Source organism: Paenibacillus naphthalenovorans, assembly GCF_900099895.1.
GTDB lineage: Bacteria > Bacillota > Bacilli > Paenibacillales > NBRC-103111 > Paenibacillus_G > Paenibacillus_G naphthalenovorans.
Genome location: NZ_FNDY01000012.1, coordinates 1 through 57,671, shown reverse-complemented (window position 1 = coordinate 57,671; position 57,671 = coordinate 1). Strand labels below are relative to the sequence as shown.

General features: G+C 50.3%; 64 protein-coding genes (1 of these 64 running past the window's edge). 1 reads left to right on the top strand and 63 read right to left on the bottom strand.

The annotated features are described in order from the left end of the window. From rseP to BLT35_RS13425, 54 genes are all read right to left on the bottom strand, one after another. Window positions 1-34 carry the 5' portion of an RIP metalloprotease RseP gene (gene rseP / locus BLT35_RS13690; protein ID WP_062407997.1) on the bottom strand. The gene continues 1,226 nt to the left of window position 1, outside the view, so the window shows 34 of its 1,260 coding nt (coding positions 1-34); it begins with the start codon at window positions 32-34; the stop codon falls past the left edge of the window. A 163-nt stretch (window positions 35-197) separates the two neighbouring features. Next, on the bottom strand, window positions 198-1,349 hold the full coding sequence (locus tag BLT35_RS13685) for a 1-deoxy-D-xylulose-5-phosphate reductoisomerase (protein ID WP_082660706.1): 1,152 nt from the start codon (window positions 1,347-1,349) through the stop codon (window positions 198-200). A gap of 21 nt (window positions 1,350-1,370) precedes the next feature. Further along, window positions 1,371-2,159, bottom strand: coding sequence for a phosphatidate cytidylyltransferase (locus BLT35_RS13680; RefSeq protein WP_062410878.1), 789 nt, complete (start codon window positions 2,157-2,159; stop codon window positions 1,371-1,373). 18 nt (window positions 2,160-2,177) lie between these two features. Then, on the bottom strand, window positions 2,178-2,945 hold the full coding sequence (gene uppS, locus BLT35_RS13675; protein ID WP_062407994.1) for an undecaprenyl pyrophosphate synthase: 768 nt from the start codon (window positions 2,943-2,945) through the stop codon (window positions 2,178-2,180). Window positions 2,946-3,002: 57 nt separating this feature from the next. Beyond that, window positions 3,003-3,557, bottom strand: coding sequence for a ribosome recycling factor (gene frr / locus BLT35_RS13670; protein WP_054818900.1), 555 nt, complete (start codon window positions 3,555-3,557; stop codon window positions 3,003-3,005). 2 nt (window positions 3,558-3,559) lie between these two features. Continuing rightward, on the bottom strand, window positions 3,560-4,285 hold the full coding sequence (pyrH, locus tag BLT35_RS13665) for a UMP kinase (protein WP_062407992.1): 726 nt from the start codon (window positions 4,283-4,285) through the stop codon (window positions 3,560-3,562). A gap of 96 nt (window positions 4,286-4,381) precedes the next feature. Further along, on the bottom strand, window positions 4,382-5,032 hold the full coding sequence (gene tsf, locus BLT35_RS13660; RefSeq protein WP_054818899.1) for a translation elongation factor Ts: 651 nt from the start codon (window positions 5,030-5,032) through the stop codon (window positions 4,382-4,384). Window positions 5,033-5,126: 94 nt separating this feature from the next. After that, window positions 5,127-5,825, bottom strand: a complete 699-nt coding sequence (gene rpsB, locus BLT35_RS13655) for a 30S ribosomal protein S2 (protein WP_062407990.1) — start codon at window positions 5,823-5,825, stop codon at window positions 5,127-5,129. A 256-nt stretch (window positions 5,826-6,081) separates the two neighbouring features. Beyond that, window positions 6,082-6,576, bottom strand: coding sequence for an MltG/YceG/YrrL family protein (locus BLT35_RS13650; protein WP_054818897.1), 495 nt, complete (start codon window positions 6,574-6,576; stop codon window positions 6,082-6,084). After that, window positions 6,569-7,186 (bottom strand): hypothetical protein, encoded by a 618-nt coding sequence (locus BLT35_RS13645; RefSeq protein WP_249929547.1) that lies wholly within the window; start codon window positions 7,184-7,186, stop codon window positions 6,569-6,571. Before BLT35_RS13645 ends, BLT35_RS13650 begins: the two co-directional genes overlap by 8 nt. 25 nt (window positions 7,187-7,211) lie before the next feature. Then, the gene (locus BLT35_RS13640; protein WP_054818895.1) at window positions 7,212-7,535 is read right to left on the bottom strand and encodes a hypothetical protein; all 324 of its coding nucleotides are present in this window, start codon (window positions 7,533-7,535) and stop codon (window positions 7,212-7,214) included. A gap of 42 nt (window positions 7,536-7,577) precedes the next feature. Beyond that, window positions 7,578-8,987 carry a flagellar assembly protein A gene (locus tag BLT35_RS13635; protein ID WP_074728449.1) on the bottom strand — a complete coding sequence of 470 codons (1,410 nt, stop codon included), beginning with the start codon at window positions 8,985-8,987 and terminating at the stop codon, window positions 7,578-7,580. A 21-nt stretch (window positions 8,988-9,008) separates the two neighbouring features. Then, complete coding sequence (locus tag BLT35_RS13630; RefSeq protein WP_062407986.1) at window positions 9,009-9,791, bottom strand: FliA/WhiG family RNA polymerase sigma factor; 783 nt, start codon at window positions 9,789-9,791, stop codon at window positions 9,009-9,011. 18 nt (window positions 9,792-9,809) lie between these two features. After that, entirely contained in the window at window positions 9,810-10,223 is a 414-nt protein-coding gene (locus tag BLT35_RS13625) for a hypothetical protein (RefSeq protein ID WP_062407984.1), read from the bottom strand. Between the two features lie 3 nt (window positions 10,224-10,226). Beyond that, window positions 10,227-10,721, bottom strand: coding sequence for a chemotaxis protein CheD (locus tag BLT35_RS13620; protein WP_054818894.1), 495 nt, complete (start codon window positions 10,719-10,721; stop codon window positions 10,227-10,229). Then, complete coding sequence (locus BLT35_RS13615; protein WP_137670112.1) at window positions 10,718-11,305, bottom strand: chemotaxis protein CheC; 588 nt, start codon at window positions 11,303-11,305, stop codon at window positions 10,718-10,720. Before BLT35_RS13615 ends, BLT35_RS13620 begins: the two co-directional genes overlap by 4 nt. A 32-nt stretch (window positions 11,306-11,337) precedes the next feature. Further along, window positions 11,338-11,805, bottom strand: a complete 468-nt coding sequence (locus BLT35_RS13610) for a chemotaxis protein CheW (RefSeq protein WP_062407982.1) — start codon at window positions 11,803-11,805, stop codon at window positions 11,338-11,340. Between the two features lie 46 nt (window positions 11,806-11,851). Beyond that, a complete protein-coding gene (locus BLT35_RS13605; RefSeq protein ID WP_062407980.1) occupies window positions 11,852-13,906 on the bottom strand; it encodes a chemotaxis protein CheA in 2,055 nt (684 codons plus the stop codon). A 46-nt stretch (window positions 13,907-13,952) separates the two neighbouring features. Further along, a complete protein-coding gene (locus BLT35_RS13600) occupies window positions 13,953-15,035 on the bottom strand; it encodes a protein-glutamate methylesterase/protein-glutamine glutaminase (RefSeq protein ID WP_074728447.1) in 1,083 nt (360 codons plus the stop codon). A gap of 50 nt (window positions 15,036-15,085) precedes the next feature. Next, window positions 15,086-15,961, bottom strand: coding sequence for a MinD/ParA family protein (locus BLT35_RS13595; protein ID WP_054818892.1), 876 nt, complete (start codon window positions 15,959-15,961; stop codon window positions 15,086-15,088). Beyond that, window positions 15,958-17,244 (bottom strand): flagellar biosynthesis GTPase FlhF, encoded by a 1,287-nt coding sequence (gene flhF / locus BLT35_RS13590; RefSeq protein ID WP_074728445.1) that lies wholly within the window; start codon window positions 17,242-17,244, stop codon window positions 15,958-15,960. Before flhF ends, BLT35_RS13595 begins: the two co-directional genes overlap by 4 nt. Further along, window positions 17,241-19,274, bottom strand: a complete 2,034-nt coding sequence (flhA, locus tag BLT35_RS13585; protein WP_062407978.1) for a flagellar biosynthesis protein FlhA — start codon at window positions 19,272-19,274, stop codon at window positions 17,241-17,243. The genes flhF and flhA overlap by 4 nt, the downstream gene beginning before the upstream one ends. Before the next feature lie 24 nt (window positions 19,275-19,298). Further along, on the bottom strand, window positions 19,299-20,390 hold the full coding sequence (flhB, locus tag BLT35_RS13580) for a flagellar biosynthesis protein FlhB (RefSeq protein ID WP_062407976.1): 1,092 nt from the start codon (window positions 20,388-20,390) through the stop codon (window positions 19,299-19,301). 20 nt (window positions 20,391-20,410) lie between these two features. Next, a complete protein-coding gene (fliR, locus tag BLT35_RS13575) occupies window positions 20,411-21,190 on the bottom strand; it encodes a flagellar biosynthetic protein FliR (protein WP_062407974.1) in 780 nt (259 codons plus the stop codon). Between the two features lie 10 nt (window positions 21,191-21,200). Then, window positions 21,201-21,470 carry a flagellar biosynthesis protein FliQ gene (gene fliQ / locus BLT35_RS13570; RefSeq protein WP_054818890.1) on the bottom strand — a complete coding sequence of 90 codons (270 nt, stop codon included), beginning with the start codon at window positions 21,468-21,470 and terminating at the stop codon, window positions 21,201-21,203. A gap of 23 nt (window positions 21,471-21,493) precedes the next feature. Continuing rightward, a complete protein-coding gene (gene fliP, locus BLT35_RS13565) occupies window positions 21,494-22,201 on the bottom strand; it encodes a flagellar type III secretion system pore protein FliP (RefSeq protein WP_256846769.1) in 708 nt (235 codons plus the stop codon). Between the two features lie 50 nt (window positions 22,202-22,251). After that, on the bottom strand, window positions 22,252-22,899 hold the full coding sequence (locus tag BLT35_RS13560) for a FliO/MopB family protein (RefSeq protein ID WP_254777563.1): 648 nt from the start codon (window positions 22,897-22,899) through the stop codon (window positions 22,252-22,254). 53 nt (window positions 22,900-22,952) lie between these two features. Further along, window positions 22,953-23,315 carry a response regulator gene (locus BLT35_RS13555; RefSeq protein ID WP_054818888.1) on the bottom strand — a complete coding sequence of 121 codons (363 nt, stop codon included), beginning with the start codon at window positions 23,313-23,315 and terminating at the stop codon, window positions 22,953-22,955. 30 nt (window positions 23,316-23,345) lie between these two features. Continuing rightward, window positions 23,346-24,665, bottom strand: coding sequence for a flagellar motor switch phosphatase FliY (fliY, locus tag BLT35_RS13550; RefSeq protein ID WP_062407970.1), 1,320 nt, complete (start codon window positions 24,663-24,665; stop codon window positions 23,346-23,348). Then, entirely contained in the window at window positions 24,655-25,653 is a 999-nt protein-coding gene (gene fliM / locus BLT35_RS13545; protein WP_074728439.1) for a flagellar motor switch protein FliM, read from the bottom strand. Before fliM ends, fliY begins: the two co-directional genes overlap by 11 nt. A gap of 51 nt (window positions 25,654-25,704) precedes the next feature. Continuing rightward, the gene (locus tag BLT35_RS13540) at window positions 25,705-26,184 is read right to left on the bottom strand and encodes a flagellar basal body-associated FliL family protein (protein WP_054818886.1); all 480 of its coding nucleotides are present in this window, start codon (window positions 26,182-26,184) and stop codon (window positions 25,705-25,707) included. Further along, window positions 26,185-26,406: a flagellar FlbD family protein gene (locus BLT35_RS13535; protein ID WP_074728437.1), complete on the bottom strand. Its 222-nt coding sequence runs from the start codon at window positions 26,404-26,406 to the stop codon at window positions 26,185-26,187. Window positions 26,407-26,463: 57 nt separating this feature from the next. After that, window positions 26,464-27,297 (bottom strand): flagellar basal body rod protein FlgG, encoded by an 834-nt coding sequence (flgG, locus tag BLT35_RS13530; protein WP_062407966.1) that lies wholly within the window; start codon window positions 27,295-27,297, stop codon window positions 26,464-26,466. Between the two features lie 98 nt (window positions 27,298-27,395). Then, the gene (locus BLT35_RS13525) at window positions 27,396-27,773 is read right to left on the bottom strand and encodes a TIGR02530 family flagellar biosynthesis protein (protein ID WP_062407964.1); all 378 of its coding nucleotides are present in this window, start codon (window positions 27,771-27,773) and stop codon (window positions 27,396-27,398) included. Beyond that, a complete protein-coding gene (flgD, locus tag BLT35_RS13520) occupies window positions 27,774-28,217 on the bottom strand; it encodes a flagellar hook assembly protein FlgD (protein ID WP_062407963.1) in 444 nt (147 codons plus the stop codon). It lies immediately after the preceding gene. A gap of 41 nt (window positions 28,218-28,258) precedes the next feature. Beyond that, window positions 28,259-29,872 carry a flagellar hook-length control protein FliK gene (locus BLT35_RS13515; protein ID WP_074728435.1) on the bottom strand — a complete coding sequence of 538 codons (1,614 nt, stop codon included), beginning with the start codon at window positions 29,870-29,872 and terminating at the stop codon, window positions 28,259-28,261. A gap of 22 nt (window positions 29,873-29,894) precedes the next feature. Continuing rightward, complete coding sequence (locus BLT35_RS13510; protein WP_074728432.1) at window positions 29,895-30,806, bottom strand: MotE family protein; 912 nt, start codon at window positions 30,804-30,806, stop codon at window positions 29,895-29,897. Between the two features lie 24 nt (window positions 30,807-30,830). Beyond that, window positions 30,831-31,271 carry a flagellar export protein FliJ gene (fliJ, locus tag BLT35_RS13505; protein ID WP_054818883.1) on the bottom strand — a complete coding sequence of 147 codons (441 nt, stop codon included), beginning with the start codon at window positions 31,269-31,271 and terminating at the stop codon, window positions 30,831-30,833. A gap of 8 nt (window positions 31,272-31,279) precedes the next feature. Continuing rightward, on the bottom strand, window positions 31,280-32,599 hold the full coding sequence (gene fliI, locus BLT35_RS13500; RefSeq protein ID WP_062407957.1) for a flagellar protein export ATPase FliI: 1,320 nt from the start codon (window positions 32,597-32,599) through the stop codon (window positions 31,280-31,282). A 4-nt stretch (window positions 32,600-32,603) separates the two neighbouring features. Further along, on the bottom strand, window positions 32,604-33,425 hold the full coding sequence (locus tag BLT35_RS13495) for a FliH/SctL family protein (RefSeq protein ID WP_074728430.1): 822 nt from the start codon (window positions 33,423-33,425) through the stop codon (window positions 32,604-32,606). Then, window positions 33,418-34,434 (bottom strand): flagellar motor switch protein FliG, encoded by a 1,017-nt coding sequence (gene fliG, locus BLT35_RS13490; protein WP_062407953.1) that lies wholly within the window; start codon window positions 34,432-34,434, stop codon window positions 33,418-33,420. Before fliG ends, BLT35_RS13495 begins: the two co-directional genes overlap by 8 nt. 13 nt (window positions 34,435-34,447) lie before the next feature. After that, entirely contained in the window at window positions 34,448-36,040 is a 1,593-nt protein-coding gene (fliF, locus tag BLT35_RS13485) for a flagellar basal-body MS-ring/collar protein FliF (RefSeq protein ID WP_054818881.1), read from the bottom strand. 49 nt (window positions 36,041-36,089) lie between these two features. Then, window positions 36,090-36,389, bottom strand: coding sequence for a flagellar hook-basal body complex protein FliE (gene fliE, locus BLT35_RS13480; RefSeq protein WP_062407951.1), 300 nt, complete (start codon window positions 36,387-36,389; stop codon window positions 36,090-36,092). A 23-nt stretch (window positions 36,390-36,412) separates the two neighbouring features. Then, on the bottom strand, window positions 36,413-36,868 hold the full coding sequence (gene flgC, locus BLT35_RS13475; protein WP_054818880.1) for a flagellar basal body rod protein FlgC: 456 nt from the start codon (window positions 36,866-36,868) through the stop codon (window positions 36,413-36,415). A 3-nt stretch (window positions 36,869-36,871) separates the two neighbouring features. Next, window positions 36,872-37,270 (bottom strand): flagellar basal body rod protein FlgB, encoded by a 399-nt coding sequence (gene flgB, locus BLT35_RS13470; RefSeq protein ID WP_074728427.1) that lies wholly within the window; start codon window positions 37,268-37,270, stop codon window positions 36,872-36,874. 239 nt (window positions 37,271-37,509) lie between these two features. Further along, window positions 37,510-38,283 carry a GTP-sensing pleiotropic transcriptional regulator CodY gene (gene codY, locus BLT35_RS13465; RefSeq protein WP_062407947.1) on the bottom strand — a complete coding sequence of 258 codons (774 nt, stop codon included), beginning with the start codon at window positions 38,281-38,283 and terminating at the stop codon, window positions 37,510-37,512. Between the two features lie 23 nt (window positions 38,284-38,306). Then, window positions 38,307-39,704, bottom strand: coding sequence for an ATP-dependent protease ATPase subunit HslU (hslU, locus tag BLT35_RS13460; protein ID WP_054818878.1), 1,398 nt, complete (start codon window positions 39,702-39,704; stop codon window positions 38,307-38,309). Between the two features lie 20 nt (window positions 39,705-39,724). After that, window positions 39,725-40,270 (bottom strand): ATP-dependent protease subunit HslV, encoded by a 546-nt coding sequence (hslV, locus tag BLT35_RS13455; RefSeq protein WP_062407945.1) that lies wholly within the window; start codon window positions 40,268-40,270, stop codon window positions 39,725-39,727. 124 nt (window positions 40,271-40,394) lie between these two features. Continuing rightward, window positions 40,395-41,723, bottom strand: coding sequence for an FADH(2)-oxidizing methylenetetrahydrofolate--tRNA-(uracil(54)-C(5))-methyltransferase TrmFO (gene trmFO / locus BLT35_RS13450; protein WP_062407942.1), 1,329 nt, complete (start codon window positions 41,721-41,723; stop codon window positions 40,395-40,397). 51 nt (window positions 41,724-41,774) lie between these two features. Continuing rightward, entirely contained in the window at window positions 41,775-43,874 is a 2,100-nt protein-coding gene (gene topA / locus BLT35_RS13445) for a type I DNA topoisomerase (RefSeq protein WP_074728425.1), read from the bottom strand. Window positions 43,875-43,915: 41 nt separating this feature from the next. Further along, on the bottom strand, window positions 43,916-45,019 hold the full coding sequence (dprA, locus tag BLT35_RS13440) for a DNA-processing protein DprA (RefSeq protein WP_062407938.1): 1,104 nt from the start codon (window positions 45,017-45,019) through the stop codon (window positions 43,916-43,918). A 106-nt stretch (window positions 45,020-45,125) separates the two neighbouring features. Further along, a complete protein-coding gene (sucD, locus tag BLT35_RS13435) occupies window positions 45,126-46,058 on the bottom strand; it encodes a succinate--CoA ligase subunit alpha (RefSeq protein ID WP_062407936.1) in 933 nt (310 codons plus the stop codon). A gap of 58 nt (window positions 46,059-46,116) precedes the next feature. After that, complete coding sequence (sucC, locus tag BLT35_RS13430) at window positions 46,117-47,277, bottom strand: ADP-forming succinate--CoA ligase subunit beta (RefSeq protein WP_062407934.1); 1,161 nt, start codon at window positions 47,275-47,277, stop codon at window positions 46,117-46,119. A gap of 366 nt (window positions 47,278-47,643) precedes the next feature. Further along, complete coding sequence (locus BLT35_RS13425) at window positions 47,644-47,901, bottom strand: hypothetical protein (protein WP_054820182.1); 258 nt, start codon at window positions 47,899-47,901, stop codon at window positions 47,644-47,646. Between the two features lie 174 nt (window positions 47,902-48,075). Between BLT35_RS13425 and BLT35_RS13420 the strand changes: the two genes are divergently transcribed. Then, complete coding sequence (locus BLT35_RS13420; protein WP_074728487.1) at window positions 48,076-49,656, top strand: YifB family Mg chelatase-like AAA ATPase; 1,581 nt, start codon at window positions 48,076-48,078, stop codon at window positions 49,654-49,656. Here BLT35_RS13420 and BLT35_RS13415 read toward each other — a convergent pair. The 9 genes from BLT35_RS13415 to rplS form a co-directional block, all read right to left on the bottom strand. After that, window positions 49,653-50,027, bottom strand: a complete 375-nt coding sequence (locus tag BLT35_RS13415; RefSeq protein ID WP_235594267.1) for a YraN family protein — start codon at window positions 50,025-50,027, stop codon at window positions 49,653-49,655. The genes BLT35_RS13420 and BLT35_RS13415 overlap by 4 nt on opposite strands. Next, complete coding sequence (locus BLT35_RS13410) at window positions 50,024-50,320, bottom strand: EscU/YscU/HrcU family type III secretion system export apparatus switch protein (protein WP_054820183.1); 297 nt, start codon at window positions 50,318-50,320, stop codon at window positions 50,024-50,026. The genes BLT35_RS13415 and BLT35_RS13410 overlap by 4 nt, the downstream gene beginning before the upstream one ends. Continuing rightward, window positions 50,317-52,623: a TP0910 N-terminal domain-containing protein gene (locus BLT35_RS13405; RefSeq protein ID WP_074728423.1), complete on the bottom strand. Its 2,307-nt coding sequence runs from the start codon at window positions 52,621-52,623 to the stop codon at window positions 50,317-50,319. The genes BLT35_RS13410 and BLT35_RS13405 overlap by 4 nt, the downstream gene beginning before the upstream one ends. A gap of 109 nt (window positions 52,624-52,732) precedes the next feature. Then, window positions 52,733-53,428, bottom strand: coding sequence for a ribonuclease HII (gene rnhB, locus BLT35_RS13400; RefSeq protein ID WP_074728485.1), 696 nt, complete (start codon window positions 53,426-53,428; stop codon window positions 52,733-52,735). 117 nt (window positions 53,429-53,545) lie between these two features. Next, the gene (locus tag BLT35_RS13395) at window positions 53,546-54,646 is read right to left on the bottom strand and encodes a DUF3626 domain-containing protein (RefSeq protein WP_235594265.1); all 1,101 of its coding nucleotides are present in this window, start codon (window positions 54,644-54,646) and stop codon (window positions 53,546-53,548) included. 337 nt (window positions 54,647-54,983) lie between these two features. Next, on the bottom strand, window positions 54,984-55,343 hold the full coding sequence (locus tag BLT35_RS13390; RefSeq protein ID WP_062407924.1) for a hypothetical protein: 360 nt from the start codon (window positions 55,341-55,343) through the stop codon (window positions 54,984-54,986). A gap of 152 nt (window positions 55,344-55,495) precedes the next feature. Then, the gene (gene ylqF, locus BLT35_RS13385) at window positions 55,496-56,380 is read right to left on the bottom strand and encodes a ribosome biogenesis GTPase YlqF (RefSeq protein WP_074728421.1); all 885 of its coding nucleotides are present in this window, start codon (window positions 56,378-56,380) and stop codon (window positions 55,496-55,498) included. A 43-nt stretch (window positions 56,381-56,423) separates the two neighbouring features. Next, on the bottom strand, window positions 56,424-57,002 hold the full coding sequence (gene lepB, locus BLT35_RS13380; RefSeq protein WP_062407920.1) for a signal peptidase I: 579 nt from the start codon (window positions 57,000-57,002) through the stop codon (window positions 56,424-56,426). 71 nt (window positions 57,003-57,073) lie between these two features. After that, window positions 57,074-57,415 (bottom strand): 50S ribosomal protein L19, encoded by a 342-nt coding sequence (rplS, locus tag BLT35_RS13375; RefSeq protein ID WP_054818963.1) that lies wholly within the window; start codon window positions 57,413-57,415, stop codon window positions 57,074-57,076. Between the last annotated feature and the right edge of the window lie 256 nt (window positions 57,416-57,671).

Here is a 57,671-nt window from a genome sequence, read left to right as displayed (position 1 = left end):
GCACAATTTGAAATATATTCTGCAGCGTCGCCAATACTTTTACGGCCTCCTTAAGCACGAATGTTCACATCGATAGTTACGTAAAAGGCGTTTCCTTATCTTAAGATTAACATTAATGATGAAAGGAATACAAGCCGCCCCGTGATATGAACCTATGACCGGTTTACCGGAAAAATGCTTGCTGCTTCAGGCTGCCATTATAGCTGTGGCATGACGTTCCGCGCGGCCAGCCTTGCCCATTTGTCGATCTCGAAGATCGCAGGCAAGTCGGGGAATGCGACCGGTTCGTGTTCGGCCATCACTTGTTCAATGACGCGCTCGATGTCCAAAAAGGAAATCTCTCCTTTTAAGAACCGTTCCACCGCCACTTCATTGGCTGCATTATACACCGTCGGCATAGATCCGCCGATTCTGCCGCTTTCAAAAGCCATTCGCAGGCACGGATACCGCGAGAAATCCATCTCGCGAAAATGCAGTCTGCCTATATCTTTCAACCGCAGCCGCCCGGCAGGTGTTTTCATCCGGTTCGGATACGTCAACGCATATTGAATCGGCACCCGCATGTCGGGCAGCCCCATCTGTGCGATGACGCTGTAATCTTTAAACTCGACAAAGGAATGAATGATGCTCTCCGGATGAATCAGCACTTCGATCTGGTCGTAAGACAAGTCAAAGAGCCAATGAGCTTCAATCACTTCCAAACCCTTGTTGACCATGGTCGCCGAATCGATCGTAATTTTGGCGCCCATGGCCCAATTCGGATGCTTCAATGCATCCTCAACCGTAACATGCTTAAGCTCGTCACGAGTACGGTCCCGGAAGCTTCCGCCGGAAGCGGTCAGCGTAATCGTATGTATTTGTTCTTGGCGCTCACCCTGCAAACATTGGAAAATAGCGGAATGCTCGCTATCGATCGGCAAAAGGCGAACGCCCCGCCGATTAGCAAGCCCGGTTACGAGATGACCGGCACTGACCAAGGTTTCTTTATTGGCCAGTCCGATTTGTTTCCCTGCTTCTATAGCCGCGATAGTCGGCGCCAAGCCTTGGCTACCCACAACCGCCGTGACGACAAACTCGGCATCCGTACCTGCCGCGATCTCGATGAGCCCCTCTTCTCCGTAATATACCTTTACATCCGAGGGGATTTCCAGTGATAACTGCTCTGCCAGCTCCTTTGTCGCTACCGAAGCCTTGCGCGGACGAAACTGCCGGATTTGTTCCGCCAGCAGCTTAATGTTATGTCCTCCGGACAAGCCCTCCACCGTATACTGCTCAGGATAATGGGAAATGACATCCAGCGTTTGCGTGCCGATAGAGCCGGTGGAGCCCAGAATGCTGATTTTTTTCACAATTGTTTACCTCCGGCTATATTATACGTGAGGGATCCATGACAGCAGGTGAAGAAACGGAAAAACAATCAACCAGCTATCCGTCCGGTCCAGCACGCCGCCGTGACCCGGAAGAATCGCACCCGTATCTTTAATGCCTTTTACCCGTTTGTAAGCGGACTGCATTAAATCCCCCATTTGGCCAACGACAGCAATCATCAGTCCAATCCAAGCCGCGCGAGCATAATCGAGAAGCTCGGGTTTAAACGAGGCGAAGATCAACGCAACAAGGATCGAAATCACCACTCCGCCAATGGCGCCTTCCACTGATTTTTTGGGGCTGATCGCCGGCCAAAGCGGTGTTTTCCCAAACTTTGATCCAACAAAATAGGCGCCGGAATCCGTTGACCAAATGCAAAGGAATACAAGCAGCGTCCAATACAACCCGTTTTCGGTCAGGTCTCTTGTCGCAATCATGTAATGAAATCCGAAACCGATATACACCATGCCGATGAAGGCCATCGCAATATGATCTATCGTTGTTTTGTTTTTGGAAATGACCGTTGCGGCCATAAAAAGAAACATGAACAACCAGACCAGTTGACTCAGCGTAACTCCGGTATGCTGCCACTGCAGGGTAAGGCAAAACACCCCTAAATAGCCGATGATGACAATGGCTTTGTTTCCCTTCAGTCCGTTCATCCGCAGAAACTCATCGTAACCGATCATCGACAATATCAAAAGAAGCCCGGCAAACCAATAACCGCCCAAATAAAGCATGATGAAAAACCCGATCCCTGCGACGATCCCTGTGACGATTCTCTGCTTCAATTCCATTCCTCCATAGAACTACAACCCACCGTATCTTCTGGCCCGGCGCTGGTACTCTTGTATAGCTTCGAAGAAATGCCGCTCCGTAAAATCAGGCCAGCAAAGATCCGTAAACCACAGCTCCGAGTATGCGAGCTGCCACAGCATGAAATTACTGATGCGTTTCTCCCCGCTCGTGCGAATTAACAAATCGGGGTCCGGAAGCGGATCGGTCAGCAAATATTTGGAAAACAAGGTTTCGTCGATTCCGTCCGGATGTACTTTGTTCTCTTTCGCATCTTGTACAAGCTGTTGGATGCCCCGAAGCATCTCTTTGCGGCTGCCGTAGTTCAGTGCAAAATTTAAAATAAGACCTGTATTCCGCTTCGTCTGATCGATCGCGTCTTCAATGGCTTTAAGCGTATGATCCGGAAGGCCCTCTTGCCAGCCGGTCATACGGATTTGGACGTTGTTGGCTATGAGTTCGTCGATTTCCTTGGGGAAAAATTCAAGCGGAAGTTTCATTAAATAGTCGACTTCCTCTTTCGGCCGCTTCCAGTTTTCCGTGGAAAAGGCATACATCGTAAGCACCTGCACACCGATGCTGTCCGCCGCCATCGTGATTCTCTTCACGTTTTTCATCCCGGAATGGTGTCCGGCAACCCGCGGCAGTCCGCGCTTTTGCGCCCAGCGGCCATTACCGTCCATAATCACAGCCACATGATTTGGAATATTATCTGCATCGAGCTGCCGGGCGAGCTCCTCACCCTCCGGTTTGCTTCCAAACCATTTCTTGAAAGGTATCATGCTAATCCCCCATCAGGAAAGACTAAAAGCCCCCTCAAACAAGGGGGTCTTCACCAATTACACTTCCATAATTTCCTTCTCTTTAGCTGCGAGCACTTTGTCGACTTCAGCAATATACTTATCCGTAAATTTCTGAATATCGTCTTGATGGCGACGGGATTCGTCTTCGGAAATCCCCGTCTTTTCCAACTTCTTGATATCGTCATTGGCATCGCGGCGAATATTGCGGATGGCGACTTTGGCCTCCTCGCCGTACTTCTTCGTCATTTTAACCAGCTCTGTACGGCGCTCTTCCGTCAATGCCGGAATGACGATACGAATGGAGCTGCCGTCATTGGTAGGTGTAAGGCCAAGATCCGATTTCATGATCGCTTTCTCAATAGCGGACACAGAGCTTTTATCCCAAGGCTGGATCATCAGCGTCCGGGAGTCCGGCGTGTTAATATTGGCCAGTTGGTTCACCGGGGTCATCGTACCGTAGTACTCTACCTGCACACGATCGAGCAGTGCCGGTGTTGCGCGCCCCGCACGAAGCGAAGCCAGCTCCTTCTTCAGCGCACCAATCGCTTTTTCCATACGGTTTTCCGCATTTTTCTTTATCGATTGAGGCATCGTTATACACTCCCTTTTACTATCGTACCGATTTTTTCACCGAGTACCACTCGCTTGATATTGCCGCTTTCCGTAATCGAGAAAACGATCAACGGTATGTTGTTGTCCATACATAAGGAGGATGCGGTTGAATCCATTACACCCAAATTTTTGTTGAGCACTTCAAGATAAGTGAGCGTTTCGAACTTTTGAGCATCCGCATGTTTGAACGGATCCGCGGAATAAACGCCATCGACTTTGTTTTTCGCCATCAGGATAACCTCTGCCTCGATCTCAGCCGCTCTGAGCGCAGCTGTCGTATCGGTGGAGAAGTACGGATTTCCTGTGCCTGCCGCGAAAATAACCACTCTTCCTTTTTCCAAATGACGCATTGCTCTCCGGCGGATATAAGGCTCGGCAACCTGCTGCATCGTTATCGATGATTGAACGCGGGTAGGCACTCCGATCGTCTCCAGAGCATCCTGAAGCGCCAGCGCATTCATCACGGTCGCAAGCATGCCCATATAATCTGCGGTAGCACGGTCGATGCCTCTCGCGCTGCCGGCAATTCCGCGCCAAATGTTTCCTCCCCCGACGACAATGGCAACCTCGACTTGCAGGTCCACAACTTCCTTCACCTGCTGGGCGATGGATGAAATCACTTCAGCGTCGATGCCGTATCCCTGCTGTCCTGCCAAAGCTTCACCGCTAAGTTTCAAAACCACTCTTTTATATATCGGATGTTCCAAACAACAACCCTCCGTTTCAATCAGACCGCATTCCCTCTCTTGTTAAAAAAGAAGGAACACCAAGTGTTCCCACATTTCCTTGCCTATTCACTTCGATCAACGTTTTACTTGCGACATAACTTCTTCCGCAAAGTTTTCCTGCTTCTTCTCCAAGCCTTCTCCGAGCTCATAACGAACAAAGCGGCGGATCGAAATATTCTCTCCGATGGTGGCCACTTTTTCGTTCAGAAGAGCATTGATCGTTTTGTCCGGATCTTTAATGAAGGACTGCTCCAGCAAGCAGAATTCTTCAAAGAATTTGCTCATGCGGCCTTCCACCATCTTTTCAACGATGTTAGCCGGTTTGCCTTCATTCAAAGCCTGGTTTTTCAAGATTTCGCGTTCTTTATCCAAAGCTTCCTGCGGAACATCCTCACGGCGAACATATTTCGGATTCGCCGCTGCAATTTGCATTGCGATGTCACGGGCGAATTCTTTAAAAGAATCCGTTTTGGCCACGAAGTCGGTTTCGCAGTTGATTTCAACCAGTACGCCAATTCTTCCGCCGGCATGAATATAGGATTCCACAACACCTTCCGTTGCAATCCGGCCAGCCTTGTTTGCTGCCGCAGACAAGCCTTTCTCACGAAGGATCTCAGCCGCTTTCGTCAAATCTCCGTTTGCTTCCTCTAATGCTTTTTTGCAATCGAGCATACCCGCTCCGGTTTTTTCGCGCAATTCTTTTACTGCTGCCGCATTAACTGCCATAAGTTTGGCCTCCTCGAGTTCAATATGTAACCCTAAAAAAAGGGCGGTGAAAGGATTTTGCACCTTCAAACCACCCTTTCATGTATTCAATCCATTAGGCTGTCGTTTGTTCGCCTTGATGCGCTTCGATGACTGCGTCAGCGATTTTGGCTGTCAGCAGTTTTACCGCACGAATAGCATCATCGTTACCCGGAATGACATAGTCAATTTCGTCCGGATCGCAGTTTGTATCGACAATACCGACGATCGGAATACCCAGCTTGCGAGCTTCGGCAACGGCAATCCGCTCTTTGCGAGGGTCGATGACGAACAGAGCGCTCGGCAAACCTTTCATATGCTTGATACCGCCCAGGAATTTCTCAAGGCGATCTTTTTCTTTACGCAGGATAATTACTTCTTTCTTAGGAAGCACATCGAATGTGCCGTCCTCTTCCCATCTTTCCAGTTCATGAAGACGGTTGATCCGGTTTTCGATCGTTTTGAAGTTCGTCAGCGTTCCGCCGAGCCAACGTTGGTTAATGTAGTACATTCCGCAACGTTCTGCTTCTTCCTTAACGGAATCTTGCGCTTGCTTCTTCGTTCCTACGAACAAGATTGTGCCGTTCTCTTCAGCAATGGATTTGACGAAGTTATAAGCTTCCTCAACTTTTTTGACCGTTTTTTGCAGGTCAATGATATAAATTCCGTTTCTTTCGGTGAAGATGTATCGATCCATTTTCGGGTTCCAACGACGGGTTTGATGACCGAAGTGCACCCCAGCTTCAAGCAGCTGTTTCATGGAGATTACTGCCATCCTCACGCACCTCCTCTGGTTTTGGTTTTTTGGTTTCCTCCGCCAATCTCATCTTCGCGGCAAAACTCCATTGACACACCAACCATCATGTTATGTAATAGCTGTTGCGATTGCCCTCAGAGCACCCTTGCCGGAATTAATCAGCGTGTGGATTTTAACACCGACAACTAATATACCATAACTGACATTGGTATGCAACACCCGCGATTTTAAACCTAATAACGACAAAATCGGACCCGGTCAGCCGGTTCCGATCCTAACGTGTCGTCAGCTTCGTAATTACTTCGGAAAGCTCCATCGGGCTCTTGAATACATGAATCCCGGTAACGATTTTATCATTTAACCGCTTGCGGCGCATCTCGTCCGCGAACGCTTTTCTGTCCGTAATGATACCGCTCGCCAGCAGCATATCCGCCACATGGCCCGCTGTCAAGCCGCCGGAGATATAAATGTAGGTTTCTTTGACCGGTGCGGAAGCCGCAGACTGCTGTTCGGCCGCCAGTTTTTCCTTTTCCTGCTGCAGTTTTTGCAGGACCAATGCATCGAGTTGGGTCTGATCATACAGCTTCTGGTCTTTGTCATACACCTGAAAATATACGGACGCGGCTTCCTTCAGCTGCGCCGGATTCATTTCTTCCAGGTCGGGACCGGACACTGCCGTTGAGGAAGACGCATTCATCAATTGGAGAAGCACCGCACCCAAAATCATTCCGGCGCCGAGTCCGGTAAGCATCGATTTATTGTTAGCCATCGGACAGCTCCTCCTGCTTGGCCAGTTGCAGAATCAGGTTGATTTCTCCTTTGTTCTTACCGAGCTTCTTCGCAATATAATCGGTCGATTTGCCCTGTTGATACAATGCGAACAGCTCACTGTACCGTTCCTTCATATCCGAAACGAACGATACGGCAGGCGGCTCCTGCGTGACCGGCTCAGGAGGGCTCGCCGCATTCGCCGCTTCGGCATGCCGTTCGGGTTCAACCGAACCGGCGGTTTCACCAGAGTTTCCCGCATCGCTTCGCGTTTGGTCAGACAGCCGCGCTTGAAGCTGCTCGCAAACATACCCTATCCGGCTGATCTCCTGCTGAAGCTGGCTCCCTTGCTTTTCGAGTGTTTCTATGCGGTAAACGAGCTTAGCCGAATGCAGCTCGTATTCCTTCTTCGTTTCGGCAACCATCTGAATTAACGCTTTGTTCTGTTCGTCAAGCTCGGCGGCAAAATGGTCCATTGTTTCTTCCATTTCACTGAGCATGCTGCCGCTCTGCGATTTGCTTCCTTGGTTTCCCGAGCTTCTCGGAACCATTCTGGCATACACGATCAGCACGAGACCGACAAGCACAATATAAATCCAAGGTTGGTTCACTGCATTCACCTTTTTCACACAAGGGTTAAAGCGACAAATCGATATGCTGTCCTTTGAACGGATGGTCTCTCCGGGGCTCAGGCCTGGCGCCGCTCTGACCGGCAAACTTGCCGTCCCTACGGCGTTTTTCTTGCCCGTGCTGCCGCTTTGGCCCATCGTCCTTCACGGTGGAGCCGTTGGTCTCCTCCGCTTTGGCAGCGACTTGTCGCTCTTTCAACGTATGTTTTTCAGCTTCATTTGAGAGCACCGTCTGATCCTGAACAGGCTTGTTCATCAGTTGATGCTGCTTTAGTCCGGCTTCATCATTCTTATGAAGAGCGAACTGCATCTCAATGGATTTTAGGCTCATTTCAGGTACCCTCCTTTAAGCCGGGGCTTACATGATCAGCCGTTAAACGATTGGAAGCATGGCAATATCTCCGTCGAGCAATTGAAATTTCACCCGATGCGATGTGTCTTTAACGAATTTCGTATATCGCCCGATCACGATTTTCGCTCCGCTGTAGATCGTTGAAATGACTTCCACCTTGGCTTTTTCCGAATCCTCCAGCGACTTCTCGATTTCGAAGATCCGATTTTTGGCTGCGGTCATCTCTTCGGCGGTCTGCTTTTTATTGTGGTTCAGCTTGATGCGCATGGACACTTTATCCGGCCCAAGCTGCCCGGCGGCAGCCAACTGATCCAGCAAAGTAAGTGCTTTCTCCGTTTTTTCCATATTCTCGCTCATGGTTCTAAGATGGGCGCGAAGCTGCTGCAGCTCATTGCGAAGCTCAGGAAGCACCCCTACCTCAATGACTGTCGTCGTTGACATGGAGTTTCCGATGGTGCGGGCAGCGACCCACTCTCCCGCCTGAATCATTCCGCCGACAATGAGCCCTTTCGTGCCTTTGCAAACCACCCGCTTGCCCGCGCGGATTTGCGAATGCATAATGCTTTGACTGACGAGAACTTCCTCTCCCGCTTCCACCGTGGCGTCTTGAATAAAGGAGCTTTTCACCCGGTTGCCTGCCCGAATGACACTTTTGTAATGTCCAAGAATGCCGGCGGTAATTTCGATGGAGCCTTCTGCTTCCAGATCGGCTCCGTCCACGCTTCCGGTGATCCGGATATCGCCGGCTGCTTTGATCCGAAAGCCCGGGAGCACACTGCCGCGGATGACAACCGCCCCGACAAAGTCAATATTGCCTATGTTATAGTCCACGTCCCCGTTCACTTCAAAAATCGGAAATACGTTGATCTTATCCCGGTCCGTTTTCGTCACCATACCGTCGATGGCCGCGTACATGGCTGTTTGCTCCGGGTCCACAACAACGTTTTTGCCGATTTTGAATCTGGCTTCTTTGCCGTCTTTGGCAAACAAGGTTTCACCTGTAACCGCTCTTCCCGGCGTGCCTGGAATGGCAGGAACCTTTTGAGCGATCAGCTGGCCTTTGCGTACATTGTGGATCGACGTCACTTCCTTGTAATCCACTTTGCCGTCGTCAAGCTCCGCCGGTTTTTTCAATTTGTCATCCAAATTGTACAACATGTGGATATGGCCGTCCTGACCGTCAATCGGAGGGTGGCCTTGGGCAATCAGCGTCCTGGAATTGAAAAAGGCTGCGGGATTCTCGGCGATGGCAGTCAGCTTCTCCTCATCGATTCCGAACACGATATGGTGAGATTTTAAAAATTCCTCCAGCGCTTCACGCGAAATCTGAAAGGATTGGTCACAATTCGTAAACTGTAAATATGCGGACAATTTATCGTCTGACAAGGAGATATCCAAGTAAAAACTGATCGGCAACTCCGAATCACTCATCGTTACTCCGCCTTCCATTGGTTAATCGTATAACAAATGGGTCTTGTGCCGGCTCAAAGCGCCCTTCAAGCGCTGAATCGCTTTGGAATGCAGCTGGGAAATTCGCGAGGGGGAAAGGCTCATGACCTCGGCAATCTCGCTTAAAGACAATTCTTCATAATAGAAAAGCGAAACCACGGTTCTTTCCTTTTCCGTCAACCGCTCTATCGCTTTTGCCAACGTTTCCTTTATATAAACCTCGTTTACTTTGAATTCAGGGTTTTTGGCCTTCTCATCGATCAATAAAGAAAGTCTCGTCTCCGAATCCTCTTCTCTAATGGGATCATCAATGGAACAAACGGTAGAAACGGCAACGTCCTGCACCATTTGTTGAAAATCGTTCTCGCTAACTCCCAAATAGTCGCTCATTTCGGTATCCGAAACGGAACGTAAATAGCGCTGTTCGAGCACCTGGTAAGCTTCTTCAATCTTTTTGGCTTTCTCGCGCACTGAACGGGGAACCCAATCTCCTTGACGGAGGCCATCGATGATAGCGCCGCGGATTCGCCATGAAGCATAAGTTTCAAACTGCAATCCACGCTGATAATCAAATTTTTCTATAGCATCGATAAGTCCCATCACGCCGAAGCTGGACAAATCTTCTTTGGACACATTTTTGGGCAGGCCGATGGAGAGACGGCTGGACACATAGTCCACAAGCGGCAAGTACGTTTCGATCAGTGCCTTTTTTGCTTCCAATATCTTATTTTCTCTCCATTGCACCCATACGTCCATATTGGCTAAGTGGGATTTTTGGCTGATCATGACGGACTGTCACCACCCTTATTCATCAGACATTCGACGAACCGCTTGCGCCATCTCTTCCGGATCCGGCTGTTTTTTTACCCGGAGCTTCGGAGGATTCAACGGAGTAAAGTCAGCCGCTGCTGATTTCGGATCGGCTCCGGGTTTTAGCAGCTCATGCAGCTCCTCGTCCTCGTCAGGGGTCACCGCATCGACTGCGATACCTTTGGCTTCCGTTTCCCCGGCTTCCTGTTCTTGTACAGAAAGACGGTTCAGTCCGGCAAAGGTGCCCAGCAGAAAACGACACAAAAACACGAGAATAAACAGTATCGCAAAGCTGTAAAAGCTACGAATGATGGTTGTTAGCCAAATATTTTTGGACATGGAAAGTACAAACGTGACAATAAACGCCAAAGCGCCTATGATAAAATTCCAACGAATCGATCCAATCATGGTTCACAATTCCTTCACGCCGTGTTGTACGCTGCGAACTACAAGAATACCCGTTTGACAATCAAACTCTATCGTTCTGCCATAATTGGCCCCGGTATCTTCCGCCTTGATCGGAATGCTGTAGCGGTGGAGCACTTCTTTGCAGGACTCTACATTCCGCGGACCGATCCGCATCGAGTCGGATTGGGTGACGAATGAAAACATTTGTGCGCCCCCGGCCATTTTGGCTTCCATACGCCGAATCTCTGCACCAAGCGCTTGCATCAGACGGATCAGCTCCGGAAGGGCAGAGTCCGCATATTTGGCAATGTTGAACTTTCCTTCTCTTGCGATATCCGAGCTGGGGAGCATGATATGCGCCATTCCCGCCACTTTTACCTTGGCATCGTACAAAGTAACGCCTACGCAAGATCCCAAACCTGTTGTTTTCAACACCCCGGTCTTGTGTGCTACATTCAGGTCGGCCATTCCAACTTTAATGAGGTTTTCTTGAATCATGGAGTCTGTACTCCCAAAGCAACAAAAATTCGTTCAAACGATTCCGGATCCGGGATCAGGAAAAAATGACCCTCAATTTCATCATGACCGTCCAAAAATTTCGTATCGATGAGCAGCGCCTGATCTCCCATTTGACCGAATTGAAGCAGGCCGTAGCTTAGAATCGCCCCTGCCATATCCATGGCCAGTGAAGGTACGGTGGGCTGCATATTCAGGTTTGTAAAATCCGCCAGCGAGGTTAGATAGGAGCCAGCCAATATATTACCGATCTCGTTCAAGGCCGAAAGCTCCATCTCCGAATATTCTTCTTCGCCGGTCTCCTCGATGCCAACCACATTGCGGAGCAGCTTTTTGGCGGAATCCATGGTAAGGATAAAGAACAGATTGCCGGGCGTCTCCCCCTCTACCCGCAGGAAGATGGCGATAACCACCTCTTCCGCACCGCCCACGCTTTCCGCTACTTCTTCAAACGGGAGCAGCCGCACTTTGGGGACCAGCATATCGACGGGCTTATCGAGCAGCTTGGACAATGCCGTAGCGGCATGTCCGGCGCCGATGTTGCCCACTTCCTTTAGAACATCCATCTGGAACTCTGCAAAAGAGTTGAAAGTTTCCACTAAACCTGCTCCTCTAACTTTTCCAATTGGATGATTTCATTTTTATTGAGTACTTCCTTCAGATTCAAAAGCACCAGCAGGCGTTCATCGCTCACTTTTGCGATACCCCGCAAATATTTCGCTTTGATTCCGCCTACGACTTCCGGAGGATCCTCAATGCAGTCGCTGTCGATATCGATAACGTCATTGGCCGCATCCACAATCAAACCGACTTCCAAATCCCCTACAGCTACGATAATGATGCGCGTGTTGTCGGTATATTCGCTCGGCGGGAAGCCAAAGCGGCCATGCAAATCAATAACCGGCGTTACCACACCGCGGAGATTAATGACGCCCCGGACGAAATCCGGAGTTTTGGGAACACGGGTCATCGGCTGCATCCGCTCGATAGTCCGTACACTCTCCACCTCCACCCCATATTCTTCATGCGCTAGTGAAAAAACGATCACTTTTAACTCCTGTCCCATACTATCAGCCTCCTATAGTTATCGTGAGAAGAGAGAATTGCCGCTTTTACTTTATTAAAGCGTTCGTATCAATGATCAAAGCGACCTGCCCGTCACCCAGAATGGTGGCTCCCGAAACCGCAAACAGGTTGGTTAAATATTTACCCAGCGATTTCAAGACAATTTCCTGCTGACCTATAAACTCGTCGACGATAAGCGCCGCCATTTTATCTCCCTTGCGGATCACCACGATCTGTATTTCGGCGGCCGGCTCTCCGGTAAAGCCCGGTACGTCAAACAGCTGGGCCAAGTGAACAAGCGGAATGACGGAGCTGCGGTAATTGATCAAGGTACTGCCGTGCACAACGCGAATTTGATCGCTTTTGACAGCCATCGTTTCGACAATGGAGGAAAGCGGAATGGCGTATTTCTCATCACCCAGCCGAATGAGCATGGCCGAGATAATCGAAAGCGTCAGCGGAAGCTGGACTGTAAATTTCGTTCCCTTGCCCCAATTGGCGCTGACGTGAACTTGCCCTCCCAAACTCTCGATCTTGGTTTTAACGACATCCAGACCTACGCCGCGGCCGGAAATATCCGATATCTTGTCCGCTGTACTAAACCCCGAAGCAAACAGAAGCTGATATACATCCTCGTCGGACAATTTCCCGGATTGCTCTGCGGTTATGACTCCGTTCTGGATGGCCTTGCTGATCACCTTATCCCTGTTAATCCCTCGTCCGTCTTCCTCGATTTCGATAAATACATGGTTGCCGCTGTGATAGGCACGGAGATAGATCGTGCCGGTCTCCGGCTTGCCGATTTGCACGCGTTCCGCCACCGGTTCGATCCCGTGGTCTACGGCGTTTCTTAACAAGTGGACCAGCGGATCGCCAATCTCATCGATAACCGTCCGGTCCAATTCGGTATCGGCGCCGGTAATGATCAGATCCACCTTTTTATCGAGCGTCTTGGCCACATCGCGAATCATCCGGGGGAAACGGTTGAACACCGAATCGATGGGAACCATGCGCAGCTTCAGGACGATGTTCTGCAAATCGCCGCTCACTCTGGCCATATGTTCCACGGTTTCCGTCAGATCGCTTCTGCGGATCTCGCTGGCAAGCTGCTCCAGACGGACGCGATCAATGAGCAGTTCGCTGAACAAATTCATCAGTGTATCCAGGCGCTCGATGTCCACCCGGATGGTACGTCCTGCTACAGGCGCTCCTCCCCCGGCGGCCTTCTTCGCTTCAGGTTTGGGCGTTTCCGGCCGGGACGCCGAAGCTTCGCTTGCGGCAGGCTTGGATTGAGCCGGTGCCGGCTCCGGAGCTTTCATCAGCTCATCCAGCTTGGACCGATCAAGCAATACAACGTCTACTTTGTCTATTTCGGAAACGCCGGCGATTTGACTTGCAAGCTGATCCTGCGCCAACTGTGAAATATAATATACGGTGAATGATTGCTCGAACCGTTCCTGTTCGATATCCTCGACAGAAGGTGTGGATTGAATCACCTCGCCGTTTTGCTCCAGCACGTTAAACACCATATACGCTCTGGCCGCTTTTAACACGCATTCCTGACGAATGGTCACCTCGATTCGAAAAACGGGAATTCCCGCTTCAATCGATTGCTGCAAAATGGAGTATTGAAATTCGTCCAGCTCTTTGTTTCCCCCGGCCTTATCCGCTTTCGCAGCCGCGGAACCCGATGCGCCGGCAGCAGAGCCGTTCTTGAGATAGTCCCCGGAAACAATCGACTTCAGCGCGGAGACGATGTCGGTGACATCCGCCTTTCCGGTTCCTCCTTGAATAATATCCTCCACCATCATTTCCAGCGCATCCAAGCTTTTAAAAATACAATCAAATATGAATGAATCCATCTGTAGCTTGTGATTCCGAACCAGATCGAGCACGTTCTCCATCTCATGGGTAAGCGAGGCCAAATCCTCGAAGCCCATGGTCGCCGACATCCCCTTCAGCGTATGAGCGGATCGAAAAATATGCTGGACGATGCTCACGTCTTCCGGACTGTTCTCAAGGCTAAGTAAATGCTCGTTCATGGCTTGCAAATGATCTCTGGATTCGTCGATAAACATCGAGAGATACTGATTCATTTCCATAACCACACCTCCATCATTGATCGTTGTTATGTATACTTCCAGGCAGTCAAGACTGCCCGCCGACGGCTTGCATCAATCTGGCGGCAATTTGCTGAAGCGGCAATACATCGGTTACGCATCCCAATTCAACCGCGGCACGAGGCATACCGTAAACGACGCAAGTTTGTTCCGCTTCGGCAATGGTGGTTATGGCCCCTGATTGCTTGAGCGCCAACATCCCCTTTGCACCGTCAGAGCCCATCCCCGTCATGATCACAATATGGCGCTTCAATTCCTTAAGCGGTAGCAGCGATTCGAACAATACATCCACAGAAGGACGATGACCGTTGCGCGGGTCCTCTTTGGACAAATGAATTTTGTAGGAATTCGCCCCGTTCCTCGCTACCGTCATATGATAACCTCCCGGCGCCACATAAGCTGTTGCGCTCTCCAGCACCATCCCGGGCTCCGCCTCAACGACCCGCAAATAGGAATCGGAATCAAGCCTCTGCGCAAGCGATTTGGTGAAATTGGGCGGCATATGCTGCACAATCAAAACCGGAGCACGAAAGCCGTCCGGTATTTGCGACAGCACTTGATGCAGTGCCCTGGGACCGCCCGTAGAGGTGCCGATCGCCACAAGATGCTCAAGCGGAGCCGGCTGCGCCACGGATCTTTTCTCCGTCTTTACAGCCGGTTTAACTGTCTGTGACGATACGGGGCGGATCGGAGCGTGAACGCCCTTCACCTTCGTTCTAACGGCAACACGCAGTTTCTCCAACAAATTTTGCTTCACCTTATATAAGTCAAGCGAGATAGAGCCGGAAGGCTTGCCGACGAAATCGAATGCCCCGAGATCCAGCGCACGAATCGTCTCCATTGCGCCGGCCTGAGTCAAGCTGCTGAGCATGATCACCGGCACAGGATGCTCTCTCATGATCGTCCGGAGTGCATCAAGGCCGTTCATTTCCGGCATTTCAATATCCATGGTCACAGCATTCGGATTCAGCTTTTTGACCATTTCTATCGCCTCCCGCCCATTTCTGGCGGTTCCCACTACACGAAGCTCCGGATCCTCACCGATAAAATCCGAAATAATTTTCCTCATAAAAACCGAATCGTCCACTACCAATACATCATACGGCGGCATCATTCCACTCCTCTTCGTTGTCTCGGTCAGAGGACTTTTAAGCCCTTCCCTTAACCTTGCTTCAACAGCCTGATCATTTTGGTTAAGAAGCCTTTGACCGCTCCTGTTTGCATCTCCGCCGGAGATTGTTTGGCGATAAAATTGTCTGTCAATTCACTAATTGATTTGGAAGCGGCACTAAACGGAAAAGCAACGGTAAACGGAACTTGTTTCTTCACCGCTTTGGAGACGTTGCTGTCGTCCAATACAAATCCCAGCGCAGGTATGTCCAAATTCAGAAATTGTTTGGCTACCATGCTGATTTTGTCTGCTGTCTGCCGACCCTCCTTCCAATCCGTCGCCCGGTTTACCACCAAACGGAACGCTACCTGGTCGTTCATCGAATGAACCATCTTGATGATGGCATAAGCATCGGTGATCGATGTAGGCTCCGGTGTGGTGACGACGATGGTCTCCTCCGCGGCCACGATGAATTTGATCGTCTCCTTGGACAAGCCGGCTCCCGTATCGAATATGATGAAATCGACATGACCGGTTAATTGGTTGACCTGATCCGCAAAATAATCGAGCTGTTCATCGGATAAGCGAATCAAATCGTTAAATCCTGATCCTCCTGCAATAAACTGCAAATCATCGTGCCCGGTTTGAATAATTTCCCAGATGGTTTTTTCTTTTTTCAATAAGTGATATAAGTTGAATTTGGATGATATCCCCATCAGCACATCGATATTGGCAAGACCGATGTCCGCGTCGAATACCAGTACCTTGAATCCTTTTTTTTGCAGGGATAATGCGAAATTAAGCGTAAAGTTCGATTTGCCGACTCCACCTTTCCCGCTTGTCACCGTAAGAATGCGTGTCGCTTTGTCTTTCGGCTCGCTTTGATTCCGTATCAGATTGCGCAACCCCTGCGCCTGATCGCTCATGACTTGCCCGCCTCCAGAATCAAATCAATCAATTGATGTTCATTCAGCTCTTGGATATCGTCCGGCACGCTCTGTCCGTTAGCGATATAAGACGTTTGAAGTCCGAATTCGCGAATAAGGTTCACAACCGAGCCGTAAGAGTCGGTCTCGTCCATTTTGGTGAACAGCACCTTATCCAGTTTGAATTTGCAGAAATTGTTTGTAATAGCCTGCATATCTTTGTACTTGGTCGTCATGCTGAGGACCAGATACGTCTCGCTCTTCCCGTTAGATTTCAGCAGCGCATTCAGCTCCGAGACATACATCTCGTTGCGAAAATTTCTTCCCGCCGTATCCATAAAAATCAAATCGCAATCCCGCAGCTGCTCAAAGGCTCTATTCAAATCCAACGGCGAGAAAACAACTTCAAGCGGCACGTTCAAAATGGTTGCGTATGTTTTTAACTGTTCAACGGCGGCTATTCGGTACGTGTCGGAAGTAATAAATCCGACCTTGCGGTGATGCTTAAGCACCTGCTCTGCAGCCAGTTTGGCGATCGTCGTCGTCTTGCCGACACCCGTCGGTCCGACGAAGTGGGCGATCCGGGTATCTGCGGCGATCGATTTGTTCTTGGAAGAGCACAGCATGGCCTCCAACTGCCTCTTCAATGAGGAAGATGCCCACTCCTCGGTAAGCTCCGCCCCTTCCGCTTCCGCCTCTTTGGATACGTTCATTAAAAGTTCTTCCACGAGAAGAGGATCCAGCTCCTGGCGGAGAAGGCGCGCTTCAAGCTCCTTCAGCACCGGATTCACAGCCTCCTGAACTGTGCCCTGCCGGGTAAGCTTCAGCATCATTTCTTTCATTTGCCTGATTTCATCCATCAAAAGCTCTTCTCTGGGTTTGACCATTGTGGCCCCCGCAGGCTGGGCGGCCGCTGCAGCCGCCTGTCCCGTCACCGGCAGCACATCCGGCACTTCGGGAAAGGAAAGCGGCGGTTGTTCCCGTCGCTCCCGTTGAGCTCCGTAAGCCGCGGTGCCGAACCTCATCGGAGCAGCGGGGACGACGTTAAGCTCCGGTTTCGGAATTGCCCCAGTCGTTGCTGCATTGGAAGTCATCGCTCCGCCGGCGGGAATGGCGGTATCCGTCGCTGCAATGACCTCGATTTTCTTTTTGGAGAACATCCCAAGAAAACCGCCGGAACGAATTTCTTTCGTATTAATAATGACCGCGTCATTCCCCAGATCAGTCCGAATTTTTTGGAGGGCATCCGGCATGGAATCAACGACGTACCGCTTTACTCTCATAGATTCACAACCCCCATACTTTGAATTTCAACGTTCGGCTCGAGCTCGCTGTAAGACAGGACCGGAATATCCTGCATGGTGCGCTCCAGCAGTTGACGGAGATACATCCGGATGGTCGGCGATGTCAAAACCACAGGCTGCTGACCCGCTTGAATCAGCTTGGTGACCTGATCGTTAATGCGCTGATAAATCACTTGAGTGGACGTAGGGTCAAGCGCCAGATAGCTTCCTTGATCCGACTGCTGGACCGATTCCGCAATTTTCTTCTCCAGGGTCGGTCCCACGGTAATCACCTTTAGAGATTCGCCGCTTGTCGTATACTGCTGAGTAATTTGTCTGGACAGCGCTTGTCTTACATATTCCGTAAGGATTTCCGTATCTTTGGTATAAGTGCCGTAATCCGCCAACGTCTCGAGGATCGTGACCAGATCGCGAATCGAAATTTTCTCCCGAAGAAGTTTGACCAGCACCTTTTGCACGTCGCCTAAAGATAAGACGTTGGGAATAAGGTCGTCCACAAGGGCGGGATAATTCTCCTTGACATTCTCGATAAGAGCCTTCGTTTCTTGCCGGCCCAAAAGCTCGTGAGCGTGCTTTTTGATGACCTCGGTCAAATGAGTAGCTACAACGGAAGGAGGATCTACCACGGTATAACCGGACAGCTCCGCGCGTTCTTTGGTGCTCTCGTCAATCCAGAGCGCCGGAAGTCCGAACGCGGGCTCCAGCGTATCAATTCCTGTAATGGAATCATCCTCAATGCCCGGGCTCATCGCCAAATAATGGTTCAGCAGAAGATCGCCGCGAGCGACGGTATTCCCTTTAATCTTGATCACATATTCATTAGGTCTAAGCTGAATATTGTCGCGGATCCGAATGACGGGAACGACAACGCCAAGCTCCAGCGCGCACTGTCTGCGGATGAGAATAATCCGATCCAATAAATCTCCCCCTTGCTGGGCATCCGCCAGAGGGATCAAACCGTAGCCGAATTCGAATTCAATCGGATCAACCTGCAGCAAACCGATGACACTTTCAGGACTGCGGACCTCCTCGATCTGCTGCTCCTCTTCAAGCTGAACCTCTTCCGCTTGCTTGCGGGTGAAATTCTGCTGCATGCGATAGGCCGCAAAGGCGAGCAATATGGCAATAGGAAAGGTGGTCATGACATGGATCGGAGTAAAAATACCGAGTGCAGCAATCGTTCCGGCTACGATATACAGCAGCTTCGGATAAGAAAACATCTGCGCCGTAAGATCCTGGGCCAAATTGCCTTCGGAAGATGCTCGCGTGACGACAATACCCGCTGCTGTAGAGATGAGCAGTGCCGGGATTTGGCTTACCAGACCGTCTCCGATCGTCAGGATGGAATACAGAGAGCCTGCTTCCGCGATTGACATATCATGCATAGCCACCCCGATGATCAAACCCCCGATGATATTGATAACCAACATGATGATGCTGGCAATGGCATCTCCCTTAACGAATTTGCTGGCTCCGTCCATCGCGCCGTAGAAATCAGCCTCCCGGGCTATCTTCTCCCGTCTTTCCTTGGCTTGCTGCTCATTGATCATCCCCGCATTCAAATCCGCGTCGATGCTCATCTGCTTTCCGGGCATCGCATCGAGCGTAAAGCGTGCAGAAACCTCGGCAACGCGCTCAGAACCTTTGGTAATGACGATAAATTGAACGACGACCAAGATAAGGAAGACAACAAAGCCGACGACGATGTTGCCCCCTGCTACGAACTCACCAAAGGTTCTGACCACACTACCGGCATCCGCGTTTGCCAGAATGTTTCTCGTGGTGGATACGCTGAGGGCCAAGCGAAACAACGTCGTGATCAGCAGCAGAGACGGAAAAATCGAGAATTGAAGCGCGTCCTGCGTATTCATGCCAATCAAAATAATCAGCAGTGCTGCAGCAATATTCATAATGAGCAGAAAATCCAGCAGCCATAATGGCAGCGGAATGACCATCATTAGAACGATTCCGATGATGCCTACGAGAACGACTAAATCTCTGGCTTTCACTCCATTACCCTCCTTTCCTTACTTTTAGTTCGCTTTCCCTTTTAATTTGTATACATAGGCAAGCACTTCAGCTACGGCCTGGAACATATCGGCGGGTATCGATTCGCCGATTTCCACTTGAGCATACAGCGCCCGGGCCAGAGGCTTATTTTCCATCGTAATGATTCCGTTATCCTTGGCGACCTGCCTAATCTTAAGAGCAATATAATCGGTACCCTTGGCAATGACGGTCGGCGCTTGCATTTGGCCTGCATCATACTTAATGGCTACCGCAAAGTGAGTCGGGTTGGTGATTACGACGTCCGCTTTTGGAATCTCCTGCATCATTCGCTGCAGCGCCATCCTCCGCTGCTTTTCACGAATTTTACCTTTAATGAGCGGATCGCCTTCCGTCTTTTTGTACTCGTCCTTAATGTCCTGCTTGGACATCCGGATACTCTTGCCATGCTCGTAACGCTGATACATATAATCGAAGATCGCCAGAATGATTAAGATCAGGCCAATCTTAAGGCCTAGCGATAGGGTGAGCGACCATGTAAACAGAGCAATTTCTTCAAGCGGCATCTGCGCGAGCCTCAAGATATAATCCTTCTGCGCCACCAGCGTCGTATAAACGACAATCCCGATAATCGACATCTTCAGCACCGATTTCAAGAAGTCGACTAACGCCCTCATGGAGAACAACTGTTTAGCACCTTGGATCGGATTGATTTTATTAAATTTCATCATGAGCGGTTCTCCGGTGAGCAGAAACCCGATTTGCAAATAATTACCTAGTACGGCAACCGCAACGGCAATCAGGAAAATCGGCCCGACGATCAGAAGAAGCTGTAATGCCATCTTCTCAAACAACACGATAACGTTATCTGCGGTAAGATTGAGAAGGAGAAAGTCATGAAGCGTCGACTGGAACAATCCGAACAACCGATCCTTCATAAAGGCTCCGAACAAGGAAAACGACAGGAAGGAAAAAAACAGGATAAAGGCAGCCGGCAAATCCATACTTTTGGCGACCTGGCCTTTTTGTCTGGATTCTTGTTTTTTCTTGGGCGTAGCTTCTTCCGTTTTTTCTTGAGAGAACAGCTGCAAATTGAGTTTTAAACGAAACTGCGCCACGTCCTTGCCTCCGTTCTTTCCTATTCGTTGAATAATCCGAAGAAATCCCTGATCGCATCCAGCATCGAAGCAAACATGTCTTTGTAGACTGTTTCATAGCCGGGAAATAACAAGAGCAGCATGACGAATCCGAGCAAAATTTTGAGCGGCAGGCCGATAACAAAAATATTGAACTGCGGCGATACCCTTGCCAGGAGGCCAAGCCCTACGTCAGCCAGAAACAAGGCGACCACCAAAGGAGCAGCGATTTGAAAGCTTATCGAGAACACGCTGGAAAACGTACGTATCATAAAATCGGACAGCTGCCCATTATTATTCAAATAGAACAAGTTGTTATCGAGCGGAATCCATTCGTAGCTCCTCATGATCCCTTCAAGCAAATAATGGTGGCCGTTAAAAGACAGAAACAGCAACAAAGCGATAATATATTTTAAATTGCCGAGAATCGGACTTTGGGCTCCCGTCATCGGGTCGATGACGTTCGCAATACCGAACCCCATCTGAAGGTCAATGAACGAGCCCGCAATTTGTACAATCGTAAAAAACATGTACGCGATGAAACCCAAACACAAGCCTACAAGCACTTCACGTATGACGGTCAAAACATATAGCGAATCCATCGCCACCGGCGCAGCCGTTCCCACACCGAAATATGCGATAAAGGCTGTAAAAAACGCAAGGCCGATCTTGAACTGTGCCGGTACATGCTGCGCTGAAAACACGGGAGATACAACGAAAAATGAAGTAACCCGACAAAGAATCAGCAGAAATCCCGGAAAATACGTGAGAAACCATTCCATAATCCACAACCTAACCCACGTATTTATACAAGTTGTTCAGCAATTGATAAGTAAAATCAACCAGCGTATTAAGAATCCAAGGTCCGAATATGAGCAAAGCAAGCAAAACGACGACAATTTTGGGCACGAATGCCAGCGTCTGCTCTTGAATTTGCGTTGTCGCCTGAAATATGCTGATGACAAGTCCGACCACCAGCGCCAGCACCATCATCGGCGCACTGGCCTTTAGAGTCGTAAAGACAGCCTCTCCTGCTATTCTGATTACGAATTCCGAGCTCAAATCGTTCTCCTCCTGATGGCCTTCTATGTGTTGTAGCTAAGCAGCAACGACCTTACGACCAGATACCAGCCATCCACCAGGATGAACAACAAGATTTTAAAAGGAAGTGAAATCATCACCGGCGGAAGCATCATCATCCCCATCGCCATCAATGTGCTTGCTACTACCATATCAATGACAAGAAACGGAATAAAAATCATAAAGCCCATCTGAAAGGCGGTCTTTAACTCGCTGATCGCATAAGCCGGAACGAGGGCCGTCAAAGGCGTATCTTCTACGCCGGTCGGCGGAGCCGCTTTGGAATAATCCAGAAACAGCTTCAGGTCCTTCTGCCTCGTATGCTGGAACATAAACTTTTTCATAGAAACAGATGCATTATCCAAAGCCGCTGTCTGTGTAAGCTCTCCTCTCATGTAGGGCTGCAGCGCGGTTTGATTGATCTCTCCCAATGTCGGAGCCATGATGAAAAAGGTAAGAAACAGCGCTAACCCGATGAGCACCTGATTCGGCGGCATCGACATCGTACCCAATGAAGTACGAACAAAGCCGAGTACGATGATGATGCGGGTGAAGCTGGTCATGAGAACCAGTATAGCCGGGGCTATACTTAAGATCGTGATCATCAGCAAAATCGTAACCGTGTTCGAGGCTCCTTGCGGATCGCCGGAAGTCCCGATATCGATATTGATTCCCGGAATCGGATCTGCTGCATACGCTTGGCCGGATAACATTCCCGACAAGCTTAAAAGTAAGAGAACCAGGTAAAGCCTGCGTCTGTGATTCATGATTTATCATTCAACCGATCTGAATTATTCTCTTGCTTCAGCATCTCTTCCATCATTTTCTTTCGGTCTGTCATCTGCTGCATTTTGGTTTGAAACACCTGCTGAAACGATGCGGTCACTTCCATCTCTTCGTCTACCTGCGGTCTGTGACGCAGCTTTTTCATGAATTCCCCTAACGATGCAAAGGAAGGACCCGTAAAAGCCGTCCCGCTGGCCATCATCTCCGCGATATGGGCAACCTCGGCCTCATCGGTAATTTTGTCAAGCAGCTGTATGTTTTCACCGATGCCTACAACATATAAGGCATTCCCGATTTCTACGATTTGAATGGATTTATTCGGACCGAGCGGCAGTCCGCCAAGCGAGCGAAGCGTACGGCCCGATAAAAATTTGTTTTTTTGTTGCGAGATGACCTTCATTATGATGAAGAAAATGCCGATAATAAGAACAAGAAACAATATGACTTTGACAATCATCCAAAGCGTGTCCCCTGGTGAAACACCAGGTATCGGCTCCGATGAATCAAGCAGCCCCGGCTCATGGGGGGACGTGCCCGTTTCGCCGTAACAAACAGCAGCAGCCGCTGCTGTTTGTATCCAAAATACTGCAGCGAAAAACAACCATTTGGTTGTGAGTCTGGTCAACGCTCTACATTCCCTTCCGTCTTCGTAGACTCTCCCCAACGCTTCGGTTTCATCTACCCTAAGGTTTTCTTAATAGCCTCAATAACACGGTCAGCCTGGAACGGTTTTACGATAAAATCTTTTGCCCCTGCCTGAATGGCGTCAATAACCATTGCTTGCTGCCCCATTGCAGAACACATAATCACTTTTGCATTAGCATCAATCTTCTTAATCTCCTTCAACGCTTGAATCCCGTCCATTTCCGGCATGGTTATGTCCATTGTAATCAAATCCGGGGAAAGCTCTTTAAATTTCTCTATCGCTTGAGCTCCATCATTGGCTTCACCGACAACCTCATATCCATTTTTAGTCAAGATGTCGCGGATCATCATTCTCATAAATGCTGCATCGTCTACAATTAAAATTCGGTTTGCCATAATTACACAGTCCTCCCAAGGTTGCTTAATCTAATATTGTAATTTTTGAATTCTGTCCCATTGATTTACGATATCCGTAACACGAACACCAAAGTTTTCATCAATAACGACCACTTCGCCTTTAGCGATCAGCTTGTTGTTCACCAGAATATCGACCGGTTCCCCTGCCAGCTTGTCCAATTCGATAATAGAACCCTGAGACAACTCCAATATGTCTTTTATGACTTTGTGTGTTCTCCCCAGCTCAACAGTAACCTTCAGAGGAATGTCGAGCAGCAGGTTCAAATTCGTATCTTCCGCAGGAGTCAGATTCGTCGGTGTAAAGTTGGTAAACTGAGCCGGCTGTACATTGACATTCCGTGAATCCGGCATGCCGTAAGCGGCAGGCTGCGACGGATAAGCCTGTGGATTTGGCGGCATCGGCGGTTGGCCATACATCGGTTGTTGATATACCGGCGGCTGCTGCGGCGGTTGACCGTACATCGGCTGTTGGGACGGTTGGCCGTAAGGCGGCGGCTGCTGTGCAGGCGGCGCTGAATAATAATCGTTCACCGGCTTATGATCTGCATGCTGTGCATACGGTTCTGGCGCTGGTGCAGCTGGTGCGGGCGGCGCCGATGGAGCAGGCGGTTCGGCAACCGTCTCTTCCTGAAATTCCCCCCCTCCCATAAGAATGGATACCATATCTTTGGCGAAGGGGACCGGAAGCAGCTGCATAATGGTCGAATCGATCAGATCTCCAATCGTTAACCGGAAAGAAACTTTGATGAACACTTCTTCCGGAGGCAGCGCAGCCGTTCCTTCTCCTTCCGACAAGTTCAGAATATCAATCCCAGGCGGTGAAATATTGACAAACCGGTTAAAGATGGTCGACATGGATGTAGCCGAGGAACCCATCATTTGATTCATCGCTTCCTGGACCGCACTAATATGGATCTCGCTCAATTCGTCGGTTTGCCCTGTTCCATCACCGCCCATCATCAAATCGGCGATGACTTGAGCATCCCGCGTTTTAATGACAAGAAGATTGATGCCGTGAAACCCATCGACATAATTGACATGAACTGCGACATGAGGCTTTGGAAATTCCTCGATCAATTCCTCTCGCGCAATGACGGACACTTTAGGCGTGGTAATATCTACCTTCTTTCCAAGCAGCGTGGATAATGCGGTAGCGGCACTGCCAAAGGTAATATTGCCGATTTCGCCTAATGCGTCTTGTTCCAACGAGGACAAATAATCTTCCACTTTTGGAGCAAAACCGGAACCGCCGACTGAATCGACTTCAGCCGATTGTCTCAACAAGGCATCGATTTCTTCTTGAGACAAATAATCCTTATTATTCGTCATACTCTTCTACTCCTTCTTGGACAATCTCATTGATTTGCACAGCCAGCTTGCCTCGGGTCGTTCCCGGACTTCCGAAAAATTTCAGCTTATCCCCGATCCGAATATGCAGTGGCTCCTCGACGGACCGGTTCAATGTAATCACATCGCCGACGTTCAGACTCAAAAATTCCCTGACCGATATTTGGGATGTGCCAAGCTCTGCAATCACTGGCAATTTTGCTTTATGAAGCCTCGATTGAAGGGCTGTCATTTCTTCCGGCGCGCTGGTCTTTTTCTGGGATACAAACCAATGATGAACTGACAATCTCGGCATAATCGGCTCAATAACGACATGAGGTATGCACAAGTTGATCATCCCGGTTGTATCTCCGATTTTAGTACTCAATGAAATGAGTGCAATGGTTTCGTTAGGTGAAACAATCTGCATAAATTGCGGGTTGGTTTCCAAGGCTTCCAGCCTCGGTGACAAATCCACAACCGTTTTCCATGCTTCCTGCAGACTTTCAAACGCCCGGCTGAAGATGCGTTCCATCACGATCGTTTCGATTTCCGTCAGTGCATTAATTTTGGTTGGGGACGTACCCACACCTCCCAGCAGCCTGTCCAGCATCGCAAACGCTACGTTCGGATGTACTTCCAGCACCATTCGTCCTTCCAAAGGTTCGGCTTCAAAGATGTTAAGAATCGTCATCTTGGGTATGGACCGAATAAATTCGTCATAGGGCAGCTGCTCGACCTGTACGACATTGATTTGCACAAAGGTACGGAGCTGGGCGGAAAAATAGGTAGTCAGATATCGCGCGAAGTTCTCATGGATCCGAGTAAGACTTCGGATATGATCTTTGGAGAAACGAACCGCTCTCTTAAAATCATAGGCTCTGACTTTTTTCTGCGTCTCTTCTTTTTTAAGCTCTTCCGCATCCATTTCTCCTGATGATAGCGCCGCGAGCAAAGCGTCGATCTCATTCTGAGAAAGTACATCTACCATTAGCGTCACCTCCTTCGTGCCGTAACTCTACTTGCCTTATTAAGCTTTCTGCTATTGGAGAACAATGTCGGTAATCAATATTTGATTCAGTTTTCCTTGCTGCAGAAGCGGGTTCATTTTATTCATAAGGGCTGAAGTGAGATTGTCAAAGCCTTTGCTTCCCGACACTTGATCCGGGGTCATATCGGCGAGCGTTTGGATCACGATCGCTTTCATCTGCGTTTCCAGCTTTTCAAACTCCTCCCTCGCCTTCTTATTTTCCAGTTCAAAGGCAAAGCTTACTTTAATGAACTTGTTGTTTCCGCCAGAAAGGTTGGTCAACACATCCTTCATGCTGAAGGTGTTGTCCCGCACCTCATCCGGAGTAAGCTTCTTGCCCGACTTGACTTCACTGGCCGATTGCTGCGCCTGATCCCGGAGGGTGCCGTTAGCTTTATCCATATAATTCCAGAGGATGAAAGCTGCCGTCAAAATTAATGTAATGGCGATGAGGACGGCCACCACCATGATGAATATTTTACTCCTAAACAATTACGACCCCTCCGAATCCAGGCTTTTTATCGTACTGCCTACAAGCCCAACCGACTGCAAGAAACGTTGAACCATGGCAACTGTATCATCCACTTTTTCCAGCACCATTATTTTCTTACCGGTTACTAAAGTAATCATTGTATCCGGTGTCTCCTCGATCGTTTCGATCAGGAGAGCATTAATCGTAATTTGCTTTCCGTTAAGCCGAGTCAAGCGAATCATCAGCTACCTCCGGTATACTTAGTAATTGGGGGAGGGAATCCTCCCCCATCCCTCTGATTATCGTTTCAGATTAACGACCTCTTGAAGTACTTCATCCGAAGTCGTGATAATTCTGGAGTTAGACTGGAATCCGCGCTGGGCAATAATCATCTCGGTAAACTCCGAGGTCAAATCGACATTGGACATTTCGAGCTGTCCGGAGATAATGGCGCCGGTACCGGTAACCGGATTATTCGCCTGAGCCTCTTCCCCGGTAGGCAGCTCTTGCGCGTCCGGCGGCATCGCGTTAGGCGTCACGCGGTACAAGTTACCGCCGATTTTCTCGAGCCCGGAAGGATTAACTACCTTTACGACGCCAATAAAGACACCGCTCGGAGTCGCTGTTCCATCTTCTCCTACAGTGATAAGCTCGCCCGACTGTGAGATTGAAAAGGCCGTCACCGTATCGTCAAGCTGGATAATCCCTCCCTCGCTGTCCGACACGAAGAGTCCGTCAGCGTTGACCAGCCTGCGGTTGGAGTCCAGCGTGAAATTCCCCGCACGGCTCAAAAAAGGCTGTTCTTGATCTTCCGTTGCTCTCAGCATGAAGAAGCCGTCACCGTCAATTCTCAGGTCCGTTACGACGTTCGTCGTCATAGCGCTGCCCGGCGTGTGCAATGTGTCAATGGCACCGACGGTAACACCAAGTCCGATTTGCTTCGCGTTGACGCCGCCACGTTCGTCCGTAGGTGCCGACACGCCGGAGACGGTTTGGCTGAGAATATCCTTGAACATGACACGGCCGGCCTTAAAACCAACCGTATTGACGTTGGCAATGTTATTGCCGATGACGTCCAGCTTGGTTTGAAATCCTCTCATACCTGATACGCCAGAATACAGAGATCTTAACATCGTTAGATTTCCTCCCTGAATGCGAATATGTACTGAAATGCCGGTTGTTTCAGTCGATCCACAACCGAGGCCTCCGCGCAGCGGGCCGGCCTAAACATTTAAGAAATGATGATGGCACTGTCAATTTGCGTGAACAAGTTGTCTTTCATAGAGGCTTCGTCCATGGCCGTAACCACGGTACGACTCTTAATATTCACAATCAAGGCCGTATCATCGATCAGCATAAGCGATTCTTTCATGCCTTTGGTCGCAGCTTTATCGATGGCCGAATTGATTTTGGCCAGATGTTCGGGCTGGAACTGAATCCCCCGCTGTCGCAATCGTTCTTCGGCATGATGGCTGAAACGCAGCGTTTGTTTTTGTAAAATTTTATCAAACGATAAGTTACCGTTTGGGGGGGATGCCGCTGTCTTAATGGAGTGGTTTGGAGTCACCACATTCGGATAAAGACGGCCAATCGTTATTCGCTCCGTCATTTAGCTTTCCTCCGGATTCGAAATTTGGCTGATTTTATCGAGCGTAACTTCCTCTCCATTTACCTTTGCAAACTGCTCGCCCTTTTTTACCGTGATGGACTCGACTATGCCGGATTTCGTTTGTGTGTCTCCATTACTATCCACATAAGTCCAAGTAATGCTCTTCCCAATCAATCCGGATGCAAATCCGAGCGATTGTCGGAGCATTTTCATTTCACCGGCCATATTGGTCAACTGTTCCACCGAGGTGAACTGAGCCATTTGGGCGATAAACTCTTTATCCTGCAATGGCTGGGTCGGATCTTGATTTTTTAATTGGGCGATCAAAATTTTCAAAAATTCATCTTTGCCCAATTGATTCTTGTCTTCAGAGCCTGCGCGCTGAACATTTTCTTTGGCGTAATAAGGCCATACGTTTCGGGTACTGATATTCGAGTCTGTCACGGAATCACCTCCTGCTGGCCGTTATGATCCGATAAGACGGTTTATGCCGTCACATCGATGGAGCCCTTGTCGTTCAATGCCTTATTCAAGTTAGCAGATATGTTTCTCGGCTGTTCTTCCTCCATGCTCTCTACACTGCCTCTGCCCGATTTGTTTTGCTTGGAGGATTGACCGGAGGACTGCTGCCGCCGATCTTCTTGGAACATGCCGGACTGGAAGCTCTGACTCTGGCCGACCTCGAGCTTTTCGACTTGAATGCCTTGGTTTTGCAATGTCGTCCGAAGCTGGGTTAACTGGCTTTCAAGCATTTCTTTACCAGACAAGCTGTCCGCCATGAATTGGGCTACCAGCATGCCGTTGTGCATCGTCAGTTTCACTTCCACATGTCCAAGATGCTGCGGAAACAATGAGATCTTGGCTTCGGTTAAACCGTCTGCGGACGTGGCAAGAGAAAACGAGCTGACGACAAACTGCGTCATATCATTGGCAAATGTACCAGCGGACATATGCAGTACCGGATGCTTCGGCATCGCATTTCCCGCTTGAGCTCCCTTCATCCAATCCTGCACGGTCATCACGGGATGCTGTCCGTTTACCGGTTCGGAATCAGCCGGCACCAACGGTTCGAATAAGGGTTGATCCTGGATTGCCGGCTGCTCCGCAGAAAGCTTGGCAACCGTATGCTTCACCGCCAGCAGCTCAAGCTTACTCAACTGGGCAGCGGCCACCCGGACGGTCTCTTGTGTCCCGGAGGTCTCCACATCCGTTGCCGGCTGCTCCGCAGAAAGCTTGGCAACCGATTGCTTAGCTGCCAGCATTTCAAGCTTACTCAGCGGGTTAGCGGCCACCCGGATGGTCTCTTGTGTCCCGGAAGTCTCCACATCCGCTGTCGGTTTTACGATGAGCGACGGTTGAGACGGACGATCCGCACGCTCGGCTTCTTTACGCAGATGGCTTTCGCTTGCTGCTGCAGAAACCAAGACCGCAGAAAGCTCCTTCAACGTTTGCTGAAGCTGCGGGTCTTTATGGCCTTGTTCAATCATTTCTTTCAACCGATTCAACATTTGAACCGCCTCGGAAAGGGAGATTCCTGCCTGTATTGTACTGCTGCTCTCCCCTTCCGTTCCTTGATTCTCCGCAGTGGGCGCAGCTGCAATCAGCGGAATAAACAGCATTGGATTTAATGCTTCTTCCAAATGATCGTTAGCCTGAGACACCGGAGCCAAACCGCCTTCCCATGTGCCGTCGTCAGCACCATTTTGCGGGTTCGGGGTAAGAGCCGCCAGGATCGACTGAAGCTGAACGAGCCATGCTTGCAGATCAGGGTTCGATAATAAGGAATGTTCCTCTTCACCGTCCTGCGGTTTCTCCAGCAGTTGAATTAAGCCTTGGATTTGCTCGCCTGTCAGCGCTGCTGCAGATTCGTCTGTTTGAACAGCAGCCATCAGAATAGGGGTAATCAGGCCCGTCAAAACCGAAAGGCCGGTCGCGGCTGAAGCCGAATCCTTACCTGCCTGCGGATGGGCTGAAATCAGCATCCCGTTGAGCGTCGTGGAAAAACCGGAGCCGCCGGTTCCCGAATTAACCGCTCCTGCCGTTCCACCGGCCGTTGTACCGACAGATCCGGCTGTTGATGTTTGGGCTGTAATTTCCATTTTATTTCACCTCCTTTCGGGTTTATTGAACGAGTCGTGCAGAAAGCAAAGCAGCGGTCTCTTTGGATTGCTCGGAGACAGCGGACAATACCCTCGAACGCCCCATGCTGTCCATCGACTTTAATATGGAGAGAACTTTGTCCGGATTTGACTTTTGCATCTCTATTAAAACCGTTGCGGCGCTTTTGGGCGTCATATTCGCAAATGTAGACCCAAGATCATCTTTGCTTAAATGGGTGTCCGCTTGTGACGTCGCAGAGACCGATTGATTCAGCCTTTCCTGAAGGGCGGCAATTTGCGTATCCCTTACGCTGGTTTGGTCTTTTAACAGAATAGAAGCCTCGGCAGCTTTCGCCGGATCCATGCGCTCCAAAACTTTGACCCGTTCATCCGGTTTCATCATTCCCAGAACCAGCACCAATTCGTTTTTGGTCAAATTCTCCAGGATCGGTGCAGCCTTGGAGGGTGACATTTTTGCGTACATCCCGGCCAACTGTTGAATTTGAGCCGTGTACTCATCTTCAGAAATCGTCTTGGTCTTGATCTGTTCTTCTAAACCGCTGTTTTTCAATTGCAGATCTTTGATCGTTTGATCACGCTGCTGAAGCGCTGCTTCAGCTTGCTTCAGCTCCTGCTCCTTTTGCTCAAGCTGCTCAGCATAATTTGCAGCCGTCGGCTCTTGCCCAGGTACGGCCTCACCCTGCGTCTGCTGCGGATCTTGATTCCCGTCCTCGGCATTGGTTATTGGAAGGATCGAATTTATAACCGGAATCTTGCTCACTGTACGCACAGCATTACTCATGACATCATAGCCGAAGATGGTCATCAGCACGCCTAACAGTACAGCAGTAAAAACAAAAGGAATGAGGAACCAGATCAGAAACCGTTCCATGGCTCCGTAAGACGACGATTGCTCCGTATTTGCGTTTGCCATGACCTCACCTCCTTCAAATTATGACTATGATAGCCTTTGATATCGGTTTGTCGCCATTTCGTCTAACCGATTTTGTTCAACTTTCAGCACGCCGGCGGAAAATTTTTGATAAGCTTTTTCCTTGGCTTTCGTCCACACCTTTTCTTGCAGCAATTTTCCTGTCAAATCGTCCTGCCTGATCTGCACGTTCGTCTTGGCCGTATGCAAATCTTGATGCTTGTCTCTTATGCGCAGATCGATATGATCAACGTAACTTTGCAGCAGCAGCAGGTTCGAAACGGTTGTACGATTTTCGGAAACTTTATGCAGCTTTTCCTGCAGCTCCTTCTTCGCATCCTCCAGCTTAGCCAGAGTCGATTCCTCTTCGCGCAGTTTTACGATCGCTTGAGATAACATCCATTCCGCTTGAGTCTTTTCATTCGTTTTAAGATCAACGATTTTTTGAAAAGCGTACTGAAAACGCATGTTTCATCTCATCCCCTGTAAAATTCTCGAATTAATCGCTCTTGAGCGTCAGCAAAAGTCAGCTTCTCGTTTACCCGCTGCTTGGTATAATCCCAAATCGACTGGATGGAATCAATTGCCAGATCAATTTCCGGATTGGAGCCTTTTTGATACGCCCCAATATTGATGAGATCCTCCGAATCTTTATATGTAGACAGCAGCATCTTTAATTTCTCCGCTGCAAGCAGTTGTTCTGCCGGAACAATTTCTTTCATGACGCGGCTAACGCTGGACAATACATCAATGGCCGGGTAATGGCCACGGTTGGCAATGCTCCGGTCGAGAACGATATGCCCGTCCAAAATTCCGCGGACCGCATCGGCAATCGGTTCATTCATGTCATCCCCGTCGACAAGCACGGTATAAAATGCAGTGATGGAACCTTTAGGTCCCGTTCCGGACCTTTCGAGCAGTTTCGGCAATGCCGCGAAAACGGACGGCGTGTATCCCCTCGTGGCAGGAGGTTCGCCTACGGCCAGTCCCACTTCCCGTTGAGCCATGGCGAAGCGGGTTACCGAGTCCATCATCAGCATGACATTCAAGCCGCGATCCCGGAAATATTCGGCAATGCTCGTAGCAATCAATGCGCCTTTAATCCGAATGAGAGCAGGTTGATCGGACGTTGCGACAATGACCACGGAACGGGCCAATCCTTCCGGACCGAGGTCACGTTCAATAAAATCAAGCACTTCCCTGCCCCGTTCGCCAATGAGTGCAATCACGTTCACATCCGCAGACGTATTGCGCGCAATCATGCCCATCAGCGTACTTTTACCAACGCCTGACCCGGCAAAAATCCCTACACGCTGTCCTTTACCGATCGTCAGCAGACCATCAATGCATCGTACGCCGACGCTGATCGGTTCCAAGACACGCGGACGAATTAACGGGTTGCTAGGCATGTTATTGGTAGAGTAATGCGTCATCCGGGACGGTAAATAGGTCCCGTCGAGCGGTTGGCCCAAGCCGTCGAGCACCTTGCCAAGCAGTTCATGTCCTACCTGTACAGTGAGCGGCTTGCCTGTGCCGACTACATCACAGCCAGGGCCTATGGACTGCAGCTCGCCGAGCGGCATCAGAATGACTTTATTGTTCTTGAAGCCTACGACCTCGGCTTTTAGCGGCGTGTTCGACTTCAATGGATAAATATAGCAAACATCGCCTATGCTTGCATCGGGTCCTTCCGATTCTACCGTCAGCCCGATCACCTGCGTCACTTTTCCGTTCACCCGGATCGTGTCCATTTGATTTAGGTGTTCGATATACTTTTGAGCGCTTGGCGCCTGCATAAGCTTAAGATCCCTCGTTTCGCACAGCCAACTGCTGGAGCGCAGTTTTAATTTCTTTCAGTTGGGTATCGATTCTCGCGTCAATGCTCCCAAAGGTTGACCGGACTACGCATCCCTGATCCAATACGGAGGCGTCCGGTATAATTTGCAGTTCCGCCTGCGAATCGATAGCTAGCAAAAGCTCTTCACGCGCATCTTGTATGTATGAGAACTGGGCAGGGGATACGCACAGCGTAATGATTCCCTTCTCCCTCCGCCGGGAAAGCACTTTTCGGATGGAATCGATGATCCATTCGGGTTCAAGCGTCAACTGGCGCCCGATCACTTTCTCTGCAATGGAGCAGCTAAGCTCGATCAGGAACGGTTCGGCTTCCTGAATAATTTGCTGCTTCAACAGATAGGCCTGCTCCAGAATCTGCGATGCTTCCTGAAGCGTTGCTTCATATTGCTCACGAAGCTCCATCTCGACCTGTGCCATTCCTTCTTGATAGCCTTGAGCATGGCCCCGGTCTCTCGCTTCGTTCAAGGCTTCCTGGTCCTTGAGCCTGCGTTCATGCCACCACGCTTCGATCTCGGCTTGCGCTTGCTGTCTGATGGCCGCCGCCTCTTCCATGGCTGCCCGCACCTGTTCTTCAGCAAACGACTCGGCATCTTGCAGAATCTGTTCTTTCATCTGCAGCAGATCGTTTAATTCCTGATGATGTTCCGGCAGATGATCTTCTGTCTCTTCCGGATGTTCTTGTTTAAGAACAGAAGCAGCCGGAGGCTCGACAATTTTCGTGTCTTCGACAGCTACATACTGAAATAGTTTGATGACATTAGACAATAATATCATCCCCTCCGCCGCGAGCGATGATAATTTCACCGGCTTCTTCCAAACGTCTTATCGTAGCTACAATGCGTGTTTGGGCTTCTTCCACATCACGCAGCCGAACGGGACCCATATATTCCATTTCTTCCCGGAATGTTTCAGCCATCCGTTTGGACATGTTCTTGAAGATCGCTTCACGCACCTCTTCACTGGCAACTTTCAGCGCCAATTGCAAATCAGCATTCTCGATATCGCGTATAATGCGCTGAATCGAACGGTTGTCGATATTGACAATATCTTCAAAGACGAACATCCGTTTCTTGATTTCCTCCGCCAATTCGGGATCCTGAATTTCAAGTGAATCCAGAATGGTACGTTCGGTCCCCCGGTCAACACCGTTTAAGATTTGGACTACCGCCGAGATCCCGCCCGCGTTCGTATAGTCCTGGGTCACCGTAGCGGAAAGCTTCTGTTCCAGCACACGCTCGACTTGACTGATGACTTCCGGCGAGGTGCTGTCCATAAGCGCAATCCGCTTCGCCACATCGGCCTGCTTTTCCTGCGGCAGCGACGATAAAATAATGGAAGCCTGCTCCGGCTGCAAATAGGAGAGCACGAGGGCGATGGTCTGGGAATTTTCATTCTGGATAAAATTCAATATCTGAGCCGGATCCGCTTTACGCGCAAAGTCGAATGGTCTGACCTGAAGCGTCGCCGTCAATCGGTTGATGATATCGAGTGCCTTCTGTGACCCTAAGGCCTTCTCCAAAATTTCCTTGGCATATGCGATACCGCCCTGAGAAATGAATTCCTGCGCCAGACAAATTTGGTGAAACTCAGCCAATATGGCATCCTTCTCGACATTATCCACTTTCCTGACATTGGCTATTTCCAAAGTGAGCTGCTCGATTTCTTCGTCACGAAGATGCTTGAAAATTTGAGCGGACACTTCCGGTCCCAAACTGATTAATAAAATAGCGGCCTTTTGTCGGCCCGTCAAAGTCGCTTGCTGCACTTTAGCCAAGCCATGTACACCTCTATTCTTCTACTAACCAAGTACGAAGCAGATTAACAAACTCTTCCGGCTTCCTCTTGGCTAACTGCTCTAACTGTTTACGCACCTGATTTTCATTGTTTACATTATCGATATCAATCGTCGGAAACTCCACTTTTGGTGTTTCGTCCACAATCTCTTCGTCAACCTCTTGCTGGGCTCTGCGTCTGCGTATCCACCAGTAAGCGCCGCCCCCGAGCAATGCAAGGGCCAAGCCGCCAAGAGCACCGTAAAGCAGCATCGAATTCGCGTTTACCCCCTGATTATCGTTCGTTCTAGCGAACGTTTGGGGGAACACGGTGACTTTCCTGGCCAATTCTTCTTCCGTAAACGCGGTTCCGCTATCCGCCAATGCGGCCCGGACTATGTTCACCAGGATTTGTCGGACAGCTTCAATCGTCTGCGGAGTCAATGAATTGATATCCAGCGGGTCTGGAGGTTCAATGCCCACATTGATGGTTAAATCCTTGACAACATAAGGCGTGAGTACAATTTCGTTCGTAATTCGATTGACCTCGCGGTTGACCGTTCTTTGAAGCTCCTCAGAATTGGTTCTTCCGTTATTGGCGGTGCCCGGATAACCCGGCACGTCCGTTGCTCCCGTTCCCGGCACCCCGCCCTGCTGAGCACCGTCGCTTGTATAATTTTTCTGAATCTCCTGAATGGAGATGTCCAGACCGGTTTGATCTACCGTGTTCGGGGCGGTTACCAATTGTTCCTTACGTCTGGTCTGATCAAAATTCATCGTCGAGAAGACACTGACGATCACTTTATCTCTGCCGAGGATTCCTCCGAGCATTTGTTGAACATTCCGCTGTACGTCATTTCGGAATTTGTTATTAATTTCAAACTGCTGCATGGCCATGTTCGATGCATTGTTGATTTGATTCTGGCCTTTGGAATATTCAAGCAAATTACCGTTCTGATCGGAAATAGTAATATTTTCAATAGGCAAATCTTTGATGCTGTGGGAAACCAGATTGTACATCGTATCGATCTTGGCCTGATCCAGCGAGTACCCCGGCTTGATATCCAGCACAACCGAGGCGGATGCTTTCTCCGGTTCTCCGCCGGCAGGCAGAAAGACGCTTTCCTTCGGCAAATTAATTAGTACTTTTGAACTATTAATGGCCGTGTTGGAATTGATCAACTGCTGAAGTTCGCCTTGAACTGCATTCAGGTACTTGACGTCAAATTCCCGGTCCGTCGTCCCAAACGTGCTGCTTTGGTTGAAGGAGCCATAGCCGATGTTGCCATTCTTGTTCAGCCCCTGGGACTCAACGCCTAATTTAACATCGGCCACCTGGCTTCTCGGGACTCCGATGCTCTTCCCGTCTTCACTAAGCTGGTAAGGAATCTTGGCCTCGTCCAAATACGCTTTGATCGCTGCCGCATCGCTCGGCTGCAAATTCGTATAAGCAAGAGCATATTCCGTTTTGGATAAATTATAACTGATGATTCCAATCGTAAGTATGACAATAATCACAGTTGCGATTAATGTTAATTTCTGCGTTTTGCTAAACTGAGTCCAATATTGCTTCGCTCTATTCCAATATTGGAGTAGGTTCTCGTTCACTGTTTCACCCCATCCGATTGACCGTCACCAGAATTTATCAAGATCAAGATCAGACCTGCATTCTCATGATCTCTTGATAAGCTTCAATGACCTTGTTCCTCACTTGTACTGTCAATTCCAATCCCAAGGAAGCTTTCTGTGAAGCGATCATCAATTGGTGGACGTCGGAAATTTCCCCTTTAACGAACCCTTCGTTCAGTTTGTCGACCGCAGCTTGTTGGTCGTTTAAATTAGCCATCGCCTCATTTAAAAACTTTCCAAACTGATCAGATACTTCTGCAGCGCTTATGTTCTTGGGCTGAATGCTTTCCGTGATTTTCTGCGGCTGTACATTAACGAAGTCAATCATTTTAACTAGCCCCTTTTATGTATTTATCTTCCGATTTCCAACGCTTTACCGACCATGGCTTTAGTAGCGTTCAGAGCCGTTACATTCGCTTCGTATGAACGGGTGGCGGAAATCATATCGACCATTTCTTTAAGCACGTCAACATTCGGCAGCATGACAAAACCGTTCTCGTCGGCATCCGGATGTGTCGGATTGTAGACCTGCTTAAAGGGAGAAGTATCTTCAATGATTCTGGTAACGCGTACTCCTTCTCCTGCTCCGCCTGCTTGACCGGCCATAGCATTCTGAAGCGACTCCGCAAAGTTAGACTGCTTCGGTTCTATCGTAACGAGCTTGCGTTGGTAAGGAACCCATTTGCCGTTGACCATCCTTGCTCTTGTCGAATCGCTGTTGGCAATATTGGACGAAATGACATCCATGCGAAAACGCTGCGCCGTCAGAGCGGAAGCGCTAATATCAAATCCGTTGGTCAGCTTCATCCGTTACATCCTCCCTATAGCCGTCCTGACCTTATTAATCTCGCTGCTCACCTGCTGCACCATCGTATTGTACCGAAGCTGATTTTTGGCCATAAGCGCCATTTCATAATCAATATCCACATTGTTCAAATTGTTATTGATCATCGATTGGTTATCACGAACAATCTGCGGCCGAGGATCTGAAGAACGACCTATGTAAAAATGCCTAGGATCCGTTCGATAGCCCTGCAATTCGCCGCCATTCAACTCCTGCTGTAGAAACTCCTCAAACCGGACTTCCGATCGTTTAAAATAGGGCGTGTCAACATTTGCGACATTATCCGCTATCACTTTCTGTCGAAGTGTAGCTGCATTGAGAGATTGTTCCAGCAGTCGGAACGAGGGTTTACTCAAGATATTCATGGACAATTTCCCACTTTCCCGCAATGATCTGATTTTCTAATTATTCAACAAGGCTAGAACAAATCCTCCTTTGTTCGACATTTTCTTCAAAAAAATATAGCAGTGCTGGGATAATTTGCACTTGTGTAGGACTATATTTATATTGAAGAATTTTGGAAATGATTACAATGAGAAAAAAGCCCTATATTTTCATATAGGGCCACCATTTCTTAAATATTTACAAAAAAGACATAAATGTGTCAGGATTCTGCACTTTGAATCGTGCTTAGCAGTTGATCGTTCAACACCCGGATGTAGGTACCCTTCATGCCGAGCGAACGAGTTTCAATCACTCCCGCGCTTTCCAGTTTGCGGAGCGCGTTCACAATGACCGAACGGGTAATTCCGACACGATCTGCAATTTTACTGGCAACGAGAAGACCTTCCATCCCCTCCAGCTGCTCAAAAATGTGCTCAACCGCCTCCATCTCGCTAAACGACAAAGAGCCGACCGCCACTTGAACTACCGCCTTTGAACGCGCCTCGATCTCAATTTGTTCCGCTTTTTCCCTCAAAATTTCCATGGCAACCACAGTGGACCCGTACTCCGCCAAAATGAGGTCGTCGTCGATAAACTCGCCGTCTCTCTTGGTTAGAATAAGCGTCCCCAGTCGATCTCCTCCGCCAATGATCGGAACAATCGTAATATAGAATGACGCGTCCGCGGAATGGTCGCCAAATACGTCGAAAGGACTGCCGGCGGCCAGATTGGAAGAGGTTTCGTCCACTTTCAAAAGCAGTTGGTTGTACTCCGGCGGAAACCTGTTTTCCTGCAGGACAGAGCTGTTTACCAGGATATCCTGGGCTGAAGATAAGTACGCGCTGCCAAGCACCTTACCCTTCCGGCTAACCACATAAATATCGGCATTCAGCAGGTCACTGAGCACCGCGGCCATATCCATGAAGCTTACCGGATTCCCAGCCTCCTTCTGCAGCAGCTTGTTTAGCCTTCTGGTCTTCATTAACAATGTCATGATCTTGCCTCCAACTTGAGCGATTACAAAATATATTGGCTGAGGTCTCTGTTTTGTACGATACCAGACAGTTTTTCCCTCACATACTCGGGAGAGATGACGATTCTCTCAAGCGTTATTTCTGGCGCTTCAAAGGACAAATCCTCCAACAGCTTCTCCAAAATCGTATGCAGCCGGCGAGCCCCGATATTATCCGTGCTTTGATTCACGTCTGCAGCGATTCGGGCGATCTCATGAATGGCCTCATCGGAAAACTCCACTTGAATCCCTTCGGTTTCAAGCAGAGCTGTGTATTGTTTTGTCAGCGCATTCTGAGGCTCCTTCAGAATCAACACAAAATCTTGCTGCGTCAAGCTGTTAAGCTCAACCCTAATCGGAAAGCGCCCCTGCAGCTCGGGAATCAAATCCGAAGGTTTGGCAATGTGAAACGCGCCTGCCGCTACAAACAAAATATAATCCGTTTTGACAGAACCGTATTTTGTCATCACCGTGGAACCTTCCACGATCGGAAGAATGTCGCGCTGCACCCCTTCCCGGGATACATCGGGTCCGCTCCCTCTGCTGGAACTGCAAATCTTGTCAATTTCGTCAATAAATATGATGCCGGCCTGCTCTGCGCGTTTTACCGCTTCCTGTATGACTTCATCCATATCGAGCAGCTTATGCGCTTCTTCCTGCAGCAGCACCTTGCGCGCTTCTTTCACAGGCAGCTTCCGCTTCTTGGTTCGTTTGGGCATCAGGCTTCCGAACAGCTCTTGCATATTCATGCCGGCCTGTTCATTACCCTGCCCCGCCAGCATGTCAAACATGGAGGGGGTATTGTCCTCCACTTCAATTTCAATCACCTGATTTTCAAGCTCGCCTCTAAGCAGCTGCTCCTTGACCTGCTGTCTGCGTGAAAGAACGGAAGCGTCGGTTTCCTGCTCCTGTTCCGGCTGCGCGGCATTCTGCTGACCGAAGATCATCTCCAGCGGATTCCGTTGACTGCGCTGCTTGGAAGGACTGGGCACCAAAATGGAAGCCAGCCGGTCGACGACCATTTGCTCGGCACGATCCTTGAGCTTATCCGCTTTTTCCGCTTTTACCATTCGAATCGATGTTTCCACCAAATCCCGGACCATCGATTCCACATCCCGGCCCACGTATCCTACTTCGGTGAATTTCGTCGCTTCCACTTTAATAAAAGGCGCCCCAACGAGCTTAGCCAGCCTGCGGGCAATTTCCGTCTTCCCTACACCGGTAGGTCCAATCATGAGGATGTTTTTCGGCACAATTTCATCACGAATCGACTCGTCGAGCAGACTTCTGCGATACCGGTTGCGAAGAGCGACGGCAACTGATTTTTTCGCCTGCTTTTGCCCGACGATATACTTATCCAGTTCGGCTACGATTTCTTTGGGGGTCAAAGCGTTCGATTTCAAGTGTCATAACCTCCTTGGAATCATTCGATCTCTTCTACAATGATGTTATGGTTCGTAAATACGCAAATTTCTGCGGCCATCGTTAGTGACGCATGAGCAATCTCCTTAGCGCTCATCTGCGGCGCATAGCGGTGAAGTGCCCTCCCCGCTGCAAGAGCAAAGCTGCCGCCGGATCCGATTGCCAGAATACCATCGTCGGGCTCAATGATTTCTCCATTGCCGGAAATGAGCAGCAAGCCGGTGCGGTCCATCACGACCATCATGGCTTCCAAACGGCGGAGCACCCGATCCGAGCGCCAATCCTTGGCCAGTTCCACGGCGGAACGCTGAAGATTCCCATGATGCTCCTCCAGCTTCGCCTCAAACTTTTCAAACAGTGTGATCGCATCGGCGACAGAACCTGCAAAGCCGGCGATGACTCCTCCGCGATAAAGCCTTCGAACCTTTTTGGCATGATTCTTCATCACCATACTATTACCGAACGTCACTTGACCGTCACCGGCAATGGCTCCCTTGCCCTGATGTCTGATAGCAAAGATCGTCGTAGCGTGAAACGTTTGCTCCATAATCGCCAATTCTCCTCCAATCATGACGAAAACTAAGCTGTTTCAAGCTTAGTTTGATGGTAATTCCGGTGTATACACTTAGACAGAGCAATATAGACGGGTATATCGTACCATAGTACATGTTTTATTTACAAGTCGAATTGTATATGTTTTGTGAAAAATTCTGAATTTTCTCAATTGCTCTTAAGGCGATTTTCTCATTTTTGAGCTTCTTGTTTTTGATTTTCTCCTCTAGCGGAGGAAATAAGCCGAAATTGGCATTCATCGGTTGAAAATGCTTAAAGTCGGCGGTCGTAATGTACTGTGCCATACTTCCCAGAGCCGTATCCGGCGGTGGCACAAGGCACTCCAGCCCTTTTGCGTACCTGGCCGCATTCAACCCTGCGATCAGACCGGACGCCGCGGATTCTACATACCCTTCCACGCCCGTCATTTGACCGGCAAAAAATAAATTATCCCGCCTTTTGAATTGGTATGTCGGATGAAGCAGGCTTGGAGAATTAATAAACGTATTTCTATGCATGACTCCATACCGCACAAATTCCGCATTTTCCAAACCCGGGATGAGCGAGAACACCCGCTTTTGCTCGCCCCATTTCAAATGGGTTTGGAAGCCTACCAGGTTGTAAAGCGTCCCGGCCGCGTTATCCTGCCTCAGCTGGACGACGGCAAAGGGCAGCTCACCCGTGTGCGGATTCACCAGTCCAACGGGCTTCATCGGTCCGAACAGCACGGTTTGCCGCCCCCGCTTTGCCATCACCTCGATCGGCATGCAGCCTTCGAAATAAATTTCCTTTTCAAATTCCTTGACCGGTGCACTCTCTGCCGTGATCAGAGCTTCGTAGAAACGGTTAAATTCTTCTTCGGTCATCGGACAGTTTAAGTAGGCCGCCTCGCCCTTATCGTAACGGGAAGCAAGATACACCTTGCTCATATCGATGGAATCTTTTTCCACAATCGGCGCGGCCGCATCGTAAAAATACAGATACTCTTCTCCCGTAAGCTCCTGCAAATGCTTCGACAAAGCAGGCGACGTCAGCGGACCGGTCGCGACGACCACGATGCCTTCCGGCAGCGATTCCAGCTCTTCGTTACGGACTTCGATCAGCGGATGGTTGCGCAGTATTGCGGTCACTTCTCCGGAAAAGCCTTCCCGGTCAACCGCTAACGCTCCTCCCGCAGGCACAGCATGCTTGTCGGCAGCACGCAGAATCAGGGAGTTCAATATCCGCATTTCTTCCTTTAATACCCCGACGGCATTCGTCAGGCCGTTCGCGCGCAGCGAATTGCTGCAAACCAGTTCAGCGAATTGATCGGAGATGTGAGCCGGTGTTTTTTTTACCGGACGCATTTCGTATAACACGACCGGAACGCCGTGGCTTGCAATTTGCCATGCGGCCTCGCTGCCTGCAAGCCCGGCGCCGATCACGGTCACTTTCGGTACTTCAGTCACTGCTGTGTTCCTCCTCGTGGCTTTCTGCACAAAGCCGATATAAGAGCAGGATTAATCGCGATCCTGCTCTTCCTTCGCTTCTTCTCTATAGTCACAGGCGACGCATTGAATAAAGGTGCCTGATTTGTTACGCTTCTCCACCAGCATGCTTCCGCACTTTGGACAAGGGCGGTCCACCGGCTTATCCCAGGAAACAAATTCACAATCGGGATAACGGTCGCAGCCATAAAATATCCGGCCTTTTTTGCTCCTGCGTTCAATAATCTGACCTTTATGACAACCGGGACAAGTCACGCCGGTATTTTTAACGATCGGCTTGGTGTTGCGGCAATCAGGAAAACCGGAGCAAGCCAGAAATTTGCCAAAGCGTCCCATTTTGTAAACAAAATGATTACCGCATTTCTCGCAAATATCATCAGAAACCTCGTCCTGGATTTCCACCTTCTCCATCTCTTCCTCCGCTACTTCCAACCGCTTCTCAAACGACTCGTAAAATTCGCTGAGCACCTGAACCCAATCTTCCTTGCCTTCCTCGATATGATCGAGATCCTCCTCCATTTGAGCCGTAAATTCCACGTCCAAAATTTCAGGGAAAAATTCAATCATTTGCTGAATCACGAGCTCACCGAGCTCCGTAGGCACGAATTTTTTGTCCTCGATGGCAACGTAGCCGCGCTTTTGAATCGTCTCCAGTGTCGGCGCATACGTACTGGGTCTGCCGATGCCCATTTCCTCCAGTGCCTTGACCAAACGCGCCTCGGTATAACGGGGAGGAGGCTGTGTAAAATGCTGCTTCGGGTCGATCTGCTTTTTAATCACATGATCTCCTTGTTTAAGCGGCGGCAGCAATTTTTCTTCGTCCCCGCTATCCGCTGCGGCATCGTCACTTCCTTCGACATATACCTTCATAAAGCCTGGAAATTTGATTTTAGAGCCAACGGCGCGGAATACGACCGGACCTGCAGTCAGATCGACCGTCATCGTGTCCATCACGGCGGAAGCCATTTGGCTCGCCACAAACCGTTCCCATATCAGCTTATACAGCCGGAGTTGATCACGGCTTAGATAATCCTTAATCTGATCCGGTTCACGCAGGACGGAGCTTGGTCGGATCGCTTCATGGGCATCCTGCGCGTTGGCATTCTTTTTCAAGTAACTGCGCGGCGTTTCAGGATAGTAGGCTTCCCCATATTTTTGCAGGATGTATTCCCTGGCTTCTTCCTGCGCCACTGGTGAAATCCGGGTAGAATCCGTACGCATATAGGTGATCAAACCGACCGTTCCTTCGCTGCCCAAATCGATTCCTTCATATAATTGCTGAGCTACGGACATCGTCTTCGCGGCGCGGAAGTTCAATTTCCGGGCGGCTTCCTGCTGTAGCGAACTGGTAATGAACGGAGGGGAAGGATTGCGCTGGCGCTCCTTCTCCCTGACCTCGCTTACAACAAACTCGGATTTGTTTAATGCGGCGAGGATTTCGTTGACTTCGGCCTCGGTCTTCAATTCCTTTTTCTCGCCGCTGCTGAAAAATTTCGCCTCAAACTCCGCTTTTCCGGCAGCGAGCTTGGCGGTTATCGACCAATATTCCTCCGGAACGAACGCTTTAATCTCATTTTCACGGTCGTAGATCAGCTTCACGGCAACCGACTGTACCCGACCGGCGGACAGTCCTTTCTTTACCTTTTTCCATAAGAGCGGACTGATTTTGTAGCCGACAAGCCGATCCAGAATGCGCCGCGCCTGCTGGGCGTTAACCAAATCCTTATTGATTTTGCGCGGCGTCTTGAAAGCATCCTTTACCGCTTGTTTCGTGATCTCGTTAAAAACGACACGGCAATCCTCCTGGTCGGACAGTTCCAAATAATGCGCCAAATGCCAGGCGATGGCTTCCCCTTCACGGTCAGGGTCCGCTGCCAGATATACTTTTTTGACTTTTTTTCTGGCATCCTTCAACTCTTTGAGAACAGATCCCTTGCCCCGGATCGTAATATACTTCGGCTCAAAGTTTTTTTTGACTTCAACCCCGATCTGACTTTTAGGCAGATCGCGAATATGACCCATGGAGGCCTTAACAATATATTTACTTCCTAAATATTTGCTGATCGTTTTGGCTTTTGCGGGTGACTCCACAATGACTAACGAATCGGCCATAGGTGTCCTTCCCCCTTCGACAAATGAAATATGTATGATCATCAAGGTACTGTGTAGACTGAACCTGGAAGCTCGACGATTCGCTGCATCATTAGTAAATTTATCAGAACTGAATGCAAATGTCCAAATTTATATTGACTTTGCGCCAATAATTCTTCAATATTCATCGGTTTTAAGCTGAGCAAATCGTAAATCCGCTGCTCATCCGCAGGCAAAACCGATCCCGTATCCACCATAGGTTTAATGTTTGTTTTTTGGTCAAAGGATATCCGGACTCTGTACTCCTCCAATATATCTTCAGGACCGGTAACCAGCTTGGCTCCAAGCTTCAGCCAATGGAGGGTCCCCTGACTTTTGGGAGAAGTAATCGGCCCTGGAACAGCGAACACGTCGCGAGAGGCTTCCAACGCCAAGTCCGCTGTGATCAGCGAACCGCTGTTCAGCGCCGCTTCGACGACGACCACGCCAAGACTTAATCCTGCGATGATCCGATTGCGCTGCGGAAACAGTCCCGGGCGGGGCTTGGTACCAAGCGGATATTCCGACAGAAGCAGGCCGTCCTCTGATATTCTTCGATAAAGCAGCTTGTTTTCAGGCGGATACACCTGTTCCATGCCGCATCCTAGCACCCCGATCGTGCCGCCCGCCTCCCTCAGGGCTCCTTCATGGGCCGCACTGTCTATTCCACGGGCTAATCCGCTGACCACACACAAACCCGCCGACGAGAGCGATGCGGATAGCCGCTGTGCCGTGACTTTACCATAGGCTGTAGGATTACGCGTTCCGACCATGGCAATACACGGTCGATGAGCCAATTCAAGACGGCCGCGGTAATACAGGATCCATGGCGGTGCAGCCGTCTCCCTCAGCAGCCCGGGATAATCTGCATCCCACAGACAAGTCCATCCAATCTGCCGGTCTTCGTAAAGCTTGAGCTTCCTGTCCATTTGTCCGGATTCAAGCTCCCGCATCCCTTTTATCACCTGTTCGGAGCGGACCGGAGTAAGACCCAGCTCCAGCCAATCCACATATTTCAGCATCATGATATCACTCAGTTCAGGAAACTGCCGCACAAGGCCAGCGACGGTTTTCCAGCCTATACCCTGCATTTGATGCAGCGCAAACAGCACGAGGCGGTTGTTCATATAGTATATACACTCCTTCGCTCAGATGCAAAAAAGCCTCTCAAATCCGCTGAATACACGGATATGAAAGGCTTCTTGCCTATCTCAATACGACTTTATGAATGGCTTACTTTTTAGTGATGCATTTCTCAAGCAGGCCTTTTTCTTCCAAAACGCTGACCAGGGTGGAACCCATCTCGGAAGGGGTCGGAGCTACTTTAATGCCGCAGCGTTCCAGCGTTGCGACTTTCTCTGCTGCCGTGCCTTTACCGCCGGAGATGATCGCGCCGGCATGGCCCATACGTTTTCCAGGAGGCGCCGTTTGTCCGCCGATGAAGCCGACCACCGGTTTTTTCATGTTGGCTGCAATCCACTCGGCCGCTTCTTCTTCTGCGGAGCCGCCGATTTCACCGATCATGATCACCGCATAGGTGTCCGGATCTTCATTGAACAGCTTGAGGATATCGATAAACTCCGAGCCCTTCACGGGGTCTCCGCCGATACCAACGGCCGACGATTGACCGATGCCGCGTGTAGACAGTTGATGAACGGCTTCGTAAGTCAGCGTTCCGCTTCGGGAAACGACGCCGACATGACCAGGAGTGTGGATATAGCCGGGCATAATACCGATTTTGCATTCGCCCGGAGTAATGACGCCAGGGCAGTTTGGCCCGATCAAACGGGACTTCTTGCCTTCCATATAACGCTTTACCTTAACCATGTCGAGAACAGGAATGCCTTCTGTAATGCAGATGACCAGGTCCAGCTCAGCATCAACGGCTTCCATGATCGCATCTGCCGCGAAAGCCGGCGGAACGTAAATAACGGACGCGGTTGCACCTGTTGCCGCTTTTGCCTCAGCTACCGTGTTGAATACAGGAATCGAGACGGTTGTACCGTTTTCCAGCGCGATGTCGACGTTTGTGCCGCCTTTGCCTGGAGTGACGCCGCCTACCATTTGTGTGCCGTAATCAAGTCCGCCCTTTGTATGGAACATCCCTACGGAACCGGTAATCCCTTGTGTAATGACTTTTGTATTTTTATCGACCAAAATACTCATGATCTATGTTCACATCCCTTAATATTATTGAAGAAAAAAGTCAAATGGAAACCCGCAATTATTTCACGAGAGCAACGATCTTCTGGGCGCCGTCCGCCATCGAGTCGGCAGCTACGATGTTCAGTCCGGATTCATTCAAAATCTTTTTGCCGAGGTCTACGTTCGTACCTTCCAGACGCACAACAAGCGGCTTGTCAAGACTTACTTGCTTGGCGGCTTCGACGACACCGTTGGCAATGACGTCGCATTTCATGATTCCGCCGAAAATGTTAACGAAGATTCCTTTTACACTTGGGTCGGAAAGAATGATTTTGAAGGCTTCCGTTACTTTCTCCGTCGTTGCACCGCCCCCTACATCGAGGAAGTTGGCCGGTTCTCCACCGTAATATTTGATGATATCCATGGTAGCCATAGCCAGACCTGCGCCGTTGACCATGCAGCCGATGTTGCCGTCAAGCGCGATGTAGCTCAAATCGTACTTGGAGGCTTCGATTTCCTTCTCGTCTTCTTCTTCCAAATCGCGAAGCTCCACAATATCTTTGTGGCGGTACAGCGCGTTGGAATCAAAGTTCAGCTTCGCGTCGAGCGCCATTACATTACCGTCGCCCGTAACAACGAGCGGATTGATCTCGGCAATGGAGCAATCCTTATCTACAAATGCGTTATAGAGCGCGATCATAAACTTCACGGCTTTATTAACAAGCTCGTTCGGAATATTGATGGCATAAGCCAGCTTGCGCGCTTGAAACGCTTGCAAACCGATAGCCGGGTCGATTACTTCCTTGAAAATTTTCTCAGGAGTGCGGGCAGCTACTTCTTCAATCTCGGTGCCGCCTTCTTCGGAAGCCATCATGACGACACGGCCTGTACCGCGGTCAACCACAACGCCGACATAATATTCTTTCTTAATGTCGCAGCCCTGCTCGATCAACAAACGCTTAACTTCTTTACCTTCAGGTCCTGTTTGATGCGTAACGAGAACTTTACCTAAAATTTCACTAGCATATGTACGGACTTCATCGAGGTTTTTGGCTACCTTAACCCCGCCTGCCTTACCGCGGCCGCCGGCATGAATTTGCGCCTTCACCACTACTACGGACGTACCCAACGATTTTGCCGCTTCAACGGCCTCGTCCACCGTAAAAGCAACTTTCCCTTCCGGTACGGCAACCCCGTACTGCTTCAGCACTTCTTTGCCTTGATACTCATGGATATTCATTTAGCAAAATCCTCCTATCATGAATGACTTCCTATATGGTATTAGCCTTTGCCTTTTCCGGTAAAAGCCAACCGCTACAAACATCCGTCTGCCAAACCCTAGCATGTCCGGATTGACAAACCTTTATTATTGTATCACTTTTTTCGACCAGTTTCCTTATTATTTTTGTTAATGACGCGATTTATCTTTTTTATAAGACACGATAGTATCAGTTATTTCCGACGTTCGCCTTATGACATGATTCAACAAAATACTCACATCTTTAGCGGCCAAGGTCAAGGATCTGTTATGAACGCTTTGCCTATTTAAAACAAAAGCGCATTACCTCCCGTAACGGGAAGCATGCGCCGCGTTCAATTGAATTTGTTAATAGTTCGGGTTTATCTGTGTAGCCGTTCTGGGCTCACGCTCCGCTTGTTTGATGAAACGCATCTCATTTCCTGTAAAACTGCATACCTGGCATTGAATCGTCGGTTCGCTTTCCTCCAACTGCTCCGGGTCGCTTACTTCCTGTACGGAACCGGTGATCGCATCCTTCAAAAATCGTTGAGAGTAGCTTGAAATCACGCTGAATTTTACACGGTTGGAACGGCAATTTGGACAAAAATAAGGTTTTTGTTCCATTTTTCATCACCTCTGGTATCATTATGGCCAAGGGATCCGCTGTGTAACCCCGAATCAAGGAAAGATTATGCCGGGTTGCCTAATAACGGCAAATGAACTACAATAATCCTATAGACATGAGCGGATAAGGAAGCACCTTTGGCCATGAAAATGATGGGAAAGGTGTTTTTATTTATGTATGGAAAAGTAATCAGCGCATGCTTGCACGGCATTGATGGCAAATTGGTGGATGTCGAGGTTGATTTGAGCAACGGTTTGCCCCAAATGACTATCGTCGGGCTGCCCGACAGCGCAATTAAAGAGTCGATGGAACGGGTGCGCGCCGCCATTAAAAACTGCGGATTCACCTTTCCGCTGCAGCGTATCACGGTCAATTTGGCGCCTGCGGATATACGCAAAGAAGGGTCCGCGTTCGATTTGGCGATAGCCGCAGGAATTCTTTCCACCAGCGGACAACTCCGGCAGGAGCGCATTATGAAGACGCTGCTGATCGGCGAACTTGCCCTGGATGGTTCGGTCAGGGCGATTCCCGGCGTATTGTCCATGATCGCGTCGGCCAAAGAGCACGGCATCACTCGTGTCGTTTTGCCGGAGGACAATTCGGAAGAAGCCCGGTGGTTTGAAGGCTGTGAGATCGTAGGAATCCGGCATTTAAGCGAGCTCGTCGCCGATCCAAGGGACAACGGGAACAGCCATCCGGTGCATACGGCGAATGCAATTCAATCCATTGATCGTTCATCTCAAGCATTGCATTCAAAGCCTTTAACCGCTCAAGAGGATTATGCCGATGTATACGGGCAGCAGCATGTCAAACGGGCTTTGATGATATGCGCCGCCGGAATGCACAATGTGCTCCTGATCGGTCCGCCGGGCACAGGCAAAACCATGTTGGCCAAGCGCCTCCCTTCGATCATGCCGGAGATGAATGAACAGGAATCGCTCGATGTGACCCGAATTTACAGCGCTTCCGGAAAATTTGCGGACCGGAGACAGCTAGTCCGCGAACGGCCTTTTCGCATGCCCCATCATACGATTTCCGCCGCCGGATTAATCGGAGGCGGAGGCATTCCCAAGCCGGGGGAAGTGAGCTTGGCGCATCGCGGCGTACTTTTTCTTGATGAGCTTCCCGAGTTTTCCAGAGCTGCATTGGAAGTGCTGCGCCAGCCGTTGGAAGACCGGTGGGTTACCATCGGTCGTGCCCGGGCCGTATACAAGTTCCCTGCGCATGTTTTACTTGCGGCTTCTATGAATCCGTGTCCATGCGGTTTTTGGGGAGCCGGAACCGAGCAGCAAGGCTGTATTTGCAGTCCTGTGAAGGTAGCACATTACCGCTCCAAAATCTCCGGTCCGCTGCTCGATCGTATCGACCTTCATGTCGAGGTTCCTCGTATCGAGTATAAGCATCTCGCTCCCGAACAAAAACAGATGACATCGACCGAAATGCGCACTATTGTAGAACACGCGCATCAAATTCAGCTTCGCAGATACCATGGCTCCGGAGTCCTGTTTAATAGCGAGCTAAGCGGAAAAATGCTGCGGGAGCATGTCCGGATCGACCAGGCGACGACAAAGCTGCTGGAGCGTTCTTTTGAGGTATTGGGGTTAAGCGTACGGGCACATGACCGGATTTTAAAAATTGCCCGTACGATCGCCGACTTGGAAGGGAAGGACGACGTTTTACCCGAGCATGCCGCCGAGGCGCTGCAATACCGGGCTTTGGACAAAAAAATAAATCCGCTCACGCTCTTGGGTTAAAAAGCGTTGCGGATTTGTTCGATATGCAGTACAACTCCCGTCGGGTCCGTCTGCACGGCCAGAACATCATAGCGGACCTGCCGGACCTGCTGCCGCTGCTGATGCATGTAAACCTGCGACGTCTCAATAATTTGCCTTTGCTTCCGGGCATTCACCGATTCCAGGGGGGTTCCGAATGCGCCTCTTCCACTGCGGGTGCGCACTTCGACAAATACCAAGATCTCGCCGTCCATGGCTATGATATCGATCTCCCCGGTTCTGCACCGCCAATTGCGTGCAAGCAGCCGAAACCCCTGCTCCTTCAGCCGCTGTTCTGCCGCCGCTTCACCGACGGCTCCAAGCTCTTTGCGTTTCAGCCGCGATTGCGTCAACCGCCTTCCCCCCTCCATTGTTTGGCTTTCTGGTCAGAACGGTAAATGAAGGTCAGCACCTCAGCTACAAGCTTGTAAAGCTCCGGCGGAATTTCCTGATCCAAATCCAGTTTAGACAATACCTCAACAAGAGATGGATCCTCTTGGATCGGTACACCGTTCTCCCTGGCCTTTTCCATGATGGACTCGGCAAGTCTGCCCTTCCCCTTAGCAATAAGCTTGGGAGCCGCCGAGATATCGGGTGCATATTTTAAGGCTACCGCCTTCTTGATTCCCTGTGTCTTCTGGGTCATACGCGGATATCCACACCTTTATAACGTCGTTGTGCATAGATGGACTCCAGGCTGCCTTCCCTTAACACCGACGCCGGGCCCGATGATTCGGAGAATTCGATATTTTCCGTCGCCTTGGAGGGATAAGGACTGCATTTCATGGAAATAAACTGATAACCGATCGAATGCAGACCCTGGGCTATGTCGTCTTTATGAGCATCCAAAAGCTCCCGAGTAAACGGCAAATCATTATGGACATGTAAACTGACGATGCGGTTAACGACCTGGACATCGACCAGGGTATCCCCCAAAGCCTTCATCCGTAAGTCAAAAACAAGCCGGCAGTTGCTCTCGTCCAGGCTGCCGTTTCTCCCTTTCCGGGACTGAATGTGAATGGCCGCTGTCTGCTCTCCGTTGGCATGAATCAACGGGACAAACAACGTCACATGCGAAAACATGGCGCCCCGATCTTGACTCAGCAGCAGCTGCTGCCCCGTAATTTGCTGAACCGCCTGCCGAGCAGCATCCTTTAAGTCTTGGGGCGCATCCATCGCTTGCGAAAGCTGCATCAGCACGCTTTTCAACGAATCGGCCGCTTCGGCCGCCTCCCCCGGCGAGCCCGCGGACAATGAGCCTGCATGCAATCTCTGCTCCTGCAAATTCTGCTCAAGATGCTTTATCGCCTGATGCTCATGATTCATCCCGAGCGCCTTCATCAGTCTCCCCAGCAGCGGCCCGTCTTCCTGTTGCTCCGACAATGTCTGTGCCTGCGCCATCGCGGCTGGAGGTTGTTCTGCCGCCGCCTGCTGCGCCCCTGCGCCCGCTGCGCCGCTGCTGCTTGCGCCCTGCACTGCCGCCGCCTGCTGCGCCTCTGCGCCCGCTGCGCCGCTGCTGCTTGCGCCCTGCGCTGCCGCCGCCTGCTGCGCTCCTGCGCCCGTTGCGCCGCTTCCGCTTGCGCCCTGCGCTGCCGCCGCCTGCTGCGCTCCTGCGCCCGCTGCGCCGCTGCCGCTTGCGCCCTGCGCTGCCGCCGCCTGCTGCGCCCCTGCGCCCGCTGCGCCGCTGCCGCTTGCGCCCTGCGCTGCTGCCGCCTGCTGCGCTCCTGCGCCCGCTGCGCCGCTGCCGCTTGCGCCCGCTGCGCCGCTGCCGCTTGCGCCCTGCGCTGCCGCCGCCTGCTGCGCCCCTGCGCCCGCTGCGCCGCTGCTGCTTGCGCCCTGCGCTGCCACCGCCTGCTGCGCCCCTGCGCCCGCTGCGCCGCTGCTGCTTGCGCCCTGCGCTGCCACCGCCTGCTGCGCCCCTGCGCCCGCTGCGCCGCTGCCGCTTGCGCCCTGCGCTGCCGCCGCCTGCTGCGCCCCTGCGCCCGCTGCGCCGCTGCTGCTTGCGCCCTGCGCTGCCGCCGCCTGCTGCGCCCCTGCGCCCGCTGCGCCGCTGCTGCTTGCGCCCTGCGCTGCCGCCGCCTGCTGCGCCCCTGCGCCCGCTGCGCCGCTGCTGCTTGCGCCCTGCGCTGCCGCCGCCTGCTGCGCCCCTGCGCCCGCTGCGCCGCTGCCGCTTGCGCCCTGCACTGCCGCCGCCTGCTGCGCCTCTGCGCCCGCTGCGCCGCTGCTGCTTGCGCCCTGCACCGCTTCGCCTCCGTCAGCGGCCCGGCCGAGCAGCTGTCCGGCCGTCTCGCGCAGCTGCTGAACTAATTGGCGCACGCCTTCCAGCAGCGCACGGGTCTGTGGAGAATACTCCGTCCGGCCATCCAGCTCTTGCTGAGCCAGCAGGCTTATGTTTTCCAACGCTTTATGGAAAGGGGGGCCCTGCACGGCCTGGCGTAAGGAAGCCACTGACTCCGGCGTCAGCGGCAGCCCCTTTTGAAAAGCGATCACAGCCGCCGGTACCCAGTCTTCCGGCGGTGTCTGCGCCGGCATGCCCGACCGCAGCTGCACGAATGCATAGACATGATCCCTGGTCAGCTGTACCCCCGCTTGGTGCAGCATTTGGACCAACTGCCGGTTCGCCGGGGTATCTTGAAGTCCTATTCCTTTTAATACATCCCCTAACGACACATCTGCAATCTGTACCGTGGACGATTGCAGGGGCTTTAGCATCACTTGTCCGCCCGAGGATTCAGGCTGAACTTGAAGCATGGTGACCTCACCCTGCTTTAAAGGCGCCTCCAGCTGCGCCCGGACCTGTACACCGTTAATTTGAACCAAAGCCTCCTTATCGGACAGGAGCTGTACCACCTTCCCCTTGACGACTTGTCCTGCCTTGAGCTCAAGCGACTTGGGCTCGGACAATTGCGTCTCTCCGATCAAGCCGCGGATCATACCGCTAATATTCATCGATGCCGCCCCTTTCAAACGCAAAGCCGGCTTGGGTTCGTCCGCACGCTCCCCGCCGGCTTCTTTTTCCGGTTATTGTTTATATCGGAAAAACACTCCCGTCCTTTCACTAAAACAACAGCTGCTGCTCATAAACGATCTTTTTAAGAAACGTCTTTCGATGCATCGGTGAAGGTCCGTACTCCTGAATGGCCTCCCGGTGCTTTTTGGTTGCATAACCTTTATGTATAGCGATCCCGTACTCCGGATATTCCACATCCCATTGGAAGCACATCCGATCCCGCGTCACTTTTGCGATAATCGAAGCCGCTGCGATCGATTGACTCCGTGCGTCTCCGTGAATGATCGCAAGCTGCTCTATGGGCACATCGACTTTTTCCGCATCCACCAACAGCATATCGGGAGTCAAATTCAGCTTTTCCACAGCTTCTTTCATGGCCAGCCGTGCCGCCTGCTTAATATTAATTCTTTCGATCGTGGCTACATCGACAATACCGACGCCAACGGCGAGAGCCTTCTCCATGATGATCTCATACAGTGCCTCCCGTTTTTTTTCGCTGACTTGCTTGGAATCGTTCACGTCCTCAAGCACAAGCCCTTGGGGCAAAATAACCGCGGCAGCCACCACATCACCGAATAAACAGCCGCGCCCGACTTCATCCACCCCTGCAATATAAAGCTTCCCTTGCTCCCATAATTCACGTTCGTATTCCAGCATCCGTTTCACCTGCAATTGTTGTACATTCTGCCATGATGTAACATTATACCTCACCCGGTGAATCTTGCCTATCCCCAAACCAGGCATGTCCAATGGCCCTGAAAAAGGGGATGTCAGGGTGGTATCCCAACGTCGCCTCCACACAAGCTGGCAGATATAAGGAATAAAATCCCGGGATTTCCGCCATCTCAAAGAATAAGTCCTTCATTCACGCGCAAACGGTTTACCAAATCGAACTAAAATATGCCACATGTATTTTAATTCCTGAAGCACCTCTTCATAGTTCCCTCTGTCACTCCATTGTGCCGGATTACGTTTCAAATCGTTGACGACCGCCCCGATCACACTGGCGTCGATATGATCATTCCGTGCTATCCGCCTGGCCAGGGAAGGCATGGCCGGCCCCCTAAAATCCATGGGTATTTCTTCCGCGTGCATGACAAATCCCATATGCCAATAAAGTTCGATGGAATACATCAAGCCTATTTGCTCTAAAATTTCTCCTATGTATGTGCCTTTGAACGAAGGATCGGCAACAAGCGCTTCTACGTCATCTTTTAAAACAATATCACCATGAACCTGGGCCTCGATATAGTGGTTAAGGTTTCGTTTGGGCTCACAATTTGAAGGATCCTTTAATGGGCATTCAAGATGATACAAGAGATGATCGATCCATTTCCGCGGTGTCAGATCGTTCTCGCCAATCGCATCATTCCGAAAAAAAGCATCTTTCAACATCGCTGCCAAAATGTCGTCAAATTCATCATAGGTTCCCTTTTCCTTCGGATCCTGATGAGAATCCAAATAAGTGTACGTGCAGCGACAGGAGACCTTGGGTGAGAGAAGGAAGTAGCATGACCCGAACCGTGGAGCCGGTCCATCCGGATGCAGCATTACATTTAAGGCCCCGTACTTCGGGCGCTGACTCTTGGTCATGCCAGCAGACTGATAAGCGCCGCCAAACATCTTTTTCTCCCAAAGATCCCGTGCGCCGCCTGGATAGGCCGATACGCTGCCATTGGAAATTTGAGTTTCGAACTGACTCTTATAGATTCCCTGCTCAAGCAATGCCTGAGCTACACTTTTCATGTCCGCCATTGGCCGGTCGGGATGAAAATGCAGCGCAACCCTCGCGTTCGCCAGCAGTTTGGCGGCGGCCTCCTCAAATGTATTCCAAGGGATATTTGACATCTGAAGAACTTCCTTAATTGACTTTTGAGCATCGCATTTTCGGGCTCTGGCGTACTGTGTGATGTGCTCAATTGCCAAGCGCTGTGAACTTGATAACGCTCTCTTACCTGACATTTGCATCACCTTCCTTGAAATAACCCGACATCGGGCTTATCCCAACTCGAATATATTGACCTCGCCACCTGTTTCTTTGAACTCAAATATTAGACTATGTAAAAAGGGCCGCTCAAAGCGTAACCCCTTTTCAGGACGGTGGGGAACGATTAGATTGATTCCCGGCATCACTGCCGGAATGGCGGAACAATTAATAAACGGTTTCCGGGGGGGCAGTATTTTTTTCTGGGCAGGACTCCTGCCAGGACATAACGAGAGTGAAGAAAAAAGGATTTGTCCGGCAAATCGCATTTTGTGGAGGATGCACATGGGAGAAAAAATCTACATGCGCACAGCATCAATCTCTGATCCTTTTGCGCAGTGCCGAGGCAACCTCTGAGGGATGATCGATTTGGAAGATGACATAGGTATATTTTTCGTGTCCCTCCAATTCGAGTATGACAAGAGGCTCCCTTTTTTCATAAGAAAGAAAATACCATTCGTTGGCGTATTTAAAGCTCCCCTCATAAATATGAAGCGGCGCGATCGAAGTTCCGGGCATCCGGAGCATCCACATAGGGGCATCAAAGTAATCCACAACAACCCTTTTGATCTTTGGATAGGGGATAACGACTTGCCGTTTTAATGCAAAGATACAGGTGAGCCCCGTAAGCTTTAGAACAAACTCTGCATCACCAAACCGGACCTCTCTTCCCACCTTCTTACACCTCTCTTCCAAACTCATATTTTTCTGCAGCCATCATACCATAAAAGTACGCATTTTCATGAACAGCCGGCCTTTTCGCATGAGAAGCAATGATCATGATGAAAAAGAAGCGGATAACCCCGGACGGCGGTTCCGCTTCTTCCTTATTCCGCATTTGCCGTCATTTCATCCGGCGTTTCCATACTGATTCTTCCCAGCTTACCGGCACGAAGCTCGCGCAATAGGGTAAGCGACGCTTTCTCCAGGTCTACCCTTCCGCCGCTCATTAATGCACCGCGTTTGCGGCCGATCGCTTCCATCAATTCGACGATCGCATCCGAATCTTCGGGATTCTCCGGCAGTTCGTCCAAACCAAACCGGTCCTTCAAGGCTTCCCCATAGTGCCCGGCCAAATAACGCACGGCAAAAAACGCTATCTCTTCCGGATGCAAAATTTCCTCTCTAATCGCTCCGGTGGCTGCTAACCGTAAGCCGACCGTCTGATCTTCAAACTTGGGCCACAAAATGCCCGGCGTATCCAGCAGTTCCATCTCCGTTCCCACTTTAATCCACTGCTGGCCTTTCGTTATCCCCGGCTTGTCACCGGTAGCCGCTATTTTACGGCCTGCCATACGGTTGATCAATGTCGATTTTCCGACGTTGGGAATGCCTACGATTAAAGCGCGAATCGCACGCGGGTTGATTCCTTTACGCTGCTGCGCTTCAATTTTGCTTGCCAAAAGCTCTTTGCTTCGCTGCATGATCTCTTTCACCGGGTTGCCCTGAACAGAATCGATCGGAAGCGCCCGAAGTCCCCGCTCCGCAAAATAATCGATCCACCGCTTCGTCACATCCGGATCGGCCAGATCGCTTTTATTCAGCAGCACCAAACGGGGCTTTTGCAGCAAAATCTCATCGATCATCGGGTTGCGGCTGGACAAAGGAATACGCGCATCCAGCAGCTCGATCGCCAGATCGATCAGCTTCAGCTTATCCTGAATTTGCCGCCGCGCCCGCGTCATGTGACCCGGAAACCATTGGATTGTCATTGGCAGGTCACCTCAACTTTACACCTTTCATCTATGTTACGCTCTAGAAATGAACCAGACTTATTTTATCGAACGGCCAGAAAATCAAATCGGCGCGTCCGACAATCTGTTCGTATTTAACAAAGCCTACAGTACTGTCCCGGCTATCCGAGCTGTTGGACCGGTTGTCCCCCATGACGAATATACTTCCTTCCGGTACGGTTTGCTCCGGATAATTTCTTGTGTTATAGGGTATCCCTTGTTTCGCCGCTTCATCCAAAGCCTGCTTCAGGTACGGCTCATCCAGCAATTGTCCGTTAACATACACCTGATCGCCTTCCACCCGAACTTTCTCGCCCGGCAATGCAATGACGCGCTTTATGTAATCCTTGTCTTTGGTTGCATGGAACACAAGGACTTCCCCGCGTTCCGGGTTACCGAACCTGTATGTTAACTTATTGACGATGAGGCGCTCCCCAGTATGAAAGTTCGGTTCCATCGAAGGCCCTTCCACAATGAACGGGGCGAAAATGAGCCAGCGTATAAAAAACACGAGAGCGGCTGCAATCAGCAGCGCTTTGATCCATTCCCAAACCTCGTTTTTGATCGGATTCGCTTTTTCTACTGTCTGATCCTGCTCCATATGCTCTCCTGTCCTTTCGCCAATGTGAGAGAAAACGAAAAGGAGCTTGGTTCGCAAGCCCCTCCTGTTTCTTATCGAATTTCCTGAATTCTAGCTGCTTTACCGCGCAGACCGCGAAGATAGTAGAGCTTCGCGCGACGGACTTTACCACGGCGAGCCACTTCAATCTTATCGATCTTTGGAGTGTTAATCGGGAACGTTCTTTCAACGCCGACACCGTAAGAAATTTTTCTTACTGTGAAGGTTTCGCTGACACCGCCTCCGCGGCGCTTAATAACCACGCCTTCGAACAGCTGAATCCGTTCGCGCGAACCCTCGATAACCTTAACGTACACTTTCAGCGTGTCGCCAGGACGAAAATTCGGAATGTCGGTGCGAAGCTGTTCCTTCGTAATCTCTTGGATCAAATTCATAGATGACTCCCTCCTTCCACACAGGTGTTCTTGCCGCCTCTTCAGATGTATGATTCTTTCGTTGTCACGAGCAGAGGACCACCGTATTCAAGCAAAAATGCCACAACGATATGTATCATAGCATAAATAACATAGAAACTCAAGAATAGGATTTCCCGCAATGTTGTTCGTCTGTGATAATGTCATCCTGTAACTGTTCTGAGATAATGTCACTATGGGACAGGAGACATTAACATTGACCAGAGCAGAACTGAAA

Coding starts and splice junctions, on each gene's coding strand:
- topA (WP_074728425.1), bottom strand. CDS start 43,874: ATGGCCGATTCGTTAGTCATTGTGGAGTCACCCGCAAAAGCCAAAACG.
- BLT35_RS13640 (WP_054818895.1), bottom strand. CDS start 7,535: ATGAGCCTAAAATCCATTGAGATGCAGTTCGCTCTTCATAAGAATGAT.
- BLT35_RS13510 (WP_074728432.1), bottom strand. CDS start 30,806: ATGGCAAACGCAAATACGGAGCAATCGTCGTCTTACGGAGCCATGGAA.
- ylqF (WP_074728421.1), bottom strand. CDS start 56,380: ATGACAATCCAATGGTTTCCGGGTCACATGACGCGGGCGCGGCGGCAA.
- flgB (WP_074728427.1), bottom strand. CDS start 37,270: ATGAATATCTTGAGTAAACCCTCGTTCCGACTGCTGGAACAATCTCTC.
- BLT35_RS13525 (WP_062407964.1), bottom strand. CDS start 27,773: ATGACGGAGCGAATAACGATTGGCCGTCTTTATCCGAATGTGGTGACT.
- BLT35_RS13420 (WP_074728487.1), top strand. CDS start 48,076: ATGTATGGAAAAGTAATCAGCGCATGCTTGCACGGCATTGATGGCAAA.
- tsf (WP_054818899.1), bottom strand. CDS start 5,032: ATGGCAGTTAATGCGGCAGCAGTAAAAGAATTGCGCGAAAAAACCGGA.
- rpsB (WP_062407990.1), bottom strand. CDS start 5,825: ATGGCAGTAATCTCCATGAAACAGCTGCTTGAAGCTGGGGTGCACTTC.
- fliM (WP_074728439.1), bottom strand. CDS start 25,653: ATGGTAGATGTACTTTCTCAGAATGAGATCGACGCTTTGCTCGCGGCG.
- BLT35_RS13425 (WP_054820182.1), bottom strand. CDS start 47,901: ATGGAACAAAAACCTTATTTTTGTCCAAATTGCCGTTCCAACCGTGTA.
- flgC (WP_054818880.1), bottom strand. CDS start 36,868: ATGAAGCTGACCAACGGATTTGATATTAGCGCTTCCGCTCTGACGGCG.
- flgG (WP_062407966.1), bottom strand. CDS start 27,297: ATGTTAAGATCTCTGTATTCTGGCGTATCAGGTATGAGAGGATTTCAA.
- BLT35_RS13615 (WP_137670112.1), bottom strand. CDS start 11,305: ATGGATGTTCTAAAGGAAGTGGGCAACATCGGCGCCGGACATGCCGCT.
- uppS (WP_062407994.1), bottom strand. CDS start 2,945: ATGATACCTTTCAAGAAATGGTTTGGAAGCAAACCGGAGGGTGAGGAG.
- fliI (WP_062407957.1), bottom strand. CDS start 32,599: ATGCAGGCGCCAAGCGCTCAAAAGTATATCGAACACCTAAATCAAATG.
- BLT35_RS13410 (WP_054820183.1), bottom strand. CDS start 50,320: ATGACCCAGAAGACACAGGGAATCAAGAAGGCGGTAGCCTTAAAATAT.
- lepB (WP_062407920.1), bottom strand. CDS start 57,002: ATGGAGCAGGATCAGACAGTAGAAAAAGCGAATCCGATCAAAAACGAG.
- frr (WP_054818900.1), bottom strand. CDS start 3,557: ATGCCTCAATCGATAAAGAAAAATGCGGAAAACCGTATGGAAAAAGCG.
- BLT35_RS13650 (WP_054818897.1), bottom strand. CDS start 6,576: ATGGCTAACAATAAATCGATGCTTACCGGACTCGGCGCCGGAATGATT.
- BLT35_RS13555 (WP_054818888.1), bottom strand. CDS start 23,315: ATGGCAAACCGAATTTTAATTGTAGACGATGCAGCATTTATGAGAATG.
- BLT35_RS13600 (WP_074728447.1), bottom strand. CDS start 15,035: ATGCCGCCGTATGATGTATTGGTAGTGGACGATTCGGTTTTTATGAGG.
- BLT35_RS13515 (WP_074728435.1), bottom strand. CDS start 29,872: ATGGAAATTACAGCCCAAACATCAACAGCCGGATCTGTCGGTACAACG.
- hslV (WP_062407945.1), bottom strand. CDS start 40,270: ATGGAGCAAACGTTTCACGCTACGACGATCTTTGCTATCAGACATCAG.
- fliE (WP_062407951.1), bottom strand. CDS start 36,389: ATGATTGACTTCGTTAATGTACAGCCGCAGAAAATCACGGAAAGCATT.
- rplS (WP_054818963.1), bottom strand. CDS start 57,415: ATGAATTTGATCCAAGAGATTACGAAGGAACAGCTTCGCACCGACATT.
- BLT35_RS13595 (WP_054818892.1), bottom strand. CDS start 15,961: ATGAGCGATCAGGCGCAGGGGTTGCGCAATCTGATACGGAATCAAAGC.
- fliY (WP_062407970.1), bottom strand. CDS start 24,665: ATGACGAATAATAAGGATTATTTGTCTCAAGAAGAAATCGATGCCTTG.
- BLT35_RS13405 (WP_074728423.1), bottom strand. CDS start 52,623: ATGAATATTAGCGGTATGATCCGCGGCTTGATCGGAGAGACGCAATTG.
- BLT35_RS13625 (WP_062407984.1), bottom strand. CDS start 10,223: ATGATTGGATCGATTCGTTGGAATTTTATCATAGGCGCTTTGGCGTTT.
- BLT35_RS13635 (WP_074728449.1), bottom strand. CDS start 8,987: ATGAGTGATTCGGAGTTGCCGATCAGTTTTTACTTGGATATCTCCTTG.
- sucD (WP_062407936.1), bottom strand. CDS start 46,058: ATGAGTATTTTGGTCGATAAAAATACAAAAGTCATTACACAAGGGATT.
- fliR (WP_062407974.1), bottom strand. CDS start 21,190: ATGGAATGGTTTCTCACGTATTTTCCGGGATTTCTGCTGATTCTTTGT.
- BLT35_RS13605 (WP_062407980.1), bottom strand. CDS start 13,906: ATGGAAATGAATCAGTATCTCTCGATGTTTATCGACGAATCCAGAGAT.
- BLT35_RS13610 (WP_062407982.1), bottom strand. CDS start 11,805: ATGGGACAGGAGTTAAAAGTGATCGTTTTTTCACTAGCGCATGAAGAA.
- dprA (WP_062407938.1), bottom strand. CDS start 45,019: ATGAACAACCGCCTCGTGCTGTTTGCGCTGCATCAAATGCAGGGTATA.
- BLT35_RS13395 (WP_235594265.1), bottom strand. CDS start 54,646: ATGTCAGGTAAGAGAGCGTTATCAAGTTCACAGCGCTTGGCAATTGAG.
- rnhB (WP_074728485.1), bottom strand. CDS start 53,428: ATGCCTGGTTTGGGGATAGGCAAGATTCACCGGGTGAGGTATAATGTT.
- sucC (WP_062407934.1), bottom strand. CDS start 47,277: ATGAATATCCATGAGTATCAAGGCAAAGAAGTGCTGAAGCAGTACGGG.
- codY (WP_062407947.1), bottom strand. CDS start 38,283: ATGACATTGTTAATGAAGACCAGAAGGCTAAACAAGCTGCTGCAGAAG.
- fliJ (WP_054818883.1), bottom strand. CDS start 31,271: ATGCGTTTTCAGTACGCTTTTCAAAAAATCGTTGATCTTAAAACGAAT.
- BLT35_RS13620 (WP_054818894.1), bottom strand. CDS start 10,721: ATGATTCAAGAAAACCTCATTAAAGTTGGAATGGCCGACCTGAATGTA.
- flhF (WP_074728445.1), bottom strand. CDS start 17,244: ATGAGAGTAAAGCGGTACGTCGTTGATTCCATGCCGGATGCCCTCCAA.
- BLT35_RS13630 (WP_062407986.1), bottom strand. CDS start 9,791: ATGATCAGCCAAAAATCCCACTTAGCCAATATGGACGTATGGGTGCAA.
- fliP (WP_256846769.1), bottom strand. CDS start 22,201: ATGTTATCCGGCCAAGCGTATGCAGCAGATCCGATTCCGGGAATCAAT.
- BLT35_RS13535 (WP_074728437.1), bottom strand. CDS start 26,406: ATGATTCGCTTGACTCGGCTTAACGGAAAGCAAATTACGATTAATGCT.